The organism is Oceanotoga teriensis, assembly GCF_003148465.1.
GTDB classification, from domain to species: Bacteria; Thermotogota; Thermotogae; order Petrotogales; family Petrotogaceae; genus Oceanotoga; species Oceanotoga teriensis.
In genome coordinates, this window is sequence record NZ_QGGI01000020.1 from 1 (window position 1) to 43314 (window position 43314).

40 protein-coding genes and 1 pseudogene are annotated in these 43314 nt (G+C 24.1%); 9 read left to right on the top strand and 32 right to left on the bottom strand.

All coding sequences use genetic code 11. The annotated features are described in order from the left end of the window. Nucleotides 1-188 precede the first annotated feature (188 nt). On the bottom strand, nt 189-1406 hold the full coding sequence (mtnK, locus tag C7380_RS11270) for an S-methyl-5-thioribose kinase (protein WP_109605979.1): 1218 nt from the start codon (nt 1404-1406) through the stop codon (nt 189-191). 336 nt (nt 1407-1742) lie between these two features. Here mtnK and C7380_RS11275 point away from each other — a divergent pair, with 336 nt between their 5' ends. Both C7380_RS11275 and C7380_RS11280 read left to right on the top strand, forming a co-directional pair. Continuing rightward, nucleotides 1743-3011 (top strand): AAA family ATPase, encoded by a 1269-nt coding sequence (locus C7380_RS11275; protein ID WP_109605981.1) that lies wholly within the window; start codon nt 1743-1745, stop codon nt 3009-3011. Continuing rightward, on the top strand, nt 3004-3618 hold the full coding sequence (locus C7380_RS11280; RefSeq protein ID WP_109605983.1) for an RloB family protein: 615 nt from the start codon (nt 3004-3006) through the stop codon (nt 3616-3618). Before C7380_RS11275 ends, C7380_RS11280 begins: the two co-directional genes overlap by 8 nt. Nucleotides 3619-3652: 34 nt before the next feature. Here the strand turns inward: C7380_RS11280 and C7380_RS11285 are convergent, their stop codons facing one another. Then, complete coding sequence (locus C7380_RS11285) at nt 3653-4156, bottom strand: GNAT family N-acetyltransferase (protein ID WP_109605985.1); 504 nt, start codon at nt 4154-4156, stop codon at nt 3653-3655. 4 nt (nt 4157-4160) lie between these two features. Continuing rightward, nucleotides 4161-4712: a VanZ family protein gene (locus C7380_RS11290; RefSeq protein WP_109605987.1), complete on the bottom strand. Its 552-nt coding sequence runs from the start codon at nt 4710-4712 to the stop codon at nt 4161-4163. 97 nt (nt 4713-4809) lie between these two features. Here C7380_RS11290 and C7380_RS11295 point away from each other — a divergent pair, with 97 nt between their 5' ends. Then, a complete protein-coding gene (locus C7380_RS11295) occupies nt 4810-5010 on the top strand; it encodes a hypothetical protein (protein WP_109605989.1) in 201 nt (66 codons plus the stop codon). Between the two features lie 27 nt (nt 5011-5037). Here C7380_RS11295 and C7380_RS11300 read toward each other — a convergent pair whose 3' ends face one another. Together C7380_RS11300 and C7380_RS11305 are read right to left on the bottom strand one after the other, a co-directional pair. After that, the gene (locus tag C7380_RS11300; protein WP_146192169.1) at nt 5038-7143 is read right to left on the bottom strand and encodes a YyaL domain-containing protein; all 2106 of its coding nucleotides are present in this window, start codon (nt 7141-7143) and stop codon (nt 5038-5040) included. Nucleotides 7144-7298: 155 nt separating this feature from the next. Continuing rightward, nucleotides 7299-8642 carry a hypothetical protein gene (locus C7380_RS11305; RefSeq protein WP_109605993.1) on the bottom strand — a complete coding sequence of 448 codons (1344 nt, stop codon included), beginning with the start codon at nt 8640-8642 and terminating at the stop codon, nt 7299-7301. 317 nt (nt 8643-8959) lie between these two features. On the opposite strand from C7380_RS11305, the gene C7380_RS11310 reads away from it, so the two are divergent. Genes C7380_RS11310 through C7380_RS11330 form a run of 6 tightly spaced genes read left to right on the top strand, consistent with a single transcriptional unit; the run spans nt 8960 to nt 13834 of the window. Continuing rightward, a complete protein-coding gene (locus C7380_RS11310; RefSeq protein WP_109605995.1) occupies nt 8960-9958 on the top strand; it encodes a LacI family DNA-binding transcriptional regulator in 999 nt (332 codons plus the stop codon). Next, the gene (locus tag C7380_RS11315) at nt 9955-10920 is read left to right on the top strand and encodes an ABC transporter substrate-binding protein (RefSeq protein WP_206050595.1); all 966 of its coding nucleotides are present in this window, start codon (nt 9955-9957) and stop codon (nt 10918-10920) included. Before C7380_RS11310 ends, C7380_RS11315 begins: the two co-directional genes overlap by 4 nt. A 48-nt stretch (nt 10921-10968) precedes the next feature. After that, nucleotides 10969-11214 carry a hypothetical protein gene (locus C7380_RS13690; RefSeq protein ID WP_206050596.1) on the top strand — a complete coding sequence of 82 codons (246 nt, stop codon included), beginning with the start codon at nt 10969-10971 and terminating at the stop codon, nt 11212-11214. A 13-nt stretch (nt 11215-11227) separates the two neighbouring features. Beyond that, the gene (locus C7380_RS11320; RefSeq protein ID WP_109605997.1) at nt 11228-12112 is read left to right on the top strand and encodes a carbohydrate ABC transporter permease; all 885 of its coding nucleotides are present in this window, start codon (nt 11228-11230) and stop codon (nt 12110-12112) included. Beyond that, nucleotides 12109-12930: a carbohydrate ABC transporter permease gene (locus C7380_RS11325; RefSeq protein ID WP_109605999.1), complete on the top strand. Its 822-nt coding sequence runs from the start codon at nt 12109-12111 to the stop codon at nt 12928-12930. The genes C7380_RS11320 and C7380_RS11325 overlap by 4 nt, the downstream gene beginning before the upstream one ends. Before the next feature lie 19 nt (nt 12931-12949). Next, the gene (locus tag C7380_RS11330) at nt 12950-13834 is read left to right on the top strand and encodes a glycoside hydrolase family 130 protein (protein ID WP_109606001.1); all 885 of its coding nucleotides are present in this window, start codon (nt 12950-12952) and stop codon (nt 13832-13834) included. 52 nt (nt 13835-13886) lie between these two features. Here the strand turns inward: C7380_RS11330 and C7380_RS11335 are convergent, their stop codons facing one another. The 27 genes and pseudogenes from C7380_RS11335 to C7380_RS11465 all read right to left on the bottom strand — a co-directional run bounded on the left by C7380_RS11335 (nt 13887) and on the right by C7380_RS11465 (nt 42592). Further along, nucleotides 13887-15116 carry a glycosyltransferase gene (locus C7380_RS11335; RefSeq protein WP_109606002.1) on the bottom strand — a complete coding sequence of 410 codons (1230 nt, stop codon included), beginning with the start codon at nt 15114-15116 and terminating at the stop codon, nt 13887-13889. A gap of 35 nt (nt 15117-15151) precedes the next feature. Beyond that, nucleotides 15152-15763, bottom strand: a complete 612-nt coding sequence (locus tag C7380_RS11340) for a ribonuclease H1 domain-containing protein (RefSeq protein ID WP_109606005.1) — start codon at nt 15761-15763, stop codon at nt 15152-15154. Nucleotides 15764-15787: 24 nt separating this feature from the next. Continuing rightward, nucleotides 15788-16741, bottom strand: coding sequence for an anti-phage protein KwaB (gene kwaB / locus C7380_RS11345; protein WP_109606007.1), 954 nt, complete (start codon nt 16739-16741; stop codon nt 15788-15790). Further along, nucleotides 16738-17307, bottom strand: coding sequence for an anti-phage protein KwaA (gene kwaA / locus C7380_RS11350; protein ID WP_109606009.1), 570 nt, complete (start codon nt 17305-17307; stop codon nt 16738-16740). Before kwaA ends, kwaB begins: the two co-directional genes overlap by 4 nt. Before the next feature lie 27 nt (nt 17308-17334). After that, nucleotides 17335-17679 carry a DUF1801 domain-containing protein gene (locus tag C7380_RS11355; protein WP_206050597.1) on the bottom strand — a complete coding sequence of 115 codons (345 nt, stop codon included), beginning with the start codon at nt 17677-17679 and terminating at the stop codon, nt 17335-17337. Nucleotides 17680-17762: 83 nt separating this feature from the next. Then, a complete protein-coding gene (locus tag C7380_RS11360; RefSeq protein ID WP_109606010.1) occupies nt 17763-18749 on the bottom strand; it encodes an ATP-grasp domain-containing protein in 987 nt (328 codons plus the stop codon). A 6-nt stretch (nt 18750-18755) separates the two neighbouring features. After that, nucleotides 18756-19697, bottom strand: coding sequence for a Rossmann-fold NAD(P)-binding domain-containing protein (locus C7380_RS11365; RefSeq protein ID WP_109606012.1), 942 nt, complete (start codon nt 19695-19697; stop codon nt 18756-18758). A 77-nt stretch (nt 19698-19774) separates the two neighbouring features. Then, nucleotides 19775-21229, bottom strand: a complete 1455-nt coding sequence (locus tag C7380_RS11370) for a flippase (protein ID WP_109606014.1) — start codon at nt 21227-21229, stop codon at nt 19775-19777. 14 nt (nt 21230-21243) lie between these two features. Beyond that, nucleotides 21244-22140, bottom strand: a complete 897-nt coding sequence (locus C7380_RS11375) for an ATP-grasp fold amidoligase family protein (protein ID WP_109606053.1) — start codon at nt 22138-22140, stop codon at nt 21244-21246. Nucleotides 22141-22172: 32 nt separating this feature from the next. Next, a complete protein-coding gene (locus tag C7380_RS11380) occupies nt 22173-23252 on the bottom strand; it encodes a glycosyltransferase family 4 protein (RefSeq protein ID WP_158274892.1) in 1080 nt (359 codons plus the stop codon). A gap of 2 nt (nt 23253-23254) precedes the next feature. Further along, nucleotides 23255-24373 (bottom strand): glycosyltransferase, encoded by a 1119-nt coding sequence (locus C7380_RS11385; protein WP_109606019.1) that lies wholly within the window; start codon nt 24371-24373, stop codon nt 23255-23257. Between the two features lie 23 nt (nt 24374-24396). After that, entirely contained in the window at nt 24397-25563 is a 1167-nt protein-coding gene (locus C7380_RS11390) for a nucleotide sugar dehydrogenase (protein WP_109606021.1), read from the bottom strand. Between the two features lie 17 nt (nt 25564-25580). Continuing rightward, nucleotides 25581-26594 (bottom strand): NAD-dependent epimerase, encoded by a 1014-nt coding sequence (locus C7380_RS11395; protein ID WP_109606023.1) that lies wholly within the window; start codon nt 26592-26594, stop codon nt 25581-25583. Further along, nucleotides 26584-27885 (bottom strand): glycosyltransferase family 39 protein, encoded by a 1302-nt coding sequence (locus C7380_RS11400; protein ID WP_109606024.1) that lies wholly within the window; start codon nt 27883-27885, stop codon nt 26584-26586. Before C7380_RS11400 ends, C7380_RS11395 begins: the two co-directional genes overlap by 11 nt. A 5-nt stretch (nt 27886-27890) precedes the next feature. Next, nucleotides 27891-29012: a glycosyltransferase family 4 protein gene (locus C7380_RS11405; protein WP_109606026.1), complete on the bottom strand. Its 1122-nt coding sequence runs from the start codon at nt 29010-29012 to the stop codon at nt 27891-27893. 4 nt (nt 29013-29016) lie between these two features. Further along, nucleotides 29017-30297, bottom strand: a complete 1281-nt coding sequence (locus C7380_RS11410; RefSeq protein WP_109606028.1) for an exopolysaccharide biosynthesis polyprenyl glycosylphosphotransferase — start codon at nt 30295-30297, stop codon at nt 29017-29019. A 247-nt stretch (nt 30298-30544) separates the two neighbouring features. Continuing rightward, nucleotides 30545-31969: a lipopolysaccharide biosynthesis protein gene (locus tag C7380_RS11415; RefSeq protein WP_109606030.1), complete on the bottom strand. Its 1425-nt coding sequence runs from the start codon at nt 31967-31969 to the stop codon at nt 30545-30547. Nucleotides 31970-31981: 12 nt separating this feature from the next. Beyond that, a pseudogene (locus tag C7380_RS13780) lies at nt 31982-32230 on the bottom strand (GDP-mannose 4,6-dehydratase); the annotation flags it as partial. Nucleotides 32231-32468: 238 nt separating this feature from the next. Then, nucleotides 32469-33542: a sugar phosphate nucleotidyltransferase gene (locus C7380_RS11425; RefSeq protein ID WP_206050598.1), complete on the bottom strand. Its 1074-nt coding sequence runs from the start codon at nt 33540-33542 to the stop codon at nt 32469-32471. A 14-nt stretch (nt 33543-33556) separates the two neighbouring features. After that, complete coding sequence (locus C7380_RS11430) at nt 33557-34351, bottom strand: SDR family oxidoreductase (RefSeq protein ID WP_109606036.1); 795 nt, start codon at nt 34349-34351, stop codon at nt 33557-33559. A gap of 12 nt (nt 34352-34363) precedes the next feature. Beyond that, nucleotides 34364-35335, bottom strand: coding sequence for an NAD-dependent 4,6-dehydratase LegB (locus C7380_RS11435; protein ID WP_109606038.1), 972 nt, complete (start codon nt 35333-35335; stop codon nt 34364-34366). Between the two features lie 4 nt (nt 35336-35339). After that, nucleotides 35340-36425, bottom strand: coding sequence for a glycosyltransferase (locus tag C7380_RS11440; RefSeq protein WP_158274893.1), 1086 nt, complete (start codon nt 36423-36425; stop codon nt 35340-35342). Nucleotides 36426-36805: 380 nt separating this feature from the next. Beyond that, a complete protein-coding gene (locus tag C7380_RS11445; RefSeq protein WP_109606042.1) occupies nt 36806-37897 on the bottom strand; it encodes a glycosyltransferase family protein in 1092 nt (363 codons plus the stop codon). A gap of 14 nt (nt 37898-37911) precedes the next feature. After that, nucleotides 37912-39030: an oligosaccharide repeat unit polymerase gene (locus tag C7380_RS11450; RefSeq protein WP_109606044.1), complete on the bottom strand. Its 1119-nt coding sequence runs from the start codon at nt 39028-39030 to the stop codon at nt 37912-37914. Between the two features lie 50 nt (nt 39031-39080). Then, nucleotides 39081-40169 (bottom strand): glycosyltransferase family 4 protein, encoded by a 1089-nt coding sequence (locus C7380_RS11455; protein ID WP_109606046.1) that lies wholly within the window; start codon nt 40167-40169, stop codon nt 39081-39083. Next, nucleotides 40166-41296 carry a glycosyltransferase gene (locus tag C7380_RS11460; RefSeq protein WP_109606048.1) on the bottom strand — a complete coding sequence of 377 codons (1131 nt, stop codon included), beginning with the start codon at nt 41294-41296 and terminating at the stop codon, nt 40166-40168. The genes C7380_RS11455 and C7380_RS11460 overlap by 4 nt, the downstream gene beginning before the upstream one ends. After that, nucleotides 41297-42592, bottom strand: coding sequence for an exopolysaccharide biosynthesis polyprenyl glycosylphosphotransferase (locus tag C7380_RS11465; protein ID WP_109606049.1), 1296 nt, complete (start codon nt 42590-42592; stop codon nt 41297-41299). It abuts the gene before it with no gap. Nucleotides 42593-43314: the final 722 nt, after the last annotated feature.

Here is a 43314-nt window from a genome sequence, read left to right on the forward strand (position 1 = left end):
TTGCTATATCTACTCCCACTACTAATGTTTTTTCATCCACTTGTTTTATTTTATTATTTTGTGTATAATTCATTTAGGTTCCTCCTTTGTAAAATATTTGATGGATTCTTGTTACACTTTTATTTTACGGGGAGGTTCCTTTTTTTTCAACCTCTTTCTTTTTTTATTTCAGGAATGCTCCTAAAAAATTAAATTATTTCATACTTACTTGTTAATTCTTCAATTATTGACATCAATTTTTCTATACTTTCAATATCATTTCTATTAATTATTAAAAATTCCCCTATTTTTAAAACTAATTTTTGAACATTTGCTCTTTTTTTCAAATCTCTAATTTCATCTATATCTTCAACATGTGCAAGACCTACGCACCTTCTCATCATTTTACATGATGAAAATCCTATAGAATCATGAAATAAATTTTCAACATAAATATCTCTAAACTCTTTTGATTTATAATACTTATTTGCTTTTTCATCCCATAATTTTTTAAATTTAAATTCAAATAAATTCCATAACTCTATTATTGAATTTTTTAAATAATTTCTAAAATCATTTCTAAATTCTTTTGACACATCTTTACCACCCCAAGAAATATAATTTAAAAGTAAATTTGCGATAACTGCTCCTATATCAAAACTAGAAGGACCATAAAAAGCAAATTCTGCATCAAATATTTTTAAGTCTTTATCATTAATAAAAATAGAACCCGTATGCAAGTCTCCATGTATTAATGATTGTGAATGAGTCATAAATTTTTCTTTCATAATTTCTACATTTGTTATCAATTCATTATTTTTCCAAAAATAATTTTCAAGATAATCTCTTAACTCTGGATTTACATTGTTACTCTCTGAATCATAATAAGGATCTGTAAATACTAAATCTTCAGTTATTTTACAAAGTTCAGGATTTATAAAATTCATCATCAATTTTTTCTTTTCTACAGGATTCATAAAAATATCCGATGTTTTAAATAAAACTTCAGACAAAAATGTAGATAAATTATTTGCAAAATGGTTATATTTTTTACCTGAAATAAGTCCTTTTCTCATTATTTCATAATCAACGAGATCTTCCATAACTATACAACACATATTAGTATCATATTTATATATTTTTGGACACATCCCATTTGTCAAATCATTTTCTATTTTTAAACATTCAGATTCAAATTTAACTCTTTGTCTTGTTAAAGGCCAATTATCTCCAGCAACCCTTAAATAATCAAGAGCTTGCTTAACAATTACACTCTTTTTATTTTTTTTATCTCTAATTCTAAACACAAGATTTAAATTTCCATCTCCTATTTCTTCACAAGATAAAAGATTAATATTTTCAAAAATGTTAGTATTATCATAAACATATTTAATCACTTCTTGATCTGTAAAAGGCTTATAATTCATAAATATTCCTCCTTTAATTATAATATATTTTATAAGTCATCTGTTGTATTACAACATATAACTTTATATAAATTCTATTATAAAAAAATAAAATATTGAAGTTGTATTACAAGTTATGATATTTCAAAATTTCAAAATATACCTATTTAACTTAAATAAATGGTATTTTTCTGTATATGATAACTAATATTTAAATTTTTTAAATACTAATATTAAATAATAATTATTGTATAAATTTGCAAAATTATTAATTTTAAAAGTATATATAACATTTTTCTGTTAAATTTGATTTTAATATATAAAAAATATATAATATAATATAAAGAGGTGATAAATATGATTATTGATTTTAGTTTCAAAAATTTTAGATCTTTTAGAGATCTAACAACATTATCAATGGAAACTAATTATTTCGATGAAAATACAACTTTTAATTCTGAAAAATTTAATTTATTAAAAACTTCTGCAATATATGGTCCTAATGCTGGAGGAAAATCAAATTTTTTCAAGGCTTTTAAATTTTTTAGATCTTTTATTCTTTATTCTTCTACAAGATTTCAAATTGATGATATTATACCAGTTGAAAAATTCAAATTAGACAAAAATTCCATAAAAGAACCTGTTATATTTGAGTCTAAGTTTATTATTGAAAATCATTATTACAGATATGGTTTTTCTATAAATAATAATGCAGTTGAAGAAGAATGGTTATATCATAGACCAAAAGGAAGAGAAGCAAGAATTTTCGAAAGAACTAATGGAGAATTCATAAGAGGCACATACTTTAATGAAGGCAAAGATGTTGAAGAAAAAACAAAATCTAATACTTTATTTTTATCTTCTTTGTCTCAATGGAACAGTAAAACAGCTAAAAAAATCTTAGATTTTATTAAGAATATTAATATTTTAAATACTTCTACAGCTATAGAACCTTTTATTACTATTGATTTAATAGAAAAAGGTATAATTACAAAAGATAATGTTTTAGAATTTTTAAAACTATCAGACTTTGGTATTAATGATTTTAACATTGAAAATAAAGAAATTGATTTTTCTAAACTCCCTAAAGGCATTCAAGAGTTAATAAAAAATTCTAGTCCTGATGAATTTAAAATACCTGATAAATATTTTTCCATAAAGATAAACCCAGTTCATTTTTCGTATGATAATAATGAAAAATCGAGTGTAGTTTTAGATTTTGAAAAAGAAGAATCTGATGGTACTAAGAAGTTTTTTTCACTTATTGGCCCTTTTTTAGCTACTCTAAAAAGAGGCGGAGTTTTATTAATCGATGAATTAGATACAAGTATTCATCCTTTATTATTAGATAAAATTATAGATCTTTTTAATTCAGAATATAATAAAAACAATGCTCAATTAATTTTTTCTACTCATAATACAAGAATTCTAAGAAATCCATCTTTAAACAAAGATAATATATGGTTTATAAATAAAAATAAATTTGGTGTATCAGAACTTTTCTCATTATCAGAAATTAAAAATGTTAGAAAAACAGGAAATTTTGAAAATGAATATTTATCTGGTAAATATGGAGCTATACCTTATATTGAGGATATTTTAAACAGAGTTGATATTGATGGCTAAAAGAAAAAAATTAAGAAAATCTTTAAGTCAAGGTAGAAAACCTGAAAATAAAAATCCTAATACAACTTTTATTATGTTTTGTGAGGGAGATACTGAAGTAAAATATTTTAATTCTTTAAACAATCATCTAAAAGATTCAAATATAGTTATTACTACAAAAAAATCAAATAAAACAGATTGTATAGGCATCCATAAATACGCTGAAAATTATAAAAACAGTAATAATAATGAGTTTGATTATTATTTTTTAGTATTTGACAAAGATTATAATAGTTTTGAAAATATAGAAAAAGTTATGTCAAAAAAAGAATATAAAATATTATTCTCAAATCCTTGTTTCGAATTATGGATAATATTGCATTATAAATTAATAGATAAAAAAACTGATTGTAAAGAAATCATCAAAATGATAAAAAAATTTATTCCAAATTATTCAAAAGGACAAAATGATTTATTTACAAAATTAAAAGATAAATTAACAATCGCTATAGAGAATAATAATAAATTATTAGATAATCATTGTAAATTATATAATCATAAAAATTTTATAAAATTAAATCCTTATACTAATATTTTTGAATTATATAATATAATAAAAAAAGCATGATACTAATTTTTTAGTATCATGCTTTCTTATAAATTTATTTTTTTAATAAATAAGACTTAAATCCTTTAATACCAACAAATTCATCTGCTTCAAAAATTCCTACAACTTTAAAACCAACACTCTTATGAAAATTTAAAGATGCCAAATTCCCTTCAGGCTCTTTATTAACATAAACCAAAACATTTTTACCCGTTAATGCACTTAAATATTCATAAAAAGCTCTTCCTATACCACAACGTTTATACTTTCTACTAACACCTATTTGCTCTGAATAAACACAATCAGATATATCTTCATAAAGAACTGTATTATTTATCATATCATATGGATAATCCCAAGAATACCATAAAAAGCCTGCAAATTCATCATCAACACTTGCTATCAAAAAATTATCTATATTATTTTCAACGGTATTCTTATCTAAAACTCTTATCAAAACCCCATTCTCAACATCGAAAACATTCTTATAATTAAGACTTTCAGATAGATCACATATAAAATCAATATTATTTAAATTTGCTTTAAAAACCTTAATCATCAAATCATATCCTTTTATCGTTTTCGAAATTTCTTTTCTTTTTAAAATGTTTAATAATAAAAACTATCAAAAAAATTAAAAATAAAAACAAAGTCCCAGTAACAGCACCAGATAAATCAATCATGACATCATGTAAAGATGAACCCCTATCATGAAATCCTTGATTATACTCATCTATTGCAGCAATCATGGTTGGAAAAGAAATTCCCATTAAAAAACTGATCAAATATTTTCTACAATAAACAAAAGTAAAAAGAGAAGAAATAAAACCAAGTAACATATAAATGCCAAAATGAGCACTCTTTCTCAATACCGACATTCCAGCAACCCTATCAGTTCCAAACCACCATTGTTTCAAAAAACTTTCAAGATTAATAAACCATTCTTTATTAGTTATATCTAAAGTATTATCTAAACTCTTAAAAAATTCATAAACCGCACCAGATTGATTATAAGATGTTTGTGTATTTCTCGATCCAAAATAAAAAATTACTCCTACCCAAGCTATTAAAATAATGCCAATAATAAAAAACCATTTCTTCTTCTTATTCTTCATATAATTCACCTTTACTTTAATAAATATATATAATATTATATCAAAATAAATTAAAAACAAATGAATTTTTAACGGATATTATAATAGGGGTGGTAAAATGCAAAATGTAATAGGAATAATTCCAGATCTAATAAAGATGGTTGAAATTCCAGGACATGGAGAAGAAAAAAAAGAAATAGTTATGAATGCAATAAGAGAAATACTCAAAGCCTTAAAAATATATCATCCAATTTTAGATATTGCATTATCTATAATAATAGATGGACTCGTAAAAATAATATTTCCTAAAAAAGCTTAAAAAGATAAAAGCCCAATTATTGGGCTTTTATCTAATAGTAATAGAAAAAATATGCATAGTTGGTTTAGATGAAAAAATAATCTTAGAAATATTCTCATCTCTTAAATCAAATTTATTTAAAAACAAATGATTAGAAATATTCTCTTGAATACCTGTATTTCCATATCTATAATCAAAACTCAAAAAAATACTTTCATCAAAAAAAGTTTTTTGACACCAATCCGAAAATCTAAGTGATTCTTTTTGAACTAAACCATCATCATAATATATAATAAAATCACTGCTATAAGATCCATGATCACTTGCTCCTACAATATACAAAAAATTTCCTTTTAAATCCTCTTTAAACAAAAAAGTTTGAGAGGATAAAACAAAATTATCATTCTCATAATTCATAACTTTAAAATAAGAATCATCGAAAGAAAATACTAAATTTTTATCCTTCTTTTTAAATTCCTCATAAGAAAAACTTGCTCCTACAATACCTTCTGGATTATCAAAATTTCCTTTTTTTCTTTCATCATAAGAAACAATTCCATTATTATTATAAACATCTTTTAAATCTAATAACTTACTATTATTATAATCTTCATATTCTATAAAAAATGATGAACCTTTAACTTCATTAGAAAATGTATTCATATCAGTTTTTTTAACTTCAAATCCATCAAAAAAATAATTCAAATCATCTTTTGAAAAAACAAATAAATAATCTTCAGGAATAAGTAAAATCTGATCTATAAACATTTTAGAATCAGAATTAAATGAAAAAGTTATTTTATTAGAATCACAATATAACTTACCACCATAATAAAAACCATTATCATAAGTCAATCTCTGTTCAGATTTATTAGATGAAGAATAAACTTTCAAAAAACTTCCATCATTAAACTCACCAGAAACATATATATAGTAATTTCCTTTAAGTGATTTCAAAAAATTATTTTTTAATACAATCTTAGAATCTGCTTCAATTCTAACATTATTTTTATTATCCATAGAAAAAGAATAAATACCACTATTCAATTTTTCAGCTTCCAAAATTTCAGCAGAATTATATTTTGAAAATACCACATCAGAAAATTTAAAATATTTTTCTGGAATATTGAATAATCTTATCTTAGAAAGTAAATAAGAGATTGTAGACTCTGCACCTGAATTACTATTAACATAAACAGAATGCAATCCATCAAAACCTTCTCCATTATCCCCATACATAATCAAATTAGGATTATTATTCCCCTCAAAAAAACTATATAAAAAAGCCGTATAATAACCATATTTATCTTTTTTAGTGATATTATAAAGCTTAGATGCTGTAGAAATATAAGTTTCAATACCATATGATATCTGTTCATAAAGTTTAATAAAATCTTTTGATTCATAAACAGGGCCAAAAGATAAAATTAAATTAAAAATATTATCAGCATAAAAAATAGCAGAATTTAAATATTTCTCATCTTTACAAATACTATAAAAATCAATCAAAGCCTCTGCTTGTCTACTACCCCAACTATGCCATAAAAAACTATCTTTAGACTCATTATATGCACCCTTAAAAACTCCACTTTCAAACTGTGTACTCATAATACCATCTGCAACTCTCAAAGCAATATCAAAAGACTGTTTATCATTAGTCTCTTTGTAAAACTCTGTAAGTCCTAAAAGAAAAATAGACGAAATATCACTATAACCGTTGATAAGACCGAATTCATTCAAATTATTTTCAAGAACCTTTTCAACACTCTTTGCTGATTTAATCAAAATATTCTTATAATCCCCATCAAACATATATAAACAATTACTTATAGCCCAATAAGCTCTTGCAGCCCACCAAGAACCACTTTTCCTACTCGTTACTCCAAGTTTATTAATAGATCCATCATCAAAAACAAAATTATAAAAATCTCCATCAATATCTTGAAAAGCTAAAACAAAATCCAAAGCTTCTTTAACCCTCATCTTATATAATTCATCATTCTCAATCTTATAAAGCTCTGAATAAACTATAGCAACTCTTGCAACATCATCTACACAACTAACTCCTTCTTCAGAAACTCCTTTTTTTATATAATTATTTCCAATATTATCTGCATAAATCCAATAACCATAAAATTCTTCATCCTCAATCAAAAATTTATCCCTCAAAAAATCCAAATGATTCAAGTTTAAATCCACAGAAAAAGAAAAAACAATAATGAACAAGAACATAAAAAAACAAAAAAATTTTCTCATAAAAACCTCCAAATAAAAATATTAGAAGACTAATAAAAGCCTTCTAATAAATACTATTTAATTGTAACTGATTGAATCTCTAAAGATCTATTATTCAAAAATTCAAAAATATTTTTTACATTTTTTGTGCCATAAACAGAATAAATTCTATCAAATTCAACAATATCTCCCGCCTTAAATTTCATCATCAAATTATCTCCAATTTCCTGATCTGAAGTACCATTAAATACTCCTTTTGTAGGTTCATACAAATTAAATTCATCTGGCATCCATCTAAAAAATCCATCTCTAAACTCTCTACTCTCATACATCCATGAACTACCCATTATAAACTTCTTAAAATCAGAATATACAACAGGTTTAGTTGGTAAAATTTCTACTGCAGCAATATTAAGCTTATCAGAATAATTCGCCCTAAAATTTTCCATACTACCAAAAAGATAAGATGCTCCCCACCATAAAGGACTATTAGCTTCACCAGCATTAAAAGCTATATAAGGAATATCATTAAAAAACTTTATAGAATCTCTTTGTTTCCAATAATCTACAGATCTTATACCTAATTGCTCTGCCCAAACAAGTCTTCTAAAAACAGGCAAAATATGCAAAGAAGAATCATCCATAGATAATAATGGATTAGTAGCCATAACTTGAAGCTTCATCAAATCAACATAATTTGTAAAATAAAACTTATTATTTACAACAACATCTCCTGTATAAAATACAGTAGAAACTATCTCTTGATTAAAACCAGGAAGATCATCATAAGTCAAAACAGATTTAACACTAATTGACACAGCTCCTGGATCACTAACTTTCAAACTTTTAACAGAAAATCCATTAGAAGTATTTTCCACATGCTTTCCTAATTTCCCATCGATATAATAAGAACTTCCTGACCACCCAGCAACTCTTGCAGTACCTATTTCATTAAAAATATTACCTTCATTTCCATCAAAAGAAATAAAACTTATTAACCCTTTATTAGAAATTTTAAAAGAAAAATTTTTATTATTGACAATATAAGAATCATCATCATTAAGAACTTCAAAATTACTATCAAAATGCAAAACATCCATATCAAAATCATCACTAACGACTAACCTTGCTTCACCCTTAAAACAAAAACTAATCAAATCATCAGAAGAAATTCTATCATTAGAATCCATATCAGTTATCTGATAAACAATATCCTTATCATTAACATCTTTAATTCTCAAAGAATACCAATTAGCATCAAAATCTTCACCAAATTTATCTAAAAGTTCAGAAAAAGTAAAAACTTGTGGAATATCTAAACCAGTTTTCTCATCACTTCTAAACACTAATTCTCTGAACTCAGAAAAAGAAACAATAGAAATCAAACAAACAATAAATATTAATAAAAATTTTCTCATAAAAACCCTCCTCTTTTTGTAAACGCTTACAACAAATATCATGATAAACTTTTTATAGAAAAAAATAAAACCTTAAAAAAATCGATTAAAAATCATTAAAACGCTTTAAATTCAATTAATTTAATTTTTTGATATTTTTATAATATTTTAACAACTCTAATAACACAAAAAGATTCCACAAATCAATATTTAAATATAATCAACTTTATTTACATATAACAAGCCATAAAAACCAATAATTAAATTTTACAAAAAAAGAAAATAATGATATATTTAAAATGATAATTGTAAACGCTTACAAAAAGGAGTTAAAAATAATGTCCACAATAAATGATGTTGCTAAGCTTGCCAATGTTTCAATAGCAACGGTATCAAGAGTATTAAATAAATCAGAAAATGTTTCAGAAAAAACAAAAATAAAAGTTTTAAAAGTAATAGAAGAGCTTGGATTTGAACCTTCAAAAGATGCCAAAAACCTTGCAACCTTAAAAAATAAAAATATATTAGTATTAACAAGCGAAAGAATATTAAAAATAACAGATCAAAGAAAAGATTATGGAATCGATGAATTTTATAAAGCAATTTTGATGGGAATAGAAGATGGATTTAAAAACACAAAAACCAAAATAGAACTAAAAAATTATGATCAAATAAATGAAAATTACATACAAAAATTCGATGGAATAATAATAATAGGATCAGATCCAATACCAAATTACATAGAAAGTATAAAAATACCGATAGTACTCTTAGACAATTATATACCTGGAAAAGATTATAACTGTATAGTAAGCAATGGATATGATGGAGCATACTTTGCAATAAATAAAATGATAAAAAGAAATTATAAAAAAATATACCATTTACATGGTTCATTATCTTATTATGGATTCAAAACAAGATATGAAGGCTATAAAAGTGCAATGCAAGATAATGGATTAATGCCAGAAACCTTTGAATGTGATGAAACAGAAGAAAGTATAAAAAATGCTTTGAATATACTTTTAAAAAAACAACCTGAAGTAATATTCACTTCAAATGATCCAATAGCTTTAATCTTAATAGATCTCTTAAAAAAGAAAAAAATAAAAATACCTGAAAAAGTTCAAATAATAGGCTTTGATGACATAATACAATCAAGTATATCAACACCAAAATTATCAACAGTAAAAATCTTTAAATATGAAATGGGAAACAATGCAGCTTTAAGAATAAACGAATTAATAAATGGCATAAATGTACATCCAGTAATGTCATCTGTGTTCACAAAATTTGTTGAACGTGATACGACAAAAAAAGAGGAGGGCAAACAATGAAAAAAAGTATCATTCTTATAACACTCATTTTAATGATGAGCATAACAACATTTTCAAAAACCAAAATAGTATTTTGGACAGCTCCAAATCCCAATCAAGAAGTATTTTGGAAAGAAATGGTTGAAAGATATAATTCACAAAGCAAAGATATAGAAATTCAATGGAGTACAATACCTGCCGCTGGAAGTTCTGAAGAATCCATACTAACAGCAATTGCTTCTGGAAGGGCTCCTGACATATCCACAAATATATTTTCAGGTTTTGCAGCTCAATTATCAGAACTCGAAATACTCGTACCTCTAAGTGATATGGAAGGATTTGATCAATTAATAAAAAACAGAAAAATGGAAAATATAATAAAAACATGGGAATATAATAAAAAATCATATATAATACCCCTTTATTCAAATTCAGTACTAATGTGGTGGAGAAAAGATATATTAAAAGAATTTGGTTGGGAAACACCGCCAAGAACATATTCAGACATATATAAACTCTCAAAACAAATTCAAGAAAAAGGCAAAAACAACTATTCAATAAGAGTAATTCAAGGTAGAAATTGGAATGATAGATGGTTTGATTATATAACATATTTTTATGCTGCAACACAGGGACAATCTTATCTTGATTTAAACAAATATAGAGCCAACATATCTGGAGAACAAGCAAAAGAAATAGCAAAATTCATAGAAACAATGTTCCAAAACAAATGGACAGCCGTCGATCTTGGTGAAGCCGCCTTTTATAGAGGTTACATTGCAGGAAGTCTTAAAGGACCTTGGGAAATAGCTTATGCAAAAAATCAATTCCCAAAAATATTCGAACAAATAATATTATCTACACCACCTGTACCAGACAACTATCCAAAAGATAAACCAGTATACACATTTGCCGATTCTAAAGGATTAGTAATATTTGAAACGAGCAAACACAAAAAAGAAGCTTGGGATTTTGTAAAATGAATATTCTCACAATCAGATTTCGACAAAAAATGGCTTGAATACACACAAATGCCTCCAGCGAGGGAAGACTTATTAGAAAATAATGATTTCAAAGAATTTTTCGAAAAAAATCCATATGCAGCAGAATATGCTAAATATGTAAAATATGCAATACCACCAGCACAAACTACAAAAACAGTAGATATACAAGACGAAATGACAGTAAATCTAATAGAACCTTTAATGTATGGCACAAAAAATTATGAACAAGCTATAAAAGATGCCACTAAAAATATCAACAGAATACTATGGTAAAGAAGGATAAAAAATGAAATCAAAAAATAATCTGAAAAAAAGAGAGGCAAGAAAAGGATTTGCAATATCTTCAATATATATAGTATATGCAGCTATATTTTGGGGCTATCCTTTTGTATGGTTATTCATACTTGCATTTTCAAAATGGAAATACATAGGAACACCCAAATTCTATGGCTTAAACAATTTCATAAAAGTTTTCACAGATCCAATATTTTGGCAATCATTCTCCAATGTTATGAACTTTATGATATATTTTATTCCATTGGTATTAATAAGTTCATTATTATTTGCCATGGGAATGAAAAGGTTAAAATATGGAAAAACCTTTGTGGGATTAGCCTTTCTTTTAGCCAATATATCATCTGGAGTAGCATATTCGATAATGTTTTCAAAATTATTCTCAGAAAACGGCCCTTTAAACCAATTAATAGACAAATTATTCGGAGTTAAAATACCTTGGTTCACAAATCCACAATTTGCTTTATTCTCAATAGTTCTAATAGTTCTTTGGAAATTTATAGGATATTATGGATTAATACTATACTCTGGACTAAATGGTATACCAAGAGAAATATATGAAGCTGCCAAAATAGATGGTGCTACAAAATGGGAAAGCTTTAGATATATAACACTTCCATTATTAAACCCATCAATAGTGATGATACTCGTACTATCTATAACATTAAGTTTTGGAATATTCACAGAACCATATATGATAACCGGTGGAGGACCTATGAGAAGCACATTAACACCTATGATGTTAATGTATACAACAGCATTCAACAAAATGAACCCAACATATTCTGCAACGATGTCAATAATAATAGCTATCATAAGTTTTGGAATAATATGGTTAACAAGAAAGATAATAGAAAGAGATGTGAGTCTCACATGAAATCAAAAATAAATAGCATAATAATACATATAATAATGATATCTTTAGCTTTAATATGGATATATCCATATGCATGGCTTTTTATATCATCTGTAAAACCTGCAGATCAAATATATGATAATTTTATACCAACAAAATTCACATTAGAACATTATAAATTCATATTAAACTCTGCAGAAAAAATGGATAGACCTTTCATAAGAGGATTTTTCAACAGTCTATTCGTATCATTAACAGTAACCTTAATAGTAATATTCACATCAGCTTTAATATCATATGCATTAACAAAACTACAATTCAAAGGAAGAAAACAAATAATAAACTTTATAATATTTCAAATGGTATTTCCATCATTCATGTTCACAATTCCAATGTACATACTAATAAGAAATTTAGGCCTTGTTGATACATACACATCATTAATAGTACCAAGTATGATAAGTGGATGGGGAATATTCATGATGCAACAAAGTTTCAAAACAACGCCGAATGACTATATAGAAGCAGCAAAATTAGATGGTGCAAAAGATCTATGGATAATATTCAAAGTGATGATGCCATTAAATAAATCTGCAATATCAATAGTAGGTTTATTCACCTTCATAGGAATTTGGGACAATTTTATGTGGCCTTTAATAGTAATGAAAGATTACAATAAAATGCCTTTATCCGTATTACTTGCAAGCTTTAACACACAATACGGAGCATATCTCGGACCAGTACTTGCTGGGTCTGTAATACAAACATTACCTATGGTAATAATATTTATACTATTTAGAAAATACTATCTTGAAGGAATATCAATATCATTAAAATAATATGTGAGGTGTATTTTGTATGGATCCAATATTAAAGAGACATCCCCTAAGCCCTTTATTTGCCCCTAACCCTATGCATTTATGGGAATCAAAATATGTTTTTAATCCAGCAGTTGTATACGATGGAGAACTTTTTCATATGTTGTACAGAGCTCAAGGTGCAGATATGGTATCAAGAATGGGATATGCAGTAAGTACAGATGGAATAAAATGGAACAGAATGGAAAACCCTGTATTCGAACCAAAAGAAAACAATGAAATGTATGGAGTAGAAGATCCAAGACTCACTCATATAGATGGAAAATACTATATGACATACACTGCATATTCACCAGAAAATATTTCAATAGCACTTGCATCAACTCAAAATTTCATAACTTGGAAAAGACATGGAATAGTAATTCCAGAATCACCAAATAAAGATGCAGCAATATTTCCAGAAAAAATAAATGGAAAATATGTAATGTTTCATAGATTAGAACCAGATATGTGGCTTGCATATTCAGATGACTTAATAAAATGGAATAATTATACAAAAATAGCAAGTCCCAGAAAAAATAGTTGGGATAATGTAAAAATTGGTGTGGGTGGAACACCAATAAAAACAGAATATGGTTGGCTTGTACTATATCATGGAGTAGGAGAAGGTCCAAGATTAATATACAGACTCGGATTTATGCTCTTAGATCTAAATGATCCAACAAAAATTCTTAAAAGAAGTGAAACTCCTTGTCTCGAGCCTAAAGAAACATGGGAAAAATTTGGCGGTGTTCCTTCAGTAGTATTCTCAGATGCAATAGTAGAATATAAAGATCAATACTATGTATACTATGGTGGAGCAGACAATTATATAGCCCTTGCAACGATAAAAAAAGAAGAAATTAAAAATTGGATAGAAAATTAAAAAATTCCCCTTTAAAAGGGGAATTTATACTTTAACAACAAAGTTTAAATAATCATTCAAAAAAATTTTTAAAAAATAATTCATTATTTTTACTCAGATCATATTTTAATTGCCAAGTTTTTCTACTATTTTCACATAAATTATTATAAAACTCTAAATTACTAAATCTATTAAAGATGAAATTAGAAATCTCTTCATAAATTTTTTTATTAAAGGGTTCTCTCAACAAAAAACCATTATCAAAATTAACTATTTCACTTATCCCACCCACATCTCTTGCTATAACAGGTATTCCAAAAGACATAGCTTCCATAATAGTAACAGGTATTCCTTCAGAATCACTCATATTTATAAAAAAATCTGCATCATATTTTGAATAAAATTCTAAAATTTTAGTATTCTCTACAAACCCTAAAAATTTAAAACTATTTTCAGGAAGTTTAATTTTTGCATAATTTTCCATTTTATCTCTTAAATTTCCATCTCCAATATGAATCCAATCAAAATCAAAAGACACCGTCGATAAAAAATCAATTATAAGATCCAATCTTTTATTATAATTTATAAAAGAACAAGAAACTATACAAATTCTCTCTTTATGACATATTTTTTTCCTTATATTATTATAATTAAAAGATCCCAACCTTGTGACAAAATTTTTAGACCTTTTATCCTCAGTTATTTTATTATTATAATAATCTAATCCAAATTCAGAAATAAAATGAATCTCATCCAAATTTTTATCTATAAAATCTCTAAAAGGTAAATAATTCATAGAATTTCTTTCTGTATACAAATCATATCCATGAGCTCTTGAAACAATTTTGATGATATTAAAATCTTTTTTAAACTTAGAAAAGTTAGAAATACAATAAGCACCTCTCGTAAGCCAAAAAGAATATAAATAGATATCATCATCAACAAATTTTTTCATGTTTTTATAAACAAATTCTTTTGTATCTAAATAAAAAAGACCATAATAAATAATATAAATAAATCTTTTAATTCCTGTCATACTAAAACTACAATTATTTTTTATCTCTTTAAAAACTTCTTTAGAAAATATCCATCTCCAAAAATCAAATTTAAAAATATTCAAAAAAGAATACTTCTTTGAATTATAATATTCCATATCATATTTTTTAGATATAGCTTTAAATTTACTCTCATCGCCATGATAAGAGATCACTATAACCTTATCAAAATATTTTTTTAAAACCTCTATTTCGTTTTTAAAAAAAATATCATTAAAACTACCTGGAAAAACAAATATTATTTTCATAATCAACACTCTTTATATTCTTAATTTTAAAAAAATCATAAATAATCAACAAATTCACCTTTAACAATACCTTCCTTAGCAAGTCTATCTGCAATATCATTATTGACATCATTTGAATGAGCTTTAACCTTAACAAAATCAATATCAATCTTATCCTCAACACTATTCATATAAGATTTATACAATTTAGTCAATTCTTTATTGGCTCTCCATTCACCATTAACCCATTTTGCAATCCCTTCATAATCATGATAAATCAATACTTTATCAATAGAATTATTAATACAAAAATCAATGGTAGCAACACAGGCCATAAGCTCTCCAGCAACATTTCTTGAACTTACAAATCTTTCATCATTACCCTTAAAACTCAAAAAATGTTCTTCATCATCAAAAAACAAATAAACTCCCGAACCATAAATCTTCTTGGCACTATCATAACTTCCATCTATATAAGCTTTCCAACAATTATTTTCATCAAACTTAATCATAACCTCATCTTCAATAAAATTGTAAGCTTCTATCTCATTATCAAACTTCTTAAAAATAGCTCCTTTAAATCCATCAACTTGAGCTTTACACTCATTCCATGTATTATAAACACCTTTAATTCTACCATTTTTTACAGCATAAAAATATTTTTTCAACTAAAATCCTCCTAAAAATAATAATTACTTATCATCTCTTTTAATTTCTTTTCCCTCAGCATCATAATTTACTTTTGTAAGTTCAGATTTGACAAAATTATCATTTAATAATTTAACAAACAAATCTTGTGATTTTTTAGTACTCAATAAAATCTTATCCTCTTCATCATAATCAAATTCTCCTTTCAAAAAATCATTATTCTTTGAAAACTTTATTATTTCTCTTTTCTTGACCTCAAAAACTGGAGAATCCACATTTATTTTTGATAATTTTCTTGAAAAAGTTAAATCTCCCTCTTCAATTCTCTTCCTGAGTGGAGCATCTTCAACCAATATATCAAGTTTTTTTATTTTATCCATAGACTTCTTGGCATTCTCTTTAATAATAGCATCAAAACCGAAATAAGATTCAAGAATTTTTAAATTAATAAAATATAACTCATCATCAACCATAAAAAAATCAACCTTAGTATCAACATTAAAAAGGTTCTTATCTATCTTTCTAAATCTATTTGAATCGGGAAAAATAATAAACCTTTTATCATTTCCATAAACATTAATTGCATAACTTTTTCTGACAGAATAAAAATTTTCTTTCTCACTACCAAACTTAAAAATATAAAATCCAACATCTTTAAAATCATCATCTTTAATATCAAAAAAATCTTCTTCATAAAGACTTATATTCCTAATCAAATCCAAAAAAGAAGCAAGTTTATCTGTATAATCAAGATCATACTTAAAAATAGCATTTTTAGTATTTTCAAAAGAACTTATATTAACAATATTCTGACTATCCTTAAAAATTTTCAAACTATCCTCACAAACATTATGAGCCAAAGATTGTAAACTGTTATCTATCAAATCAATTCTTTTAAGAACTTTACTACTTTTCAAAAAAAAGTATAAATTAACAGAATTAATACCTTTAGGTTTTTTCAATATTCTTTTAATCTTTTCTAATCCAGATTCGATCATCTATTTTTCCCCCCATATATAATATCATCACTCAAAAGTTGATAAACTATATGGTCATCTACATGAAGATCATCTTTAGATATCAATATCTTTTTTTGAACTTTATTCTTACTCTCATATTCAACCCTATAAATCTTAAAACCATAAATAGCCAAAATGGGATTAGAATAATAAAGATTAGTTCTAATATAAATAACACCTATAAAAAATAATAAAATAAAAGTTATTAAATAATTTCTTTTATCTCCAAAATTTACAAATATCAATGGCATAATATAAGTATAAAAAAATGACATATACTCAAAATTAATACTCTCAACTTTTTTTAACTCCACTGAAAGATTTCTCTTAACTAACATCTTTTTAAAAAGATAAAAAGTAAAAAGCCCAATAAGCATGAAAATAATCAAAATAATTCCATATAAATTAAAAATTGAATCAAGACTTTTTATATTCATATCTTTATCAAAGCAATTCAAAACAAAAAATATACCGAATAAAATATCAAGAGATAAAAAATAAAACCCTATTTTATAAAAATAATTAATCTTTTTTGAAAATTTCATCTTATATCCCTCCAAAGATAAAAAACATCATAAAACAGCTTTTTTAACAATATCTGAAATCTTTTTTTCTGTATTTTCATTCAATTCAGTAAAAAACCATGCACATTCCATTAAATTATCTTCTTTTCCATCTTCAACAGAAAAATAAGCATGTTCAGTCAAACCAAAAGTCATATACTTATCAGCCCTATGAAATATTAACACTGGATCTCTTTTAGACTTTGCATAACCCGGCATACCATACCAAAGTCTTGGACAAAGATCGGGCACACTATTTAAAATTATTTCATGGACCTTTTTTGCCAAAATTTTATACTCTTCATCCATAGCCTCTATCTTTTCTAATACAGCTAATTCATCTTTACTTTTCATCTTTATCCCCCCTATCAATAACATCAATATTATATAATATAATAACAAAAAAGCAGGGCAATGCCTGCAATTATCTTTGAACATTATTGATTATTTAAAATCTTCAAAAAATCTTCAACTCTTAAATTAAAACTACCATTTTGATTGAAATATCCTTCTTCAAAAATCCATTCACCATCTTTGAAAAGATATCTTCCGGGTTTTCCATCTATATACATTTGTGAATTATCATAAGAGCCAAATATAGCTTGAAGTTCATTAACATAAAATTTATTATCTAAAGTTTCAAAAATATCTATATCCATAGATCTAAAACCATTCTCATCTGTAATTCTTTTTACAAGATTTAATAACTCTTCTGGTGGTTTAACCCAACCCACTTTACCACTACCAGAATGAAACTTACCTTTCGCTAATTTTTGATGGCCAAAAAAAGACTCTCCTATTCTTATAATTCTCCACTCCCATTTAACATCGAGCTTTTCTTGAAATATTACAAAGTTATACTGTTTATCATCCATAATTGGATAACTTAATTTAAATCTCGTTTTATACCATTTAGTATATCCAAAATTAAAAAACTTCCATTTTGTAAATATTTTATTAATAATTTTTTTCGCTTGATTTTTATTCATAAATTTAATTCCTAAAGCTCCACTACCTATATTAGGTTTAAAAACTAAAGGATATTTATCATATTTTTCTACAAAATTTAAAGCCTCTTCTTTATCATAAAAAATCCAAGTTTTTGGATGAGGAATATCATTCAATTTTAAAAAATAAGCCATGTTTTTTTTATTTTCATATATAAACAAAGAATAATAATCCGGATAAATAGGTTTTTTTAAAACATGAGATATAAAATAAAGTTTTTCATCATACATCCTTTTCCAAACATCTTTAGCAAAAGATGGTCTAACTAAAAAACCATCACAATTACTTTTTAAAATATTATCAATCCAATCATTTGAAATTATATCTATAATTTCATAATCAACTTTTAAATCTTCACAAGCTTTAATATAATTACTCTCATAACCAGAAAATTCCTTTAAAATCCCTAATTTCAAATTCTTTTACCTCCCCCTCTTTAAAACATTATAAAAATCCTCTAAGTTTCTACTATAAACATGTTTACTAAAAGATCTGCTAATTTCAAAACTTGAATTTCTATAAAATAAAGAAGGAGCATTGTTAACTATATAAAAATAAATTCTATCTTCCTTATACAACGGATTATCAATACTCGTATATCTACTACCCTCAATTGCATTTCCTGCATCTGCTGCTGCATCTATTATTAAAGCACCTTTTTTTACCCTTTCAAGATCTTTTTTATTAATTATATGTTTATCAGAATTATCAACTTCTATACCATTTATTATAATATCATAATCATTTATTTCAGAAATAAATTCATTCATAGTTTTCCTATAAAATAATCTAACATCTGCACCAAGTTTAGAAATAAAACTATAAGCTCCTTGAGAAACATTTCCAGGAGATAATACAGCAACTTTAGTATTAACATCTGGCATTTTTCCATAAGCCATTAAGGCTTGAAATACAGAAGCATAACCAGCTATAACACTATTTCTTCTTATAAAATTTTTAGGTATAAAGTCTATACTATATTTATTATTATCATAATAAATAGTTGGATAAATATTATCTAAATCCACTATAACAAGTTTTTTTACATTAGCTTGATTTTCCATAAAACCTCTTCCAGATCCCGTTGGATGCGTCCAACCAATTATCATCTGACCCTCTCTTATAAAATCATAATCCTGAGGCTGCATTAATTTCAAATTAAAAATAGCTTCACAATTATCAAAAATCTCTTTTCTGCTCAATATTTTACAGCCTTTTTTTTCATACTCAACATCAGAAATATCAAGATTATTTCCAAAGCCCCTTTCAATGAAAATATTCTCTTTAAAATTTTCTATATGTTCTGGTAAAAGTGCAACTCTTCTTTCATTGGGATAATTTGGAATTATAAAACCTAAATTCATAATCAACCTCTCCTCTTTATAATATAGTTATAATATTATAACTTAAAAAACATAAATAAAAAAGCTTTAAAGCCTTTTTATTTTTTAAAATATTTTCTAATTATATTCTTTTCATCTTTTGTTGAAAATAAAAAATAAACTAAAAATAATATTCCATAATTAACAAATCCCAAAATTATTAAATATAATAAATTTGTAGAAAAATTTCTATCTATATAAAAATTAAAAAAGAAAATTATTAAAGAAATTGGAAAAAGTTTCAAATAACTCTTATTATACGGATTTATTTTAAGTATAAAATAAACTTCTAAATATTTTAAAATATTAACTATAATAAGAGAAACTCCTGCTCCAATAGCTGATCCTATTATTCCGTATTTTGGAATCAATAAAATATTCAAAAATATATTTAAAACAGCTATAACTATACCATTTATTAATGAATACTTTTGATTTCCCGACATAGAGAGCAAAGATTCATTTGGTCCAACAGAAATAGATACAAATTGAGCCAAGGATAAAATTATAAGAGTTTTAAAACCAATAACATATTCTTCTCCAAAAATATTTAAAACACTTTTTGAATAAACAATCATCATAATAACAAGAGGCAAACTCAAAAATATAATTATTTTTGTAATATCAGAATAAAGTTTTTCCAGTTCTAATCTCTTATTATTATTAAATAAATCAGCTACATTCGAAACAAAAATAGAATTAAAAGAAACATAAATAAATATCAAAACTCCAGATAAAATCTGTGAAATAGAGTAAATTCCAGCACTTTCAGAATTTAGAAAAACTCCTATAATTATAGTATTAACATATCCCATCATAAACTCTGTAAATCTTACAAACATGAGATAAGAAGAATATTTAAACAATTCTTTAGAATCTTTTTTATTCGATTTAAAAATAAACTTTAAATTTGGAATTAATTTAAAAACTCTAAAAGAACTGAATAAAAAGACAAATAAAATTGCCAAAAACATAGCTGCAAAAAGACTATTTAAAGGATTTAAAAAATATATCAAAACAAAAAATATCACGAGTTTAACAATTCTTAAAAGAATTTCTTCATAAAAAAAGAAAACCGAAGGTTTCTTTACACCTCTTAATAATCCGCCATTCACTTGAAAAATAGTCATAAAAGGTATTGCAAATGCTATTATAATAATATATTCTAAATTCTCAAATTCAAATACATTCGATATTGGAACTCTTAAAATATAAAACAAAAAACTTGCTATTATACTTATGAAAACACTTATTTTAATGGATTCAGAGTAAAAAGAACTAACTTTATTAAAATCATCTTTACCATACCACTCTCCCACAAATCTTATAATACCACTATTCAAACCCATGAGACTAAAAATAGTAACAAAAGATATAATAGTATTTGCAATAGAGTAAACGCCAAAATCTGAAGGTCCTAAAATTCTTGCAAATATAAAAGAATTCAAAAAACCTAAAAAATATCCGAGTATTTTAACTAAAAAAGTTCTACCTGCTTCTCTAAAAATAGACATTATTTTTCACCTTTTTAATCTAAATTTATCCAACTTCCAATTAAATAATCATGTTCTTCTTTATCAAATGGGGCATAACCAGAACCATCATAAAAAGTTATTTCGCCAAAATAAAGCTTATCATTAACAACAAACCAATCAATTCTAACATGTGCTTTATTTTGAGCTAATTTTTCAGAAAGCTCTATCATCCTATCGAATTCTTTTGGTTTTTCTTTTATACTATATGATGAATCTTCATCATATCCTTGAGTTATATCAGTCTTATTCCAATCAATATCATAAATATCCTGTTTATGGTTGGCAAACCTGTCCATATGAACTTCTATAAGCTTTGCTTTTCCATTAAAACATAACACCTTATAATCATCAGGAGTCTGATCATTATCAGAAATAAACTGCTCACAAACAATTCTTGGTTTAACATTTTTATATGGCCATTCTCTATGAACCCAATAATAGTTTCTTTTCAACCATTTTTTTGAATCTTTCTTCAATTGTTCATAATCTATTTTACTTTTATCTTTACAAATAAACACACTACCAGAATCATGAGTATACTTTAAAACAAATTTATTAGGTAATTTTGAAAAATCTATATCTTCAAAACTATCCCAAACACCCAATAAAGGAATTAAATATTCAGATCCTATAGTTTCAGCTATATATTCTCTAACCCCATATTTATCAACTAATTTAGTATATTCAGGTTTTCTATCATATAATTTTAGCCACTGTAATTTTTCATTATAGGTTTGAACATTATCAAAATTTAGTTTTTTATTCATCATCAACTTAAATTTTAATTTTAAAAATAATTTATCTGGCAACAATCTAAAAATTTTAAAATAAGAGAGTATATATATAATACAAACTTTTGGCTTCTTAAAAAATTTTATAATCTTATTCAAAATAAATCTTCCTACCTTTAAAATATAATATTTTATTCCATAACTTTTAAAACATAATCTTCCCAATCTTTAAATATTTTATCGGGAGTAAAATCCTTAGATTTTATTTTCAAATTATTAGAAAATTTATCTAATAATTTATCATTTTCAAGTAATTTCGTTAAATATACTACAAGCTCTTCAACATCTCCAACTTTAAATAAAAAACCATCTTCCCCATGATTAATAAGATACTTTGGACCACCACAAGGACAATCAGTTGAAATAACAGGTATATTCAAAACCATAGCTTCCATTAAAGCATTTGGCATACCCTCATAATCAGAAGAAAGAACAAAAATTTTAGCATTTTTTATCTCTTCCTCAATATTTTCTTTAACTCCCATAAAAAAAACTCTATCTTCTAAATTCAAACTCTTAACAAGATTCATAAGCTCTTCTTTTTTATCTCCATCACCATACAAAAGTAATTTTTCATCTGGAAATTTATCCACTATCTTTGAAAAAGCTTTGATCAAAATATTATGATTTTTCTGTTCTTGAAGTCTACCAACTGTAACTATATTACTTCTTTTCTCATCATTTTTGACATTATAAAATTTTTCATCAACTTGATTCAAAATTATTTTTGACTTTTTTTGAATCTTTTCAGAAAACCAACTCTTAGCATCTTCAGTTTGAAAAACACATCCATCTGCTTTAGGATACAAAATCTTGGCAAAAAATCTATAAACAAAATTTGGATATTCTCTATTTGGATCATTTCTAACAGAAATTATATTTTTTACCTTCAAAAATCTTGTAGCTAATATAGACCTAAAGTTTGGTTCTGCTAAAAATGAAATAACTAAATCCGGATTTTCTAATTTGATAATCTTTCTCAATCTAAAAAGTCTTCTCATATTTTTAGCAAAAAAATTTCCACCTTCATCGCCATCTTCAAGATTCAATCTTTTAATACTTTTCTTTAAATCATATTCTTTAACAGTTTCAAAAGAAGTTGTAAATACAACATCATAATTTTCCGAAAATCTATTGGCAAGATTAGTTAAAACTCTCTCAGCACCACCACGATTTATAGTATTCATATAAAATAATATTTTTTTTCTCATACTCATACCTCAAAATAAAGATTTTTATAAAAATCATATAATTCTTTAACAGAATTTTTGATATCAAAACCACTATTTTCAACATATTTTTTCATATTTTTTCTTTCATGATTCCAAAAAGATAGAATCTTATCCGCCCAATATTCAGAACCCTTCATCAAAGACTCTGAAATGATATTAGGTGTTATAAATACCTCTTTTGTAACATTATCAGAAACTATACAAGGCAAACCAGATGCTTGAGCCTCTATAACAGTAACTGGAAGTCCTTCCCATAAAGAAGGAAAAACAAAAACATCCATTGCTTGCATATAATCATATACATTAGAAACAACACCAATAAAAAAAATTTTATTCAAAATATTCAAATTCTCAGCTTTCTTTAAAATATTATTCTTTAACTTTCCATCCCCCAATAAAAGCAAGACTGAATTCGATTTTTTCTTCAAAACTTCCAAAAAAACATCTATTAAAAAATCATGGTTTTTAGGCTCTGTAAAACTTCCAACATGACCTATCACAAATTTATCTTTCAAATCCAAAGAATTCCTAAAAAAATTTCTCTTATTTTCATCAAATATATATTTATCAGTTTCAATGGCATTTTTTATCACCTTATAATTATTTCTCTTTATTACATTCTCTCCAAAAAGCCATTTACCAGAATCATCAGAACAAGAAAATAGATAATCGGCTATATTCCTAATAGGATATTGCATAATATCCTTGACTTTTTTCTCTATAAAATTTCCTCTTGATGATGTACTATGACTGTGAGATATTGTCATTAATCCATATTTTTTAGCAATCTTCAAATAAATAGAAGCCGTACTTCTCATATGGCCATGAACAATCCTATATTCTGAATGATTAGAAAAAAAATCATTCCATGCTTTTTTATATATGAAATGATTCTTTCCATTATATCTTGGGACAGAAAAAATTTTTCCACCAAGATCTCTTATTTCATTATTAAAATCACAATCTTCATCAGTATGAATAACAAAATCAAACTGAATCTTCGATCTATCCATATTTCTATATAAATTCATAACCATGCTTTCGGCTCCACCTCTATTTAAAGCCCCTAAAACATGTAAAACTCTTATAATATCAGACATAATATTAACCTAACCTTTTAGTTTCAATCCCTTGAATATAAATCTCTTGTATATATCTTATTCTCAACATCTTTCAAATCATCATTCATTCTATTTGTAAGTATTATATCAGATATACTTTTAAACTCTTCTATATCTCTTATAACCCTCGAATTAAAAAATTTATCTTCTTTCAATGTAGGTTCATAAACCACTACTTCAATACCTTTTGCTTTTATTCTTTTCATAACTCCCTGAATAGAAGATGCTCTAAAATTATCAGAATCTGTTTTCATAGTAAGTCTGTATACGCCAACTATTTTTGGCTTTTTCTTTATTATTGCATCTGCTATATGATCTTTTCTTGTACTATTTGAATCTACTATAGCTCTTATCAAATTATTTGGTACATCTTCATAATTTGCAAGCAGTTGTTTTGTATCTTTTGGTAAACAATATCCTCCATATCCAAATGATGGATTATTATAGTAATTACCTATTCTTGGATCTAAACAAACTCCTTCTATTATTTGCTTTGTATTCAATCCCCTTATTTCAGCGTATGTATCAAGTTCATTAAAAAATGAAACTCTCATTGCTAGAAATGTATTTGCAAATAATTTTATCGCTTCTGCTTCTGTTGAATCTGTAAACAATACTTCTATATCCTCTTTTATCGCACCTTCAACTAATAAATCAGCAAATTTTTTCGCTCTTTCACTTCTTTCTCCTACAACTATTCTCGATGGATAAAGATTATCATACAATGCTTTTCCTTCTCTTAAAAATTCTGGAGAAAATATTATATTTTCTGTATCATATTTTTCTTTTATCTGTTTTGTATATCCCACTGGTATAGTTGATTTTATTATCATTACCGCATTTGGATTTATTTTTATTACATTTTCTATTACATTCTCTACTGTTGATGTATCAAAATAATTCTTCTCTGGATCATAATTCGTTGGTGTTGCTATTATTATATATTCTGCATCTTCAAAAGCTTCTTTTTCATCTAATGTTGCTTTTAATTTTAATTCTTTACTTTTTAAGTAGTCTTCTATTTCTTTATCTGCTATTGGTGATTTTTTATTATTCAACATATTTACTTTTTCTTCTATTATATCTAAAGCTTTTACTTCATTCTTTTGTGATAACAATACTGCCAATGATAACCCAACATACCCAGTTCCCGCTACAGCTATTTTCATCTTTTTATACCCCCAAATTACTTATTATAATATTCTTTATACCATTTAGCAAAATTAGCCAAACCTTCGTCAATTGTTGTTGAAGGTTTAAATCCTATTTCATTTTCAAGATCTGTTGTATCCGCATAAGTTCTAAAAACATCTCCTGGTTGCATATCCATATATATTTTTTCAGCCTGTTTTCCAATCTTATCTTCAAGAGTGTTTATAAAATCCATGAGTTTAACTGGTTTATTATTCCCTATATTATATATTTTATACGGTGCAAAACTTGAACTCAAATCATCTTTAGTTTCATCCCAATTTTTATTTTTTTGAGGTATTTTATTCAATAATTTATATATTCCTTCAACTATATCATCTATATATGTAAAATCTCTTTCCATATTTCCATGATTAAAAACCTTTATAGGCTTTCCACTCATTATATTGTTTGTAAACGAAAAATATGCCATATCTGGTCTTCCCCATGGACCATATACAGTAAAAAATCTCAAACCAGTAGTAGGTATATTATACAAATGACTGTATGTATGAGCCATTAATTCATTACTCTTTTTAGTTGCTGCATATAAACTAACTGGATGATCTACATTATGATTAGTAGAAAATGGAGCAACTTTATTCCCGCCATATACAGAACTTGAAGATGCATAAATAAGATGTTTTACAGGATTATTTCTACATGCCTCAAGTATATTGACAAAACCTATTAAATTTGAGTCCACATATGCATATGGATTCTCTATTGAATACCTAACTCCTGCCTGTGCTGCAAGATTAATTACATAATCAAAATTATTTTTTTCAAATAATTCATCTATATTTTTTTTATCTTTTAAATCCATCTTAATAAATTCATAATTCTCTTGTTTTTCAAGAATTTTAACTCTATCTATTTTTAAATTTACATCATAATAATCATTTAAATTATCAATTCCTATTACATTATATCCATTTTTTAATAATAAATTACTAAGATGAAATCCTATAAATCCAGCTCCTCCAGTTACTAATATTTTATTCAATATCCTTCATCTCCCGATCATTTATTTTACTTCTACCAAAACCTAAAGTTGCTATAAAAATAATTAAAAACCAAATTTGAATTTTAAATCTTGTACCAGTTCCAAGATTCTGTGGCGATACTAAAGAATAAACAGAACCCCAAATAAAAATATATATTAAAACTGTTTTAATTAAGGCCTTATAATTGAAACTTTTGTTTTTATCTTTTGATATATTTCTAATACCTTTTATAAACAAAATAAAAACAATCCAATTTATTAAATCTGTTAAAAGTATAAATGGATTTCCCAACATTATAAGTGGTCTAAATATAGTAGTAAACCATAAATAAGGGAAATAAATTATAAAATCTTTAAGTCCCGTAAGTTCAACTCCAGAAGTACTTCCACCACGATTCCAATCACTTGATAAACTAACTATAATCTCATTTATAGCTGAAATACTTGTAACACCTACAATTTTCATTCCAACAAAAATAATTCCCAATAAAGCAGGAAATATTATAAAATAATACCTTCTCTTTATTTTTCTATTAAAAATTAAAGTCAAAAATAAAGAAAGACCTAAAATAGGAATCATCCAAAGTCTAACAAATAAAAAATAACTAAAAAATATCAAAGAAATAAATAAATACCTCAATTTATCTCTTTTTAAATATAAAATAACAAAAGAAACATGCATAACCGTACTACTAAGAGCTAAAGGATCTTTAGAATATAAAGAAGTAAAAATAATACTCATTGGCTCTATTAAAGTAAACAATAAAAAAAAGTACTGCTGTTTCTTATTAAATTCTTCATTAACAACTTTAAAGAAAAAATAAATAGATAAAAAAGTTATTCCGCTCAAAAATATTTCAATATTTTTGAATCCAAATCCAAATAATCTTTGAAAAAATAAAAATATATAAGAAATATTATTTGTTCCACGCTTAATAGACAATTCAAAAATTTGATTTCCTTCAAAATAATCTCTTGAAAGACCATAAAATTGCTTTGCATCCCATCCTTGATAATAGTTTTCAACATATGGAAAAATAAAAACAATAAAAATTATTCTCAGTAAAAAACCTAATAAGAGAATATTTTTTATTGTCTTTTTTTCTTTTAAATTTAAAATCACATAAACAAAAAAAATAGTCATAAAAGTAGAAAAAACTATATCTAAAACAGAACTAACTTTTAAATTAATCATATCATGCAACTCTAAAATATAATCCATAGAAAAACTCAATAGAAAAAAAGTTGCGATAAATATAAAAGCACCGAGCATAAAGTAATTAATTTTTTTCATATAATTCACCCATTCAAATAAACAGAAATTATATTTTCTATAGTTTTATTTTCATCAAACTCATCCTTTGCAATAAGTTTTGCATTATCTGAAAACTCTTTCCATTTATTACTATCATTCAAAAGTTCATAAATTCTTTTAGCAAAATTCTCTGAATCACCTAATTTAACAAGATAACCATTTCTATTATTTTTTACAACTTCATTTGTACCAATAACATCTGTAGCAACTATTGGAACTCCCAATGCACTTGATTCCATAAGAGCTCTTGGTTTTCCTTCTTTAAAAGAAGTCAAAACAGATAAATCACTATCATATATTTCAGATATAATATCTTCTCTATCTAAAGTTCCAATAAAATTTATAACATCATTTATATCCATACTATTTGCTTTTTTCTTTAAATCTAATTCAAGAACACCTTCACCATAAAGATTCAATTCAAAATTAGTAAATGAATATTTTTCTTTTAAAATTTTAATACTATCAAAAAGCATAGCATGATTTTTTACACCTTCCCATCTTGCTGTACATGCTATTCTTTTTTTATCAAAATTAAATTTTTTATCTTTTTTTATATAATCTTTAAATTCTTCAAAAGGAATACCATTGCCTATATATCTTAAAACACTATTTTTTTCATATCCATTATCTTTACAATAATTATACTCATCCATATTTTGAAATAAAAGTATGTCACAATATTTGCTGAGATATTTTTCAACAAATTCATATATTTTTCTTTTAATACCTTTATACTGAGTAAAATGAAATCCATGAACTTGATGAATTATAAGAGGAACATCAGCTTTTTTTGCCGCTATTCTTCCGGTTGCTCCTGGTTTAGAAGCATGAGTATGAACAATATCTGGTTTATACTCTTTAAAAACTTTAACTAATTCTTTTATCTCATACTTAATATCAGATAATTTCATAGAATTAGATAAATTAACATTAATAACCTTAATTCCCATTTTTTTCATCTTATCAGACCAAATTCCATCAGGACATATTAAATAATTTTTAAATCCCTTTCTTTTATCTACCTTTTCAACTCTCGTTCTTAATAATCTATATGCTCCATAATCTGTATTAAAAAGATCTATAACCATCAAATCATTATCCATTAAATTACCTTGCCCCTCTCATACCAAGCATAGTTTCAACTGTTTTCATCATTATTTGAATATCTAAAAGTAAATTCCTATTCTTCACATAATAAAGATCATATTCAGTTTTTATCTTATAATCCTCTAATGTTGTAGTATGCTTATAATTTATCTGTGCCCATCCAGTTATTCCAGGCTTATAATTAAGTCTATACATATAATAAGGAATATTATCAACCATCTTATAATGAAATTCTGGCATCTCAGGCCTTGAACCCACTATAGACATATCTCCTTTTAAAACATTTATAAACTGTAAAGACTCATCTAATCTTGTCTTTCTCGAAAATTTACCTATTTTTAAAACTCTTTCTTCTAACCCTTCATTTGGATTATCCTTATTTATTGGTACATGTTTTAAAGATCTAAATTTCATCAAAGTAAAAGGTTTACCTCTTTCGCCTATTCTTCTTTGTTTAAATACAACAGGAAATCCATCTTCTAACAAAACACCCAAATAAATCAAACCCATAAAAGGAGAAAATATAATAAGCAAAAATACTGAAGTAATTATATCGAGCATTCTCTTACTTGGAGAATTTTCTATTTGCTTTTCAAATTCAACTTTATAATAATTTTCAAACTTACATAAAACATCTAAAGGTATCTTCTTTAAAGTTTTTTCAGCAATATGTGGAAGATATTCAACGGGAACACCTTGAAGTTTATAATTATCTATCTCAAACTTTATCTCTTTTTCGAGTTTTGGATCTGTAACCAATATCTTATTAAAAGTTCTCTCATCCTCTAAAGAAAGTGAATAATGGTCATCCATGAGCATTGTGAACCTTTGTGGAGAAGGATTTATATACTCCACAAATTTCATCTTGCCTTTAGTAGATTCAGAAATCTGCGAAAGAACCTCGCCTATCTCTTTTTCCCTACCTATTACAAGGTATTTATTTACAGGGGCATGTTTCCTATAAAGATAATACTCTATCTTATGAAGAAAAGGAATCAATACGAGTGAAAAAAGAAGATTGAAAAGATATATTTTGGCAAGATTATAATCAAAAACAATTGCAAAAATTGTTATTCCAACAAATGAAATAACATTACCTGCAAATACTCTTATAAAAGTTTCATTCATACTTTCCATATTTTCTATATCATATACTCTAAAAGCATATATCCCTATAAATACTAAAAAGCTTACAATAACAGATTCAACAATATTTAATCCCATAGCAATATTAAACCCAAAAACAAATATAGAATCTATAAATTTAACAATTCTCTTCATCTGAAGTCCTACCTTCTATTATTTATTTTATATTTCAATTGATATACTATCAAAGAAATATTAATTCATAAAATATATTAGTTTAAAATTAACCTAAATTATAATACTAATCATATTATAACTTGAAATCATAAAAAAATCCATAAAAAAATAACTCTTACAAAGAAATGTAAGAGTTTTTAATTAATTAATTATTTATTTTTGAAATTTTTTCTTAAAAATATTAATTATATATTTAATATCATTTTTATTTATCTGATGATTTTTGTATTTTAAAATTAATTATACTTTTTATGTAATAAAAAGCAGACTTAATATCTTTAAAAGTATAAATAACTATTAATATAAAAGAAAAGAAATTAATAATAAAATTATTATACATTATAGATAAAAAAGCAAAAAATATCATCATAATAGTAGAAATAATATGTCTTTTAATATTCAATTTAACCCATAAAAATCTGCTAATTATAGTCCTAAGCCAAAAAAATATAATATAGCTAATACCTGTTGATATAGATGCACCAAGTGCTCCATATTTTGGAACCAGTAAATAATTTCCAAGTATATTTATACCTCCTGATACTCCAGTAACTATTATATTATAATATGTTTTTCTGCTAAAACTTATACCCATTTGAGTAGTTTCTGAAAGAGTATACATTATAGGGTAAAACATTAAAAATGGTATTATTACAGAAGCCTCAGAATATTCTGGAGACAAGATTTTAATTATAAAATCTTTAAATAATATAATAAATCCAAACAATAAAATCATTATGCTATTTAATTTATTACTTACTATTTCATACTTTTCTTTAGCAACATTATTTTCATACCATCTATAAACTGTTGGTGACCAAAAAGTAGCAAATGCTTGTTGTACTATTATTATAATACCAACTATTTTAAATGCTGCTGAATAAAGACCTATAGATTCAAAATCAGACCATGCTCTTAAAGCTATTTTATCCATAGAATTAAGTATCCAAGACATTATAGAAGCAGGAATTAAAGGCAATCCAAATAATATAATTTTTTTGAGCAATTTTTTATTAAATTTTAATTTATATTTCCAATCATTTATATTTATAAAAGTAGTTATTATTGATATGATAACTATCGATAAAAATTGCGATTGGATTACTCCTTTAAAATTTCTATTAAAAAAGACTAAATTAATAACAATAACACATAAAAGAATTAATTTATTTAATATTTCAATTAATGAATATAATTTGGCTTTTTCTTTCATCCTGATATTTAGTATATTAAATCTATAAATTACAGAAAAAGGCAAGGATAAAGCTAAAATATTTATTATTAGTTTTTCTTCAGAACCAAATAACAAATTAGATATTTGTTTGTAAAATATCAAGTAAATTATCATTACTATTAAAGAAAATATAAAAGGTATTATAAAAGAATTCCATAATAAATTTTTTTTATCTTCTTCAGCATTGTATTCTCTTACATAAGATTGATCGATTCCTAAATATATAAATAAAGAACTTAAACCATAAGCCATAGTATACATAGATGCTTTCCCGAGTTGAGTCGGATCTATAAGCCACGTTTGCACAGGTACTATTATAAAGCTTATAAAAGCTCCTATAATTGGTCCCAATGAAAACCCAGCTAATCTCTTTAAAAATGTATTTTTACTTTCCATTATATACCTCTACTATTTGTAATTTTTCTCATAAAAATCTAAATATTCGCCACTTATAACAGATTCCATCCACTCTTTATTATTCAAATACCAATCTATAGTCATTTTTATTCCTTGTTCAAACATAATAGTTGGTTCCCAATTAAGCTCTTCTTTTATTTTAGTTGGATCTATTCCATATCTTCTATCATGTCCAAGTCTATCTTTTACATATTTTATTAAATCTTCATTTATTTTTTTATCTCCTGTTTTTTCTTGAAGATAATTTATTAAATAATCTATTTCCGAACCAAAAATTACTCCTTTAGTAATAATTATATATTTTGAAGTTTCAAAAAAAATTTTATCATTTTCAAATTTTTTTATAGTTCTTCTTTCTAAATAATATTTGAAATTTTTTCATTTAATAAATTTGATTTTATTATTTCTCCAAAATTTTTTTTTTACTTTATTTATGTTTAATTCTCCTAAAAATCCTAGTATAAATTCACCTACTTAATTAAGATAGTCCGAAATTTCTAAATTTTTCATATTCTTTTAAAGTACTTTGATATTTATCCCATTCTCCTATATCAAACCAAGATTTTTCACTAACTGGAAAATAAGATACTTTTTCCTTGTTTTTTATTAATATTTCAATTAAATCTGTCATATTAAAAAATTTGTCCTCGGGTATATATTCAATAGCTTTTTTATTAATAATATACATGCCAGAATTAATCAAATAATTCCTATTAGGTTTTTCATTTATTTTTTTTACATTACCTTTATCATCATTTTCAATAACTCCATAAGGTATACTTTCATTTTTTAATACCCCTACTATTGTAAGAATGTTTTTATTTTCTTTATGATAACTCAACAATTCTATATAATCTTGATTTATTAAAATGTCACAATTAGTTATGAAACAATCTTCTTTAATATTTTTATTCATTAATCTTATACTACCTGCTGTTCCCAGAGGCTTATCTTCTTTAATATAATGAATTTTAACATCTTTTATTATTTTTTTTGATAAATAGTATTCTATTAATTCATGTTTATAATTAACAGATAAATGAAAATTATATATTCCATACTTAAGAAATTTTTCAAAAATAATTTCTAAAATAGTTTTTTCTCCAATTGGTATTAATGGTTTAGGAATAACATTAGTAATTGGTTTTAATCTTGTACCTTTTCCTCCAGCCATAATAATTACAGGAATATCAATTTTTTCATTATTTATATTAATTGTATTTCCAAATAATTCTTCCCAATAATATATTTTATATATTTCTCCATTATCTATAACTGGTAAAAATTCCATTCTGTATTTTAACATCATTTTTTTTATTTTTTCAAAACTATATGATTTTTTCGCAACTTTTATATCTTTTCTAGTAATTATATAAGCCGGACTACTTAAATCTATGTTATTTATTATAGCTCTTTGTATATCTCCTATGCTAACTAAAGAATAAAATTTATTATTTTTTTCTAAAATTAATAGTTTTCTATTAATTTTATCCATTCTTTTAATTACCTCTATAATAGTTGAATCATGAGCTATTTTAATAGAAATATCCATAAAAATCATTCCTTTTATATATCATAAGTTATTTTATAGTCTAATTCATCCATTAATGCTTTATTATCAACATTTAAATCTTTACTTCTATAAGAATTGTTATCTATAATTTTTTGTTTTAATTTTTTATTGTATTTTTTTTCTAATTTTTCTATTATTTCTTTTAAATTATAAGATTTTCCTTGTGCCACATTAATAGTTTTTTTTATTTCATTTTTACTCAATTTGAGAGATGCTTTGTAAATTATTTCTGCAACTTTTTCTAAATGCATATAATCTCTTTTTGTTTCTAAACTACTTAACCATACTTCAAACTCTTCATTTGATTTGAGTTTTTCTGTAATTATTCCAATCAAATTATTTTTATGATCTGAATATATATTAGTGGGTCTTAAAATATAATAATTTTTGTTTTTCAATGTTTCAACAATTATTTTTTCTGATATAAATTTTGAAAAACCATAATAATTATCATAATTATATGGTGATTTTTCTGTAATTACTTCATCTTGTAACCCAAATACTGATATAGATGATACATATATAATTCCTTTACAATTTTTTTGAAGTGCAAGATTATTAACTACATTACTTGTAGCTACAATATTATTTTTAATAAGTTTATTTTTGTTATTAGATTTCTCTCCTGCTATATGCAAAATTATAAATTCTTCATCATATATTTTTGTAAAATTAGAATTTTCAGATAAATCAAAATTTATTTCTTCAATTTTTTTATTATTTTCTAAAAATTTTTCTTTTACTTTTGAACCAACATAACCCTTAGCACCTGTTATTAAATATAACATTATTAAAACCTCCTACACATTGTAAATATCTGTTTTAAAATAATGTAGGTTATTTTTTATCCATTCAATAGTTTCTAATAAACCTTCTTCAAGAGTATATCTTGGAACCCATCCCGTTAAATTTCTTGATTTATCTGAGTTTGATAAAAGCCTTTCAACTTCAGATTTTTCAGGTCTTAATCTTTGGGAATCTGTAATTATTTCAACTTTTTTGCCAGTTAATTTTATAATTTTCTCAGCTAAATTTCCAATAGATATTTCTTTTCCAGTACCCAAATTATAAACATCCCCAATAGTTTTTTCATTTAATCCAACTTCTAAAAATCCTGCCGCAGTATCTTTTACATAATTCAAATCTCTTGTTGGATTCAAATTTCCCAATTTAATTTGTTTCTTACCAGCAAGTATTTGACTTATAATTGTAGGAATAATAGCTCTTGCTGATTGTCTTGGTCCATATGTATTAAAAGGTCTTACTATGGTAACTGGAGTTCCAAAAGACCTATAATATGAAAGGGCAAGATGATCAGCTGAAGCTTTACTTGCAGCATAAGGAGATTGCGGATTATATGGATGTTTTTCATCTATCGGTACATATTGTGCTGTACCATATATTTCACTTGTAGATGTTTGTACAACTCTCTTAATACCTATTTTTCTTGCAGCTTCGAGAACATTATAAGTACCTTCAACATTTGTTTTTATATAAGCCATAGGAGAAAGATAAGAATAAGGTATTGCTATGAGTGCTCCAAGATGAAAAACAGCTTCTACATCTTTTACAGCATCATAAACACTATCAAAATCTCTTAAATCTCCAGTATAAACTTCAATATCTTTCTTATATTTAGAATTTTCAAGCCAACCCCAATTATTATCAGAATTATATCTAACAAAACCTTTAACATCATATCCTTTTTCAACTAATTGCTCTGTTAAATGCGAACCTATAAAACCTTCTGACCCAGTTACTAATACTTTCATCTATTTATTCCTCCAATAATTTATTATATACTTCTATCCAACTTTTTATATTATTTTCCCAACTTGATCTTTCATGTATAATTTTTTTATTTATTTTAGACTTTTCTTTTAATTCATCAAAATTATTAATGATATATTGAATTTTTTCTGATAAAGTCCCTTTTTTTAACTTATCAATTGTCTCATAATATGCTCCATCTTCTAATAATTCACTATATGGAAGCCAAGAACCATTGATTACTATATTACCAGCATAGAGACTTTCCTGCATAGAAGCCGACATTGCATCAGTATCTTGAATATTTATCATTATATCATTAGCTTTTCTTAATTTAGCAATTTCTTCATTTGTCATATAATCTTCCAAGACTTTATAATTTATATCATATTTTTTGAAAGTGTTATCACATAGTTTTTTAATTTTTTCTTTATGTTTTTCATTTCCGTATGTTAAAGGGATAAAAATAAATATATTACTTCTTTTTTTTGATAATTTAATTATTTCATCAATCATATATTCATGATTTTTTCTTGGATCAGAAGAATATCCTAAAGTAATAATATAATATTTATCAGGAATATGATACTTTTTCTTAAAATCATTTATTTCATTTTTATTTATTTTATCTATTTGATCAAAATCTATAGGTAACCCAAATCTTGTTTCATAAATTGGTTTATTTTCAAAACCAAATGTTTCATGAAAAACTGGTATCATTTTTTTATTTACAACAGTAATAATATCTGCATTGTTTATAATTTTTTTTTGTAAAAATTTAATCTTTTTTGAACTATTTGGATATCTATACAAATCAGATCCCCAAAAAGTTACTATTAATTTAGTATGTTTAAAAAAACAATTATATAAAAAATAACTTGGAGTTAAAAAATTTATATGAACCAAATCAAAATCTTTGATTGTTTTTTTTAATTTTAAAATCATATTAATCTTATTAAAATATTTATTTTTTAATTTACTTCCAAAAAAATTTACAATTTCTATATTCTTAGAATTAATTTTAATTTGATTTTCATATTTTTTTGAATAAATACTATCATTAATTGTTAAATTTAATATTTTATTCTTCAAATTAATCACCTAAATAATCAATAATTTTATTACCAATAAGTTCTTCTGCATTACCTTTTCCATATATATTTTTAAATAGTTTGTTTTTATTTTTTCTACTATTTTTTTCATATAGATTTTCTTCGTTTGTTAGTTCTTTTCAACTGTATCTGGCTTACATTATTACTATTACTTCTTTTTGTAACCCTACACTATCAGTTATTACTTTTTTACTATTCCAAAAAAAGTTCTAAATCTTTTTTAGTCCAGAACTCATAAATTTTATATCTCAATGTATTTTCAATACATAATAATTATCTTCAATTTTTAAGTTTATTGATTCATTAAATATATCTTTAAAATACTCTAAAATATAATGAATAATTTCATATTTCATAAAATCACCTTTCACAGTTAAATAAATTTTCAAAAAAATTTTTATATTCTAATATTTTATTATTTTTATTAAAGATATTAAAATTAACATTATAAATAATTTTACAATTTTTTTTCATTTTTTCTATAAATTTATCTAAAGTTAAAAAATCTTTATAAAACATAACTTCAATATTTTTAAAATCATCAATTAATCCTATTTTTTTTGATATAATTGGCTTTTCATAATACATTCCTAACAAATATTTGCTAGTTAATCCAAAATAATTTAATTTATAACTATCTTTATAAGGAATAAATATAAAATCTGAATATTTTATATAAGATTGTATATTTTCATTCTTCATATATCCAAGATATTTAAAATTTTCATTTTTAAATAATTTTCTTTGTTCTTTTTTAGTAAACAATTTAGGACCTATAAAATAAAAAGTTATATTTTTAAATTTTTTTAAGACATGATAAACATCTTCAAATGATAACGGAAATAATCCAAAATATAACGCTTTTATATTTTTTTCTTCTTCATAAGGATTTTTTAAAGATATTTGTTTTTCTTCATTTAAATCAAATCCATTTTTTATCAGACATATTTTTTCTCCATAAATAATTTTTAAATTATTATAAAAATATTTATTTACTGTAATAACTTTTTTACTTCTTTTTATTAGTTTTTTTTCATATAAATGAAATAAAGAATTTTTACTAATAATAAACTTAACTGAATCTGATTGTCGATAAATTATAGGTATATTCTTAGGTATAATATCTATTAAAAATATAGGTTTTCCACTTTCTAAAATAACATAATCATATTTATTAAAATTAAAATTTAATAATGGTTTAATTGTTTCGTTTATAAATAATTGGGTTACTTTTTTAGGTAAATTTTTCATTATTTTTTCATAATATGAAATTAATTTTGGATTAGAACCAATTTCAATAAAATTATTATTTTTAATATAAAATTTTTTATTACTCGGAAATGTCAAATGAGTTACTTCATAATTCATTTCAATTAATGATTTAGTAATTATATCTATTCCTCTATTTGATTCTGTATATTTAATTGATGATATTATTAATATTCTTTTCATTAAAAATCTCCTTATTATTCTATTTTTAAAAAAAGAGGAAATAAAAATATATATGGAAACAAAAATATCATTGGATTAATAAATGAAACAAAAATTATAGATATAATAATATTTAATAATATTCTATAATCAGGATGATTTTTTCTTTTTAATAAAAAAATAACTTTTTTTATTAAAATTATTATTATTATAGAAGTTACTATAACTCCATAATTAATATATATTTGAAATATTGAAATTTCTACTTTTTTATATTTTTCTAAGTTTCCTAAAATATGCTCTATTAAACTCATATTCTTTATATCTTCAATAAAATCTAATCTAGAATTAGCTGATAATTCTGTTCCAGAAAAAAAATTAATATATCTTTCAAAAATTAAAAAGTAATCCGAAAAATAATGAAATAATATTATAAATAACATTAATATAATAGATATTGTAAACATAACTTTTAATATTTTTTTTACATTTTTGATTTTAATAATGTTTATCCATAAAAACATAAAAATTAAAGTAAAAAAAGAAGACATTGATGCAGAAAAAATAACTATTAAAATAGAAAATAATAATTTTATAAAATCTATTTTAATATTGGAATAATAATATGAAAAAAAACATACTCCAGACAAACCAAGAATATTTGGTCCTCCAAAATTACCTATAAATCTTGAAAAAATACCATAAATATAAAAAGGACTTTTTATATTAAATAAAGGCAATATAAAAATCTCTAATAAAAGAGTTATAATTGTTATAAAAAAACTTATATTAATAACTTTTTTTAAATTTAAATTTTTTATATCTACTTTTGGGATTAAAACATAAAACAGAAAAAAACTTAGACTTTTAAAATAAAGCATATCAAATCTAAAAATAATATATTTAAATAATGCAAATATTAATATATTTAAAATTGTAAATTCTTTATAAGAAAATTTTATTTTTAAATGTTTTATATTATATAATCCAAATATTATAAATGGAATTATTAATTGAAGTATTTGATATAAAATAGGAGCAGATGATTCTATCGTCCCACTTTTACCTATCCAACCAAATAATAAATATGGAATATAATATACAGATGAAAATATTATTATTAATTTTATATTATTTTCTATTTTTTTATACATAATTTAACTACCTCAAATTTTTGAATATAAAGTTGTGTTTCTCAATAAATTTATTTATTATTAACAATATTTTCATATAATTCAAATAAAAAATTTATTTCTTCATAATTTTTAAATCTAAAAAAATTTTTATTTGTTCCTTTTACTAATCTTTTATAAAAATTATCATTTTCTATAACTTTTAATATTGTTTCATAAATTTCTTTTTCACAAAATTCGTTGACTAATACACCACCTTCTTTAACAACTTCTTTAATAGATGAATTATTAGAAGCTATAGTTGGAACACCAAAAGAAAAAGCTTCTAAAGGAGGTATTCCAAACCCCTCATATTCTGAAAGAAAAATAAACAAAAATGCATTCTTGTATATTTTATATAATTCTTCATCATTAACATTAGTTAATTGAATAAAATTTTCTTTATTGTTACATTTTGATATTTCTTTATCAATATAATCATATTCTTCAAATTTTCTACCTACAATATAAAATTTGTAATTTGGATAAATATCAAATATATCATCTAGAACTCTAATCGTTGTAGTTAAATTTTTATGTTTTTTTCTATTCCCCACATATAAAAAATATTTTTCTATTTTTCTTTCTGTTGAATAATTATAATCTAGCATAATTTTTTCATATATAATTTCAATATTTTCATTATGAATCTTAAAAACATTAATTAAATCTTGTTTTGTCGATTTAGAAACACTTATTATTTTTTTAAAATTATTTTTATTCCAGTTTAAGATAAAATATAACCATAAAGATTTTAATTTATTAAAATATTTTTTCAAAATGATTGGAATTAGATCGTGAATTGTTATTATGGATTTTTTTGGTACAATAAAAGGTATATTTGTATGAGTAAAATGTATCAAATCATATTTTTTTGACATCTTTTTGAAAAATAAAGTACCTATAAATATTTCTTTTATTGATAAAGGTTTTATATTAATATTTATAATTTCTTTTATATTTTTATAGTTTTTAAATTTATCAAGATTATTATTATAAGAAACAAGAGATATTTCAAAAGGTACTTTTTCTTCATTTATTATTTGTCTTATTAAATTTTCAGTATATCTTCCAATTCCTGACATACCATACATTCTACAGTCAATTAATATTTTTTTCATTTTTTAATCACACCAATAATTTTTTCTTCAACATTTTTTTCAAATTTTTCAAAAGAAAAATCTTTTGCTCTATTTATAATATTTTCTTTTTTATATTTTTTTGGATTATTCAATATTTCTTCTATAGCTTTTGTTAAATACATTGAATTTTTGGGCTCTATTACTTTTCCAGTAATACCATCAAAATTATGAAAACTAGTTCCAGTTCCTAATTCAGTAGTAATAACAGGAACTCCACAGGCCATTGCTTCTGTAACAACAAGTCCAAATGCTTCTCCTCTATCAATAGAAGGTAAAACAAATAAATCAGCAGCTGAATAGTATTCAGGTAATTCTTTGTAAGTTACATGATCTAAAAATAAAATTTCATTTTCTAAATTTAATTCATTAACTTTTGCTTTTAATTCTTCTTCTTTTGGTCCTTTACCTATTATAACAAGTCCATTTTTTTTGTCTAATTCTTTAAAGGATTCTATTAAATAATCTAAACCTTTATACCTACCTAGTCTTCCAATATATATTATAATTTTTTCTTTTTTATTTTTTAGTTCATTTATTAAAAATTCTCTTTTATTTTTTTCTCTATAATAAAAATGATCTGTATCCACAAATAATGGAATGACTTCTATTTTATCTTGAAATTTTTCTAAATATTTCGAACTAATTTTCATATTTGGTGATGTAACTATTATTTTATCCATTTTCTTTAAAAAATTATGTGTAATTATTTGATTATATATATTACCTATAAAACCTCTACCAACTATATCAGCATGATAAAAACAAATTTTTTTTGCATTTCTATATTTGTTTCTAAATAATAAATCTATTTCAGGCTGAAAAGAAGGGAAATGAAAAATTATTATATCACTATTAACTGATTCTTTTTTAATACTTTTTTTATATTTATTAGACCATCTTACAGGACCTTTTTGAAATATAGTTGGAAGTCTTTGTACTTCAATTTCATCAATAATATCATTTCTAAGTTTATTTATATTATTATAAGTTAGCACTTTTGATTCATAATTATTTTTCTTTAGTAGTTTTGCAATAGATTCTGCTACTATTTCAACTCCACCAATTTCTGGTCTATACATTTTATTAACTGTTAAAGCTTTTTTCAACTATACTGCTCCTCTCTTCCAAACAACCGCTTCGAATGTCTTTAATATTATTTGAAGATCTAATAGTATATTTCTATTTTTTACATAATATAGATCATAACTAAGTTTAACTTTAGTCTGTTCTAATGTAGCAGAGTACTGATACATTATCTGAGCCCATCCTGTTAAACCAGTTTTTAATTTATGTCTTGCATAATACTGTGGCAACATTTCATTATATTCTTCTACAAATTTTACTTGTTCTGGTCTTGGTCCAACAAAAGACATAGCTCCACGAAGTATGTCATAAAATTGTAATGTTTCATCCAATCTTATAGGTCTAATAATTTTACCTATTTTAAGAACTCTATCTTGTTCATCAGTTGCAAATTTTGCTTCTTCATTTTTTCTATTTTTCATACTTCTAAATTTATGCATTTTGAATGATTCCTCATGCAAGCCAACTCTTTCTTGAGTGAAAATAATAGGTAATTTATCTTCAAAAAATATCATAAGAGCTATTATAAGCATAAATGGTGAAAGTATCACCAAAGCAACAGAAGATATTAGTATATCCAATATTCTTTTGGTTGGAGTTTCTCTGACATTTTCAAAAGTAACTCTATAATACTCATTAAATCTATCAAACACTTCAAGAGGTATTCTTTTTAAATGTTTTTCAGCCATATTAGGAAGATATTCTATTTTTATTCCTCTTCTTTTTAATTCTTTTATATTGTCAAAAACTAAATTTTCAAGTTTTGGATCTGTAACAACTATGGAATTCAATTTATTAGTAGATATTGTATTCAATATTCTATTATTTTCAAAATCAAATTCATCTGTAAGAATCTCTATCAATTTTTCAGATGAGGGGTTTATATATTTCACAAACTTATACTTACCATGAGTTTTTTTGCTTATTTCATCGAGTATATGACCTATTTCATTCTTTCGTCCTATTACAAGATATCTTTTTTCTGGTGCTTTTTTTATATATATCATATATTCTATTTTATGTATTGTTGGAATCAATATTATGTTGAATATAAAATTATATAAAAATACTTTTGAAATAGAATATCCCAATATAGAATGAAATAGAGTAATACCGATAATAGATACAAAATTACCGGCAATTACTCTTATTATTGTTTCATTTAAGCTATTCATAGTTTCGGTGTCATAAGTTCTGAACGCATATATTCCTATGAGAAATATTGAAGATATTATAAGTGAAGTGAGCGGGTTTAATCCAATTATTAAGTTGAAAATAAAAAACAAAATAAAATCGAGTATCTTTACCAATCTTTTCATTTGTACACATCCCATGTTATTATAAATAGTTTATAAAAAATAAAATGAATAAGTCCAAGCTAAAATTATTTTATCATAAAATTTATTTTAAATCATTACTTTACAATATTTTGACTGATTATTTATAAAAAATTAATATATCATATGAACTGCTAATAATAAGCTATAATTAAGGTTTTAAACTTTCTATTTTATATTATATCATTTTTTTTTTGATTTTGTAAGTTTTTATTAATTATAATGTTCCTAAACATTAACTGAATATTTTATGTTTATTTTTTTATTTTATTAACATTTCTTAACAAAAATATTTTTTTTTAATTTTATATGAGATTAAAATTATTTGTATATATTAATGTGAAAAGAAATAAAAAGTATTAATAAGTTTCTATGAGATTATTATAGATTTTTTATTTTAAAATTGAGTATTTATGAGTATACCTTTTTATTAACTCTTAATCATGGTATACAAAAGTATATTTAAGAGTTATAATTTTTAATGAATGTTTTAAAGAGACGGACTTTTTTTATTCTATAGTGACTTGAAAAATAGAGCAATAAAAAAGGGATATGAAATAAAAAACAAGTAAATGAAAAGCAACAAAAATAAAAACAAGAAAAAAAAGAAATAAAAAGCGATAAAAAAGAGAAAAAAGAGAAGGGAAGAAAGAAAAAAAGATAGCAAAAGAAAAAGCTTAGAAAAAGCTTTTAATAAAAAATAT

Excerpts from the sequence above, each read along its gene's own strand:
- mtnK (WP_109605979.1), bottom strand. The coding sequence starts at position 1,406 with ATGAATTATAAGCCTTTTACAGATCAAGAAGTGATTAAATATGTTTAT.
- C7380_RS11275 (WP_109605981.1), top strand. The coding sequence starts at position 1,743 with ATGATTATTGATTTTAGTTTCAAAAATTTTAGATCTTTTAGAGATCTA.
- C7380_RS11280 (WP_109605983.1), top strand. The coding sequence starts at position 3,004 with ATGGCTAAAAGAAAAAAATTAAGAAAATCTTTAAGTCAAGGTAGAAAA.
- C7380_RS11285 (WP_109605985.1), bottom strand. The coding sequence starts at position 4,156 with ATGATTAAGGTTTTTAAAGCAAATTTAAATAATATTGATTTTATATGT.
- C7380_RS11290 (WP_109605987.1), bottom strand. The coding sequence starts at position 4,712 with ATGAAGAATAAGAAGAAGAAATGGTTTTTTATTATTGGCATTATTTTA.
- C7380_RS11295 (WP_109605989.1), top strand. The coding sequence starts at position 4,810 with ATGCAAAATGTAATAGGAATAATTCCAGATCTAATAAAGATGGTTGAA.
- C7380_RS11305 (WP_109605993.1), bottom strand. The coding sequence starts at position 8,642 with ATGAGAAAATTTTTATTAATATTTATTGTTTGTTTGATTTCTATTGTT.
- C7380_RS11310 (WP_109605995.1), top strand. The coding sequence starts at position 8,960 with ATGTCCACAATAAATGATGTTGCTAAGCTTGCCAATGTTTCAATAGCA.
- C7380_RS11315 (WP_206050595.1), top strand. The coding sequence starts at position 9,955 with ATGAAAAAAAGTATCATTCTTATAACACTCATTTTAATGATGAGCATA.
- C7380_RS13690 (WP_206050596.1), top strand. The coding sequence starts at position 10,969 with ATGCCTCCAGCGAGGGAAGACTTATTAGAAAATAATGATTTCAAAGAA.
- C7380_RS11320 (WP_109605997.1), top strand. The coding sequence starts at position 11,228 with ATGAAATCAAAAAATAATCTGAAAAAAAGAGAGGCAAGAAAAGGATTT.
- C7380_RS11325 (WP_109605999.1), top strand. The coding sequence starts at position 12,109 with ATGAAATCAAAAATAAATAGCATAATAATACATATAATAATGATATCT.
- C7380_RS11330 (WP_109606001.1), top strand. The coding sequence starts at position 12,950 with ATGGATCCAATATTAAAGAGACATCCCCTAAGCCCTTTATTTGCCCCT.
- C7380_RS11335 (WP_109606002.1), bottom strand. The coding sequence starts at position 15,116 with ATGAAAATAATATTTGTTTTTCCAGGTAGTTTTAATGATATTTTTTTT.
- kwaB (WP_109606007.1), bottom strand. The coding sequence starts at position 16,741 with ATGATCGAATCTGGATTAGAAAAGATTAAAAGAATATTGAAAAAACCT.
- kwaA (WP_109606009.1), bottom strand. The coding sequence starts at position 17,307 with ATGAAATTTTCAAAAAAGATTAATTATTTTTATAAAATAGGGTTTTAT.
- C7380_RS11355 (WP_206050597.1), bottom strand. The coding sequence starts at position 17,679 with ATGAAAAGTAAAGATGAATTAGCTGTATTAGAAAAGATAGAGGCTATG.
- C7380_RS11365 (WP_109606012.1), bottom strand. The coding sequence starts at position 19,697 with ATGAATTTAGGTTTTATAATTCCAAATTATCCCAATGAAAGAAGAGTT.
- C7380_RS11370 (WP_109606014.1), bottom strand. The coding sequence starts at position 21,229 with ATGTCTATTTTTAGAGAAGCAGGTAGAACTTTTTTAGTTAAAATACTC.
- C7380_RS11380 (WP_158274892.1), bottom strand. The coding sequence starts at position 23,252 with ATGAGAAAAAAAATATTATTTTATATGAATACTATAAATCGTGGTGGT.
- C7380_RS11385 (WP_109606019.1), bottom strand. The coding sequence starts at position 24,373 with ATGTCTGATATTATAAGAGTTTTACATGTTTTAGGGGCTTTAAATAGA.
- C7380_RS11390 (WP_109606021.1), bottom strand. The coding sequence starts at position 25,563 with ATGAAAATAGCTGTAGCGGGAACTGGGTATGTTGGGTTATCATTGGCA.
- C7380_RS11400 (WP_109606024.1), bottom strand. The coding sequence starts at position 27,885 with ATGAAAAAAATTAATTACTTTATGCTCGGTGCTTTTATATTTATCGCA.
- C7380_RS11405 (WP_109606026.1), bottom strand. The coding sequence starts at position 29,012 with ATGGATAATGATTTGATGGTTATAGATCTTTTTAATACAGATTATGGA.
- C7380_RS11410 (WP_109606028.1), bottom strand. The coding sequence starts at position 30,297 with ATGAAGAGAATTGTTAAATTTATAGATTCTATATTTGTTTTTGGGTTT.
- C7380_RS11415 (WP_109606030.1), bottom strand. The coding sequence starts at position 31,969 with ATGGAAAGTAAAAATACATTTTTAAAGAGATTAGCTGGGTTTTCATTG.
- C7380_RS11425 (WP_206050598.1), bottom strand. The coding sequence starts at position 33,542 with ATGGATATTTCTATTAAAATAGCTCATGATTCAACTATTATAGAGGTA.
- C7380_RS11430 (WP_109606036.1), bottom strand. The coding sequence starts at position 34,351 with ATGTTATATTTAATAACAGGTGCTAAGGGTTATGTTGGTTCAAAAGTA.
- C7380_RS11435 (WP_109606038.1), bottom strand. The coding sequence starts at position 35,335 with ATGAAAGTATTAGTAACTGGGTCAGAAGGTTTTATAGGTTCGCATTTA.
- C7380_RS11445 (WP_109606042.1), bottom strand. The coding sequence starts at position 37,897 with ATGAAAAGAATATTAATAATATCATCAATTAAATATACAGAATCAAAT.
- C7380_RS11450 (WP_109606044.1), bottom strand. The coding sequence starts at position 39,030 with ATGTATAAAAAAATAGAAAATAATATAAAATTAATAATAATATTTTCA.
- C7380_RS11455 (WP_109606046.1), bottom strand. The coding sequence starts at position 40,169 with ATGAAAAAAATATTAATTGACTGTAGAATGTATGGTATGTCAGGAATT.
- C7380_RS11465 (WP_109606049.1), bottom strand. The coding sequence starts at position 42,592 with ATGAAAAGATTGGTAAAGATACTCGATTTTATTTTGTTTTTTATTTTC.